Here is a 55,993-nt window from a genome sequence, read left to right on the forward strand (position 1 = left end):
CCACGCCCGTGGCCTGCAGCGCCTGTTCAATCCACTGCGCAGGCAGACTGCCTCGCACGACTCCCCACTGCTCGGGCGTGGCGTATTGATGGGTCTCGCAAAGGTACTCTTGCAGCAGCATCGGCCGTCCGCCGGCCTCGTGCGGCCTCGGCTTTGTTCATACAGCCTGCACTGTACAAACAGCGAAGGCCCCGAAGGGCCTTTGCTCAACTGAGCGGCATTGGCCTTACGGGCCCCTTTTCGTTTTTCATTACGATGCCTCGATGTTCGCCGCTGCAATCTTCGACATGGACGGGCTGCTGATCGATTCGGAGCGCCCCATCATGGCCGCCTGGATCGACGTCGCCCGCACGCTCGGCATCGAGCTTTCACACAGCCAGTACCTGCAGGTGGTGGGGCTGTCCACGGTGGAGTCCGAAGTCGTCCTCGCTTCGCTGCTGGGCGGGCCGGCCGCCTACACCCACGCGGTGGGCCTCGTGCGACAGCGCCTGCAGCTGGAGCGCTCCGACGGTACGCCACTGTTCCCGATCAAGCCCGGCGCGGCTGAATTCCTGGCGGCGCTGCGCGAACGCGGCACGCGCTGCGCCGTGGCCTCTTCATCGACCGGCGTGCAGATCCAGGCCTGCCTCGGCAGCCTCGACGTGCTGCACCACTTCTCGGCCTTCGCGGGCGGCGACGAAGTGGCGCGCGCCAAGCCCGATCCGGCGCTCTACCTGCTCGCGGCCGAACGGCTGGGCGTGGACCCGGCCGAATGCATCGCCTTCGAGGACAGCGAGAACGGCGCCAGGGCGGCGCTGGCGGCGGGCCTGCGGGTGGTGGTGGTGCCCGACCTCAAGCATCCGCCCGCATCGATCGTCGAGCGGGCCTTCCACGTGCTCGATTCGCTGCACGACGCACTGGCGCACCTGCCGCGCTGGTTTCCGCAACAGGCCATGCAGAAGGTGTAACGGCATGATCAAGATCGGCACCCTCTGCCACGTGGTCGACAGCTGCCTGGCGTCGCCCTTCACGGAGCGTGCCGTGGGCCGGATCGTGGAGGTGGTGTCCGCGCCCTATGAGGCGCCCAGCGAGCGCTACCTGCCCGGCACCTACTACGACGTGCTGTTCGAGGGCTGGACCTTCTACTGCCGCAGCGACAAGCTCGTGCCCATCTCCGACCCCGATGCCCGGATCGAACACTGGGAGGATGCCTTCCTCGAAGAGCCCGGCCTCCTGCCGGCGCCGGCTCCTGTCCCTCAGAGCACTTCGTCGCGCAACTGCGGAAACACCTTCGACACCTTCGCCAGCAGATAGTCGCCGTAGCGCCCGCTGAAGGCGTGGACGTTGGCGCGGTCCCAGCGCTCGGCGCTGTCGTCGCGCGCTTCGGCGCCCGCGAGGCCCTCGATGCGCTGCACCCGCGCCTCGAAGTTCGGATCGAAGAAGAGCGGAAACGAAAGCCGGTCATGCCCCGAGGTGTTGCGCTTCACCCGGTGCGGCGTCGACTTGTAGAGCCCGCCGGTCATGCGGTCGAGCATGTCGCCGATGTTGCATACGAAGGAGCCCGCAACCGGCGGCGCGTCGATCCAGCCGCCGGGCGTGTGCACCGCCAGGCCGCCGATGTGGTCCTGGTGCAGGATCGTCAGCAGCCCGTAGTCGGTGTGCTCGCCCACGCCCCATTGCACGTCGAGGCCCTCGGGCACTGGCTGCGAGGGGTAGTTGAAGAGCCGGAACAGGATCAGCGGGTCGGCCGTGTAGCGCTTCGCGAAGTAGCCCGCCTCGAGGCCCAGGCTCAGCGCGATGCCTTCCATCAGCCGGTGGCCCAGCTGCGTGACGGCGGCCATGTATTCGAGGATGGTCTCGCGAAAGCCCGGCACTTCGGGGAACAGGTTCGGCCCGTGCACCGGCGTCTTCGCCTGCACCAGCGGATGCGTGGCGGGCAGTTCCGTGCCCAGGTACAGGCCTTCCTTCCAGTCGGGCCGGCCCGAGGTCAGCTCGCCGCCCAGCGGAAAGTAGCCGCGCCAGGCGCGCCCGCCCAGGGCCATGCGCCAGCGCATCTTGGTTTCCTCGGGCAGCTCGAAGAAGCGGTGGCTGAGTTCTTCGAGCCGCTTCACCAGCGCCGGATCGACGCCATGGCCGGTCACGTAGAAGAAACCGTGGGCACGGCAGGCTGCGCCGATCTGCGCGGCGACGGCATCGCGCCCGGCGGTGCCGGCAACGAGCGCGGAAACATCGATGAGGGGAAGGGCTGCGTCGGTCATGCGTCTCTCGCGAAGGGGGAGCGGATGTCGGCCAGGAACTGCTGCGCGCGCGGATGCTGCGGCCGGTTGAAGAAGTCGTCGGGTGTGGCGCGCTCCAGCACCTTGCCTTCGTCCATGAAGAGCACGCGGTCGGCCACCTCGCGCGCGAAGCCCATCTCGTGCGTCACGCAGACCATGGTCATGCCGTCGCGCGTGAGGTCGCGCATCACCAGCAGCACCTCGCCGACCATCTCGGGGTCGAGCGCGCTGGTGGGCTCGTCGAACAGCATCAGCGGCGGCTGCATCGCGAGCGCGCGGGCGATCGCCACGCGCTGCTGCTGGCCACCCGAGAGCTCGCCGGGCCAGGCGTTGGCCTTGTTCGACAGGCCGACGCGGCTCAGCAGCGCCATCGCGCGCTCGTCGGCCTGCTTGCGCGTGAGGCCGCGCAGCTGCATCGGCGCCATCGTGCAGTTTTGCAGCACCGTGAGGTGCGGAAACAGGTTGAACTGCTGGAACACGAAGCCGATGCGCGAGCGGAATTCGTTCACGTCCAGGCCCGGCGCGTGGATGTCCTGGCCGTCCACCACGATGCGGCCCGACTGGATCGGCTCCAGCCGGTTGAAGGTGCGGATCAGCGTCGACTTGCCCGAGCCCGAGGGCCCGCACACCACGACCACCTCGCCCTTGTGGATGGTTTCGGTCACGTCGACCAGCGCGTGGTAGCTGCCGTACCACTTGTTGACTTTTTCGAGTTCGATCATGCGGACACCTTGGTGGCGGCGGTGGAGATGCCGCGGCGCGCGAGCCGGCGTTCGAGCCAGTAGGCGAAGCGCGAGAGGCCGAAGCAGAGAATGAAGTACGTCCCGCCCAGGATCAGGTAGATCTGCGCGGGCTTGGTGAACACCTGCGTGTTGATCTGCGTCGCGATGAACGACACCTCGGCCAGCCCGATGATGTAGCCCAGCGAGGTTTCCTTGATGGTCGAGACGAACTGGTTCACCAGCGAGGGCAGCATGCTGCGCAGCGCCTGCGGCAGCACCACGAGGCGCATCGCGCTGCCATAACTCAGGCCCAGCGCACGGGCGGTTTCCATCTGCCCGCGCGGCAGGCCCTGGATGCCGGCGCGCACGATCTCGGCGAGGTAGGCGGCGTCGAACACCACCAGCGCGATCAGCATGGTGGTGAACTGGTCGGTCTTCACGCCGGTGACGCTGGGCAGGAAGAAGTAGGCCCAGAAGATCACCATCAGCAGGGGCAGCCCGCGCACCACGAACACGAAGCCCGTGACCGGCCAGCGCAGCCAGCGCCACGGGCTCACCCGTGCCAGCCCCAGCACGATGCCCAGCGGCAGCGCCAGCACCAGGCCGCAGGAGGCCAGCAGCAGCGTGAGCACCAGCCCGCCGAGCGGGCCGTTCGGGTACTGCCCGATGAGAAAGTAGACCCAGTAGTCGTTGATGATCTGAAGCATCGCGCCGTCGCCTTCCTCAGATCGTCCGCACCGGGTAACGGTGGTGGTACCAGGTGGCAAGCCCCGTGATCGCCAGCGACACCGTCAGGTACGCCGCGCTCGCGAACGCGAAGGACTCGAAGCTGCGGAAGGTCGCGCTCTCGACCTGGCCGGCCTGGTACATCAGCTCGGCCACGCCGATCACGGTGGCGATGGAGGTGTTCTTCCACAGGCTCAGCGTCTGCGAGATGAGCGGCGGAATGGTTACGCGCAGCGCCTGCGGCAGCACCACGCGGCGCATGGTGGCGAGGTAGCTGAATCCCATCGCGCGGCCGGCCTCGAACTGCACTGTGGGAATGGCGCGGATGCCGCTTCGGATGTCCTCCGCCATGAAGGCCGCCGTGTACAGCGCGAGCGCGATGATCGCGCTGTAGGCCTCGATGTGCCCCGTGTAGAGCCATTGCTTGATGTCTTCCGGCAGCAGTTCGGGCGCGCCGAAATACCAGAAGAGCATGTGCGCCAGCAGCGGAATGTTGCGGATCGACTCCACGTACGCGAAGCCGAGCCAGCGCAGCGGCGCGAAGGGCGACAGCCGCAGCAGCGCCACCACCAGCGCGATGGGCAGCGCCAGCGCCAGCGAGGCCGCGAGCAGCTGCAGCGACAGCAGCAGGCCCGCGACAAGCATGTCGTGGTACTTGCCGGTCAGCAGCAAGGAATAGTCGAACAGGGGCATGGGGGGCGACAGTATCACCGCCGCGGGGAAAGAAGAGCCGGGAGCCCGTCGTCCGGCCTCATCCTGTCGTCTCTCCGGCCTTCCCCGAGGGCGAAGGCCGGGGATTCAGGCTCAGTCGATCTTGTCGCTCTCGAGCTTGAAGTCGCGCGACTGGAAGCCCGAAGCCGTGTTCGGGCCGTACCACTTGATGAAGATCTTCTCGGCGTCGCCCGACTTCTCGAGCTCGCGCAGCGTGTCGTCCACCACTGCCTTCAGGCCGCTCTCGCCCTTCTTGATGCCGATGGCCAGCGCCTCGGTGCTCAGGTTCTGCTTGAGCACCACGTACTGCGCCTTCTGCGGGCCCAGCTTGGCGTAGCTGCGCAGCAGCGCGGCCTCGTCGTCGACGTAGCCCACGCCCTTGCCCTGCTGCAGGGCCTGGAAGGCCTGCTGGCTCGTGTCGAAGGTCACGACCTCGACGTTGGGCACGGCCTTGCGGATGTTCGGCTCCTGCGTGCCGCCGCGGATGGTCAGCACCTTCTTGCCGGAGAGCTGCGGCACCTCGGTGATGCCGCTGTCCTTCTTCACGATGGCCTTCTGGCCGGTGACGAAGGTGGTGAGCGAGAAGTCGATCTGCGCCTCGCGCTCCTTGTTGTGCGTGAGGCCAGCGGCCACCAGGTCAACGTGGCCCTGCTGCAGCTCCGGAATGCGCGCGGCTACCGCGATCTGCTTGAGCACCGGCTTCACGCCGATCTTCTTCGCGATGGCGTTCACCAGGTCCACCTCGTAGCCGACGATCTGGCGGGTCTTGGGGTCGACGAAGGTCGCGGGCTCATCCGTGCCGAGCACGCCGACGACCAGCTCGCCCTTTTTCTTGATGTCGGCCAGCTGGTCGGCATGGGCGACGGTGCCGAACAGGAAAGTGGAGGCGGCGAGGGCCGCGGCTGCAATCAGTTTCATGCGCATGTTCTTCTCCTTGATGGAAAGCGTAAGGGGCGGGACCATATCAATAAAACCGCTGATTATTAAATCGTCAATCGACATATGCATATGGTCAGGCTGAAGGCCGCTTTTGCGGGCTGGGTTAAATTCGCGGCGCAAAAACGCGCTTCCGGCGTCTTTCCTCCGCCTCCCTCCGCATCTCTTCGAGCGAGATCCTCATGATCATCAAACCCCGCGTGCGCGGCTTCATCTGCGTCACCACCCATCCCGCCGGCTGCGAAGCCAACGTCCGCCAGCAGATCGAATACGTCAAGGCCAGGCCCGCCATCGAGGGCGGCCCGAAGAAGGTGCTGGTGATCGGCGCATCAACCGGCTACGGCCTCGCCGCGCGCATCACCGCCGCCTTCGGCTGCGGCGCCGGCACGCTGGGCGTCTTCTTCGAACGCCCGGGCAGCGAGACCAAGCCCGGTTCGCCCGGCTGGTACAACACCGCCGCCTTCGAGCGCGCCGCGCACGCCGAGGGCCTCTATGCGAAGAGCATCAACGGCGACGGTTTTTCCGACGCGATGAAGCAGCAGGTCATCGATACCATTCGCGCCGACCTGGGGCAGGTCGACCTCGTCGTCTACAGCCTGGCCGCACCGCGGCGCACGCATCCGAAGACCGGCCAGGTCTTCAACTCGGTGCTCAAGCCCGTGGGCAAGGCGGTGAACCTGCGCGGCCTCGACACCGACAACGAGACCGTGAAGGAATCGGTGCTCGAGCCCGCCACGCAGGAGGAAATCGACAACACCGTGGCCGTGATGGGCGGCGAGGACTGGCAGATGTGGATCGACGCGCTGCAGCAGGCCGGCGTGCTGGCCGACGGCGCCAAGACCACGGCCTTCACCTACCTGGGCGAGCAGATCACGCACGACATCTACTGGAACGGCTCCATCGGCGAAGCCAAGAAGGACCTCGACCAGAAGGTGCTGGGCATCCGCGCGCAGCTTGCGGCCAAGGGCGGCGACGCGCGCGTGTCGGTGCTGAAGGCGGTGGTCACGCAGGCCAGCTCGGCCATTCCGATGATGCCGCTGTATCTGTCGCTGCTGTTCAAGGTGATGAAGGAGCAGGGCGTGCACGAGGGCTGCATCGAGCAGGTGCAAGGGCTCTACGCCGAGAGCCTCTACGGCAGCGCGCCGCACATCGACGCCGAAGGCCGCCTGCGCGCCGACTACAAGGAACTGGCGCCGCAGGTGCAGTCGCGCGTGCTCGAGCTGTGGCCGCAGGTGACCAAGGAGAACCTGTACGAGCTCACCGACTTCGCGGGCTACAAGACCGAGTTTCTGAGGCTCTTCGGCTTCGCGGTGGAAGGCGTGGACTACGAGGCCGACGTGAACCCCGATGTGGGCATTCCGGGCATCGTGCAGCTCTAGCAGGCCCCTCAAGGGATACTCCCGCCCATGCAGATACAAGAAAAGCCGCCCGCCGGCACGCCCTTCGACTGGATCGGCGGCGAACCGAAAGTGGAGGCGCTGGTCGAGCGCTTCTACGACCTGATGGACCTCGAACCCGCCTACGCGCAGCTGCGCGCGGTGCATGGCACCAGTCTCGACAACGCGCGCCAGCGCCTGTTCTGGTTCCTCTGCGGCTGGCTGGGCGGGCCTCAGTACTACACCGACCGCTTCGGCCACCCGATGCTGCGCGCGCGCCACCTGCCGCAGAGCATCGGCGGGCACACCATCGGCATCAAGGAGCGCGACCAGTGGCTGGCCTGCATGGACCAGGCGATGGGCGAGACGGGCGTGCCCGAGGACTTGCGCGCGCGCCTTCGCGACTCCTTCTTCAAGACCGCTGACTGGATGCGCAATAGAGGCGAATGATCGCCGGCCAGACACACGAGCAACGATTTCCGAAAGACGCTTCTTCCATCATGAATTCCATCGTCATCATCGGCGGCGGCCACGCCGCGGCCCAGCTCTGTGCGGGGCTTGCGGAAGCCGGGCAGGGCGCGCGCGTGCACCTGGTCTGCGAGGAGGCCTGCGAGCCGTATCACCGCCCGCCGCTGTCCAAGGCTTTCCTGAAGAGCGCGGAAGAGACCACGCAGCCGCACAAGGCCGCCGACTGGTATCGCGAGGCCGGCATCACGCTGCACCTGGGCGATGCGGCCGTGGCCATTGACCGCGAGGCCCACACCGTCACGCTGAGCTCGGGCGCGGTGCTGCCGTGGCAACAGCTGGTGCTGGCCACCGGCACGCGCGCTCGCCAGATGCCCGGCCTGAAGCCGGGCCTGGAGAACGTCGCCAGCCTGCGCGCGGCCGACGAGGCGCATCGCCTGCGCACGCGCCTCGCGGCGGCAGAGAAGGTGACGGTTCTCGGCGGCGGCTTCATCGGGCTCGAAGTGGCGGCCACTGCCAAGGCGCTGGGCAAGACGGTGCAGGTCATCGAGAGCGCGCCGCGCCTGCTGGGCCGCGCCGTGTCGCCCGAACTCTCGGCGCACGTGCTGGCCACGCATCGCGCGGCGGGCATCGACATCGTGCTCGGCGCGCAGACCGGCGCCTTCGAGATCGAGGGCGACCGGCTGGTTTCGCTGCAGGTCAATGGCGTGAAGCAGCCTGTCGACCTGCTGCTGCTGGGCATCGGCGCGGTGCCGGAGACCGCGCTCGCGCAGGCAGCCGGCATCGAGTGCGCGGACGGCATCGTGGTCGACGGCCACATGCGCACCAGCGCGGCCGACGTGCTCGCGGTGGGCGACTGCACGCGCTTCCCCGATCGCCGCGCGGGCCGCGCGCTGCGGCTCGAATCGGTGCAGAACGCCAACGACCAGGCGCGCACGGCCGTTGCCACGCTCACCGGCGAGGCACGCGCGCACGACGCGGTCGCGTGGTTCTGGTCCGACCAGGGCGGCATGCGCCTGCAGATGGTGGGCCTGATGCCCGCTGAAGGAACGCCCGGCCTGAGCAGCGTGCGCCGCGCGGGCCCGAAGCCCGATGCGTTCTCGCTGTTCCACTACGTCGATGGAAAGCTCGTGTGCGTGGAGTCGGTGAACGCGCCGGTCGATCACATGATGAGCCGCAAGCTGCTCGAAGCGGGCCGCAATCCCGATGCGGCGGCGGTGGCGGATGCCTCGGTGCCGCTGAAGAACCTGCTGGCCTGAGCCGAAGAAGGTGCTCAGCGTCGAGCAGGCGCCAGCAGCACCACCAGCGCCCCGGCTCCGCCTTCGGCCGGTTTCGCCTGCACGAAGGCGATCACCTCGTTCTTCTGGATCAGCCAGCGCTGCGTCTTGGTCTTGAGCACCGGCTGCTTGCCCGGCGAGCCCAGGCCCTTGCCGTGCACCACGCGCACGCAGCGCAGACCCTGTTTGTAGGCGTTGCGGATGAAGCCGCCCAGGGTCTCGCGCGCCTCGTCGCTGCGCAGGCCGTGCAGGTCGACCTGCGCCTGGATGGCCCAGTCGCCCTTGCGCAGCCGCGCGGTGACGTCGGTGCCGATGCCGGGGCGGCGGAAGCTCATGGCGTCGTCCACGTCGAGCAGCGTGGTCACGTCGAACTCGTCCGAGAGCGATTCGCGCAGCACGCGCTGCTCGTCGAGCTGGTGCTGCACCGGGATGGGCGCGGGCGGCTCCGGCGCGAGCGGCACCACGGCCTTGCGGCGCAGCGGCTCGGTGGCGCCGATGGCGCGGGTGAACAGGTCTTTCTCGGCCGCGCGCTTGCGCTCGGCCTGCGCCTTGGCCGCGGCCTCGGCGGCTTCGCGCTCGCGGGTTTCGGCGAGTACGCGCTGCACCTGCTTGAGGTCGGCGAGGTTCTTGATCGAGGGCGCGCGCGCGGGCATCAGAGCAGTCCTTTCTCGGCCATGGAGAAACTCTGCCCGGGGCTCACGATGATGTGGTCGAGCACCCGCACGTCCACCAGCGCCAGCGCGGCGCGCAGCGTCTGCGTGAGCGATTCGTCGGCGCGCGAGGGCTCGATGCTGCCGCTCGGGTGGTTGTGCGCCAGCACCACGGCAGCGGCGTGATGGTGGATGGCGCGCGTGACCACTTCGCGCGGGTAGACGCTGGTCTGCGTGAGCGTGCCGCGGAACATTTCCTCCAGCGCGAGCATGCGGTGCTGCACGTCGAGGAACACCACCGCGAACACTTCGTAGGGGCGCGGGCCGATGTGCAGCTGCAGATACTGCTTGACCGCGTCGGGCGAGTCGAACACCGCGCGCTCGCGCAGCTTCTCGCCCATGGCGCGGCGCGCCAGCTCGAGCACCGCGATCAGCTCGGAGCGCTTGGCGCTGCCGCCCAGTCCCTTGACCGATTTGAGGTCGTCGGCGCCGGTGTGCAGCAGTCCCGAGAGCCCGCCGAAGCGCTCGAGCAGCTGCTGCGCGAGCTGCAGCACGTTCTTGCCCGCCACGCCGGTGCGCAGCAGCAGGGCCAGCAGTTCGGCGTCGGCCAGCGCGGCCGCGCCGCGCGCGATGAGCTTTTCGCGCGGACGGGCATCGAGAGGGAGATCCTTGAAAGACATGAAACCCCGGGTGAAACCTTGGCGGAGCCGGGTGGAAGCCCCGGTCCTTAAAATGAGGCCAGTTTATCGGGACACCTCCCTGTCTCCGCACACCTTCGCTGCACCATGTCCCAAGTCGTGAATTCCGGCTCCTTTATCACCCTGCACTACCGGCTGGCCGGTCCTGCGGGCGACATCATCAACACCTTCGCCGACAAGCCCGCCACGCTTTCGCTGGGCACCGGCGAGCTTTCTCCCGCCATGGAGCAGCGCCTGATGGGCCTGGAAGAGGGCACGCACGCCACCTTCGAGCTGCCCGCGGGCGAGGCCTTCGGCGAGCGCAATCCCGACATGCAGCAGTGGGTGGCCAGGAAGCTGCTCGCACAGATGGGCGACCCCGACGAGCAGTACGCCGTCGGCGACGTGGTGCAGTTCCCAACGCCCGACGGCACGGGCAGCTACGCGGGCGCGGTCATCGAATCGAACGGCACCGCGGTGCGCTTCGACTTCAACCATCCGCTCGCGGGCCAGCCCGTGACCTTCGAAGTGAAGCTCATCGGCGTGCTATGAACCCCGGAATCTCCGAAGTCATCCTGGCCGAGCCGCGCGGCTTCTGCGCGGGCGTGGACCGTGCCATCGAGATCGTCGAGCGCGCCATCGCGAAGTTCGGCGCGCCCATCTACGTGCGCCACGAGATCGTGCACAACACCTACGTGGTGAACGAGCTCAAGGCCAAGGGCGCGATCTTCATCGAGGAGCTATCCGACGTGCCGCCCGGCGCCACGCTGGTATTCAGCGCGCACGGCGTGAGCAAGGCGGTGGAGCAGGAGGCGCGCGACCGCGGCTTCTCGATCTTCGACGCCACCTGCCCGCTGGTCACCAAGGTGCACGTCGAGGTCGCCAAGCTCGCGAAGGAAGGCTACGAGTTCATCATGATCGGCCACAAGGGGCACCCCGAGGTCGAGGGCACGATGGGCCAGCTCTCCAGCGGCATCCACCTGGTTGAAGACGTGGAAGACGTCGCCAGGGTCTCGCCGTCGCAGACCGACAGGCTCGCCGTGGTCACGCAGACCACGCTGAGCGTGGACGACGCCGCCGACATCGCCGCCGCCGTGCGCGAGCGCTTTCCCAAGGTGCGCGAACCCAAGCAGCAGGACATCTGCTACGCCACGCAGAACCGCCAGGACGCGGTGAAGATCATGAGCCCGCAGGTCGACCTCGTGATCGTGGTCGGCAGCCCCACCAGTTCCAACAGCAACCGGCTGCGCGAACTGGCTCAGCGCCTGGGCACCCAGAGCTACATGGTCGATTCGGCCGCCGAGCTCAAGCCCGAGTGGTTCGAGGGCAAGGCGCGCATCGGCATCACGGCCGGCGCCTCGGCGCCCGAAGTGCTGGTGCGCGAGGTGATCGACCGCGTGCGCGCCCTCGGCGCGGTGTCGGTGCGCAAGATGGACGGCATCGAGGAAACCATCAAGTTTCCGCTGCCCAAGGGCCTCAAGCTCGACGACATTCCTCCCCCTGGACACATCTCTTGAACACCACGCAGACCGCCGGCTGGCGCTCCGAAATAGATAGCGCATCGCAACGCCTGGCCGAACGCGCCGGCCACTTCCTGCGCCAGACCCCGCTGTGGAAGCTGCCAGCCGAGGTCTTCGGCATCGGTGCGCCGGGCGCGGAGATCTGGCTCAAGCTGGAGCACATGCAGGTCAGCGGCAGCTTCAAGGCGCGCGGCATGATGAACCGGCTGCTGGCCAACGAGATTCCGCCAGGCGGCGTGATCGTGGCCTCGGGCGGCAATGCAGGCATCGCCACGGCTGCGGCGGCGCGCGCGCTGGGCGTGCCCTGCCAGGTGTTCCTGCCGGGCGTGTCGCCCGAAGCCAAGCGCGCGCGGCTGCGTGCGCTGGGCGCCGAGGTCGTGGTGGTCGGCGAGCTGTACCCCGACGCGCTGGCCGCCTGCCTGACGCGCCAGAAGGAGTCGGGCGCCTTGCTCACCCACGCCTACGACCAGCCCGAAGTGGTGGCCGGCGCCGGCACGCTGGGCCGCGAGATCGAGCAGCAGGGCGGCCTGCCCGATGCGGTGCTCGTGAGCGTGGGCGGCGGCGGCCTGATCGGCGGCCTGGCCGGCTGGTTCGAAAAGCGCTCCCGCGTGGTCGCGCTGGAGCCCGAGAAGGCGCCTACGCTGTTCCGTGCCCGCGAGGCCGGCGAGCCGGTCGACGTGGAGGTGGGCGGCATCGCGGCCGATTCGCTGGGCGCGCGCCGCATCGGCGCCATTGCCTGGGAAATCACGCAGCAGCAGGTGCAGGACGCGCTGCTGCTGTCCGACGAGTCCATCCGCTCGGCCCAGCAGTGGCTGTGGAAGGAGCTGAAGCTGGCCGTGGAACCCGCCGCTGCGCTGCCGCTGGCGGCGCTGCAGACCGGTGCCTACAAGCCGCGCGCGGGCGAGAAGGTCTGCCTGATCGTCTGCGGGGCGAATGTCGATCCCGCTACGGTCGCCTGACGGCTTCCGGCTTCTCGCAGTTCACCCTCCGGGCCACGCCGACCCTGTCGGCGGGCATCGTCAGCCTGCCGCCTTCGGCCAGCGTACGCCCACCTAAAATCCCCCCATGCTCGACATCACCCTGCTCCGCAAAGACCTGGCCTCCGCAGTGGCCGGCCTCGAAAAACGCAAGAAGAACCAGCCGTACCTCGACGTTTCGGCATTCACCGTGCTCGAAGCCGAACGCAAGACGCTGCAGACCCGCACCGAGGAAATCCAGGCCCGCCGCAACGCGCTGAACAAGCAGATCGGCCCGCTCAAGGCCAAGGGCGAATCGACCGACGCGCTGATGGCCGAAGTGAATGCGCTGAAGGCCGAGCAGGAATCGCAATCCAGGCGCCTCGATGAGATCCAGCCCGAACTGCACGCGCTGCTGCTGGCCGTGCCCAACCTGCCGCACGCCAGCGTGCCGGTGGGCGAGGACGAGACCGGCAACGTCGAGATGCGCCGCTGGGCTCCGAAGGGCGGTGCGGGCGCCAACGCCACGCCGCTGGGCTTCGAGCCCAAGGACCACGTCGACCTCGGCGCGCCGCTGGGCCTGGATTTCGAAACGGGCGCCAAGCTCGCTGGCTCGCGCTTCACCGTCATGAAGGGCCCGATCGCCCGCCTGCATCGCGCGCTCGCGCAGTTCATGCTCGACATCCAGACCGAGAAGCACGGCTACAGCGAGTGCTACGTGCCCTACATCGTCAACGCCGCCACCTTGAGCGGCACCGGCCAGCTGCCCAAGTTCGAGGGCGACCTGTTCGCCGCGAAGAAGGGCGGCCAGGACGGCGAGCCCGCGCCCGACCACTCGGCGCTGTACCTCATCCCTACCAGCGAGGTGCCGCTGACCAATTTCGTGCGCGACGAGGTGGTGCCCGAGTCGCAGTTGCCGATCAAGCTCACCGCCCATACTCCGTGCTTCCGCTCCGAAGCGGGCAGCGCTGGCCGCGACACGCGCGGCATGATCCGCCAGCACCAGTTCGACAAGGTCGAGATGGTGCAGATCGTGCACCCCGAGAAGAGCTACGACGCGCTCGAGCAGATGACCGGCCACGCCGAAGCCGTGCTGCAGGCCCTGGAGCTGCCGTATCGCGTCGTGCTGCTGTGCACCGGCGACATGGGCTTCGGCTCCACCAAGACCTACGACCTCGAAGTCTGGCTGCCCGCGCAGGACACCTACCGCGAGATCAGCTCCGTCTCCAACTGCGAAGCCTTCCAGGCGCGCCGCCTGCAGGCCCGCTTCAAGAACGCGCAGGGCAAGAACGAACTCGTGCACACCCTCAACGGCTCGGGCCTGGCAGTGGGCCGCACGCTCGTGGCCGTGCTCGAGAACCATCAGAACGAAGACGGCTCGATCAACGTGCCCACGGCGCTGCGTCCGTACCTCGGCGGGCTCGAAGTTTTGAAGGCTTGATGGCGAGGGCTTCAAAAGCCCCGTTTTTGTCTGCTAGAATCGCAGGCTCGACAGCACCGGAGAGGTGGCAGAGTGGTCGAATGTACCTGACTCGAAATCAGGCGTACTAGCGATAGTACCGAGGGTTCGAATCCCTCCCTCTCCTCCAAAAAATGACGGCCTGATCCATGTAGAACGTGGATCAGGCCGTTTTCTTTTGGATCGACGGTCTGCCTGCAAGACTCTGCGTACTCCCAGGAAAGGATCCGCCATGAAGCTCCATCCCAGGTTGATTTCCAGCGCCGCTGCGGCGTTGGCGATCCTGTCGATCGCCGCCTGCTCGGTGCCGCAGGCGAAGGATGCCGCCGCGGCGCCCGCCGCGCCCGCAGCGTGTCGCCAGGACGCCGCAGCCGCCCTGACGGGCAAGAGCCGCATCAGCGACGCCGATGCCCGGCAGGCGACAGGCGCGTCCATCGTGCGCCAGATCCAGCCGGGACAGCCCGTGACTATGGACTATCGCCGCGAGCGCGTGACCATCGAGACGGACGCGGCCAGCGGCAAGATCGTCCGCGCCTACTGCGGCTAGTCCGGCTCCTGCCGGTCTCAGCCGTTCGCCGCAGCGCCCGTGCCGGCCTGCGCCGAAGGGCGGGCGGTGGCGGCAGTGGCGACCGCGCCTTCCTTGTCGAGCGAGCACCACGCGGCCTGAGGCTGAGCCTTGCCCGCTTCGAGCGAGCACCATGCAGCCGAGGTCTTGGCGGCCTCCGCCGAGCACCATGCGGCCGAGGTCCTGGTGGCCTCCGCCGAGCACCATGCGGCCGAGGTCCTGGTGGCCTCCGCCGAGCACCATGCGGCCGAGGTCTTGGTGGCCTCCGCCGAGCACCATGCGGCCGAGGTCTTGGTGGCCTCCGCCGAGCACCATGCAGCCGAGGTTCTAGTGGCCTCCGCCGAGCACCATGCAGCCGAGGTCTTGGCGGCCTCCGCCGAGCACCATGCGGCTGAGGCCCTAATGGCCTCCGCCGAGCACCATGCAGCCGAATCCTTCGCAGCCGCCGGCGTCGGCTCGCCGAACTCCTCGGCAAGCAGTCGCTGCATCTGCTGGAAGGCCGCCTCCAGCGCCTTCGCGTCGTCCTCGCCGCGCAGGCCGAGGTATGGGAAGTGATGCAGGAAATATCCGAAGGTGGCTTCGCAATCGGCGGCGTATTTCCTCGTGTCGAGGATGTGCATGTGCCAGAAGCGGTCGACGTCCTGTTCGGGCGCGAGGGTCAGCTCGGGGTGCTTCGCGTGCAGGATCAGGTAGCGCTTGTATGCCACTTCCATCTGGTCCGCGTAGCTTGCCGACCAGCCGTAGCCGTCCTCCTTGCGGGTGGCCTTGAACTTGATCGGCGTCAGGTCGAGCGCGTGGATCGCCGCGATCGTCTGTTCCAGTGGCTTGTTCTGGGTTGAATCGGTCATGAATGCTCCTGTGAAGTTTCGGGGAAGCCCGAGCGAACGTGCCCGGTAACGATTGCCGCGAAGGCGCGGCCTTCAGGCCAGCGCCGACGGGGCAAATTGGGTGCGCAGGTGACGCGCCATGAAATCGCGTGCCTCGTCGGCCGGCACAGGCTTGCACAGCCAGTAGCCCTGGGCTTCGTCGCATCCGTGGCTGTGCAGGTAGTTGAACTGGACGGGCGTCTCCACCCCTTCGGCCACCACCTTCATCCGCAGCCCGTGGGCCAGCGTGATGATTCCGTCGATGAGAGCGCGCGCGTCCGCGTCCTGCGAAAGGTCGTTGATGAAGGAGCGGTCGATCTTGACCGTGGAGAGCGGAAAGTGCTTCAGGTACGACAGCGACGAGTACCCCGTGCCGAAGTCGTCGATGGCCAGGCCTACGCCCATGTCGCGGATGGTCCGCAGCAGTTTTGCCGCGTGCTCGGGGTTCGCCATCATCGCGCTCTCGGTGATCTCCAGCTCGAGCAGCGAAGGATCGAGGCCCGACGACTCCAGGATGGCCTTGACGTCGGCCACCAGCGTGCGGCTCTCGAACTGGCGCGGCGACAGGTTGACGCTGGTCAGCACCTCCGGCAGGCCGTGCTTCTGCCATGCGAGCGCGTCGGCACAGGCTCTTTCCAGCGCCCACTTGCCCATCGACACGATCAGGCCGAGCTCCTCGGCGATCGGAATGAACTGCACCGGCGGGATCATGCCCAGCACCGGATGGCGCCAGCGCATCAGCGCCTCCACGCCGACGATGCGCTGCGTCTGCAGGTTCATCTTCGGCTGGTAGTGCATTTCCAGCTCGCCGCGCTCCAGGGCGTGGCGCAGGGCGCTTTCCAGCATGAGCTGCTCGGTGCTCTGCGCGTTCATCTTCGCCGCGTAGAAGCGGTAGGTGTTGCGGCCCTTTTCCTTGGCGCGGTACATGGCGGTGTCGGCGTTCTTCAGCAGCGTCTCGGCATCGCCGCCGTTCTCCGGGTAGATGCTCACCCCCACGCTGGCGCTCACATGCAGCTCGCGGCCTTCGATGATGAAGGGCTCGGCGCAGCGGTCCAGCACCTTCTCGGCCAGCACCGCGGCGTCGTTCGCGCTGTCGAGGTTTTCCATCAGCAGCACGAATTCGTCGCCGCCGAAGCGCGCCACCACGTCGCTGTCGTGCAGCAGCTTCCTCAGGCGCTTGCCGCAGGTCTTGATCATCTCGTCGCCCACGCCGTGGCCGAGCGTGTCGTTGATGTGCTTGAAGCGGTCCAGGTCGACGAACATCACGGCGAACTGCTTCTGCTGGCGGTTGCTGCGCCTGATGGCCCGGGCCAGCTCGTGCTGCAGCGCCGAGCGGTTGAGCAGCCCCGTCAGCTCGTCGTGGCTGGCCATGAAGCGCAGGGTCTTCTCGGCCTGCTTGCGCTGCCGGTACTGGACGATCTGCAGTGCGATGACGCGCAGCGACTCCAGCGTCTCGGCGTCCGCGACGTACGGACTGGCGCCGAAGAGTTCCAGCGCCGTGGTCGCTTCGGGCGCGACCATGGGTACCACCAGGCCGGTGGTCAGCCCCGCCTCGCGCGCCATCGCGTCGCGGGTGAAGTGGCTCGGCGATGCCTGCGTGTCGATGCGCACGACGCTGCCGATTCCCCACGCGCGGCCCAGCGAGCCTTCGCCGGAGCGGTAGGTGAGCAGGCGGCTGGCCTCGACGAAGCCCCGCACCGCCGGGTCGTTGTCCACATGCCAGGCCACGGCGCAATGGGCCAGGCCGTCCTCGCCGACGCTCCACAGCGCGCCGCAGTCCCAGCGCAGGTCGGTGCATATCGCTTCAAGGGCCAGCGCGATCACCGTCTCGGTCCTGCCGTCACCGGCCAGCAGGCGCGCGATCTTGTATTCGAGCTTCTGGCGCAGCGCATCCTTGCGCGGCCGCGTGGCGTCGCGCACCGTGCCGCGCACCAGCCTCCTGCCCGCGTCTTCGCCCGACTGCGCGATGACATGCAGCCAGCGTTCGGTGCCGTCGGGCAGGCAGAGCCTGTGCTCGAACTCGCTGCGCTCGGTGGACTGGGACGCCAGCGCGATCTGCCGCTCGACCGTGCCGCGCTCCATGTTCGGCACGCGCGAGAGCAGGGCGTGCAGGTCCAGCGGCAAGGGGTCGTCGGCAAAGCCCAGGATGCGCCGCGCCTCCTCGGAGCATTGCAGCGCGCCGGTTTCGGGGTCGAGCGTCCAGCTGCCCAGGCTGGCCAGGTGCTGCGCGTCCTCGAGCTGCCGCTCGCTCGCGCGCAGGTGGCTGGTCATCTCGTCCGCCAGGACCTGGGCCCGGCTGCCCGTGGTGGCCAGCGACAGCATGATGCCGGCCAGCAGCGTGCTGGTGGCGAGGCCGCCCAGGAACACGAGCCACGGTATGGTCTTGTCCAGCGGGCCGAGGATCTGGCTCTCGTCCTGCTTCACCTCGACCACCCAGGAGCGGCCGCCCAGCTCGAAGCCGAGCGTGCGCTCCAGGCTGTTCGCGGGTTCGGCAACGGGCTTGGCGATGGTGGCGCTGTCGAACAGCAACTGCCGGTCGCTGAACGCGATCGGCGTCACGAACCTGGTTTCGATGCGCGTTCCGATCGGTCCCCGGCCCGGACCGGCGTCGGCCAGGCGCAGGCGCAGCGTCTTCGCGGCCTCGATGCTGATCACGTCGCGCAGCATGCCCGTGATGCTGAAGCCCGCGCCCACCGAGCCCATGTAGGCCTGGCGCCGCTGCTCCAGCGTATCGACCGGCATCTTCGGGCGGTACACCGGCAGCCGCATCGCCAGCCCGACGTCCGAGCCGCGGCCCGCGATGCGGATCTTGCGGCCGGAGGTGACGAGCCCGCCGGTGTCGCGCCCCTGTTCGAGCGCGTCGCCGCGGTCGGGCATGGCGCCCAGGTCGTTGCCCAGCAGTTTCTCGTTGCCCGCCAGCGGCTCGATGAAGGCCAGCGGGTAATAGATATCCCGCGTGCCGCCCGGCTTGATGGCGAAGCCGGAGCTGACGGCCGCGTCGAGGCTGTCGTCGCCGCGAACCTGCTCCTCGAAGATCTGCTTGTCCTCCGGCATGACGCGGGGCGCGTAGTTGACTGCCTGGAAGCCGGGGTAGGCGCTCGGCAGGTTCAGGCCCGAGACGTAGTCCCGGAAGTCGCTGCGGGTCACTCCCTCCGAGGTATTGAAGCGCGCGCGCAGGCCGATCAGGACGGCGATGTAGTCGTCGAACCGGCCTTCGACCTTCCGCGCCAGATCGAGGGCGGTAGCGTCGAAGCGCGTCCGCGCGCTGCGCCCGATTTCCTGATGGGCATAAATTCCGAGGGCGATCGACAGCGCCGTGCCGAGTATGAAGATCACAACCGGCAGGCGAATCCTGGCCCAGATGGACAAAGACATGGTTCGATCCTGTCGCTAGTGCAAGCCGGATGGCTCCGAGTGCCCCACAGTGTGGCACGGGAGCGGACGCAACGGTTTCAATTGGGAACAATTCACTCGTAATTCTGTAATGTTGGGTAAGGAGTTCTTAATTGTTAATTCTTAAGATTTAAATTTGTCTGGCGCCAAAGCTTTTGACCCGGGTCAAAAGACCGCTCCTGGGTACCTCGGAAAGCGGCCTCCTGCCTGGAATGCCTGCGACGGCACCGCAACGGCGCGACGAAGCATCCGCCCGGCCTTCAATGGTCGGAGGTGCTGTATTTCGGTCTGTGGAACCGCGCCGAATTCGAGGCGAACAAGGATCGGCAGTAGCAGCCGGCGGGCAGGCTTCAGGCGGCCGCCGATCGGCGCGTCACCGTGCCCGGGAATTCCTCCACCGACGCGAGCAGCGGCGTCGCCTTCAGGCACAGGATCCGCGCCTCGCGGCCATCGCGTGCCCGCTCGAGGCAGAGCGCGACAGCATGGGCGTCGTCGGGCTGCAGCCGCCAGAACTGCCAGCCGGTGGCGTCGTCGTCCTCCAGGGCGTGTCCGAATCCGATGGCCTGGCTGCCGCTTCCGTCCAGGTCGAAGGAAAAGCGGTCCAGCGGAATCGAAAGGCCCATGCCGCGCGCCTTGATGTAGCTTTCCTTGAGCGTCCACAGATCCCAGAAGCGCGACGGCTGCTGCGCGGCTGGAAGCTGCTGCAGCGCCTGCGCCTCCTTCGCCGAGAAGAAATGCCCGGCGACCTCCAGCGGCGCGTTCCTTGCCGTGTGCTCGACGTCCACGCCCACTTCGCGCTCCACCGCCAGCGCTGCCACCACGAGCGACGCGCTGTGCGAAATGTTGAAGCGGATGCGCTGCGCCTGCGGCAGCGCATTGGCGATCCGCGGGCGACCGTATTCGTTGTTCTCGAAGCGCCAGTCCGCTGGAGCGACCTGGGGAACGTAGCGCGAGAGCAGCGAGCGGATCAGCCCTCGTGTCATCAGATGGCGGCGCCTGTCCCGGGCGAAATGAAAACGCCCGTGCTTCTCCCGCTCCTCGGTCGTCAGGAGGGCCATGATGGCCGCGTCGCCGGCGGGGTCGTCCTGTTCAGGCACGTACAGGTGCCAGAGGTGGACCTGGTGCGCATCGATCTGCAATTGCATGCGCAGGATTCTGGCCTGCCCCGGCGGCGTCCGGCCCTCGCCCGATTCAGCCCGGCTTAAGTTTGCCGGTCCATACTGGAGCCGACGGTCCGCTGGCGTTGGTAGAGGTTGCCACTGGCACCCGCGCCGCTTGATGCGGGCGGTTCCTCGAGGCCGGCGATCGTCACGTCTTCCTTGCCGCCTGCGCTAAGCGCGGGCGGCTTCCCCCAGCCAGTTCGGCTCGTTGGACGTATCCGGAAAGCCCGAGTCGTCCACGGTCCCGGTGCCAGCCATCGGCTGCACGGCCGCGTGCCGCAGCTCGTAGCCCCGGCCGTACACCGAGTGCAGCACGAACTCGTTCGCCTTGTGCAGCGAGAGCTTGCGGCGGATGTTCGCCACGCAGCAGTCGAGCACCCGGCTCTTGCGCTCGACGCGCGAATCCGGCCACAGCGAACCCAGCAGCCAATCGCGCTCCAGCAGCTGTCCGGCGTTGCGGAACAGCAGCAGCGCCAGTTCGAACTCGCGCGGCTTCAGGCGGATTTCCTCGCCCTTGCGCACCACCACCTTGCGGTTGCCGATGAAGCGGTAGTCGCCGAACAGCGCGCTCGTCGCCTGCGGATGCAGCAGCGTGTCGTTGCGCCGCAGCGCCTCGCGAACGCGCAATTCCACCTCGAAATCGTCGACCGGCAGCACCGCGAAATCGATGCCCGGACCCTTCGACTCGGGCTCGGCGGCCGACAGCACCTCGGCCAGCAGCTCGCGCTGCAGCGCATTGGCGACCAGGAAGATCGGCACCCGCAGCGCCTGGCACATCGAGGTCAGCACCGGCCACGCGCCTTCGTCCTTCAGCACCACCAGCAACAGGTCGAAGTGGTTGGTGCCGTGCGTCGCCGCATGCAGGAAGTCGGCGCTGTTGTCGAACGAAACCGGCGTGCAGCCCATCAGGCGCAGCTTCTGGCCCCACGCGCGCGTCTGGGCTTCGTCGCAACCCACCATGGCCACCTGCCGCGCGTCGCCGCGAGCATCGTTGTTCATGTCGAAAGCTTCCATGTGTTGGTGGCGGCGGTGGGTGATGAGGGTTGCCCGCGTTCAGCGCTCGCCGGCGCGTGGCAGCTTCCAGCCGATGCCGGCGTTGAATCCCCAGTCCCGCCCCGCGCTGGCGAGGGTCATGCCCCAGGCAGTCCGCCCGTCATCCGAAAGAGTCCTGAAGCCCAGGCTCACCGCCGTGTAGCCCCTGTAGCTGCCGAAGGCGAGGCCCTCGGTCTTCTCGCCGGGCTGGAGGGCGGGCACGTAGGCGGCCGTCATCGCCACGGCCATGGCGGTGCCCGAATAAGCGACGCGCTCAACGTCGCGCAGCACCGCGCCCGTCTGGCTCAGCTGGCCGACGTTGACCGCGTCTGCCGGCTGCACGCCCGGCGCCAGGTTGGAGATCGCCACGCCCCCGGCAGCGCCCGCCGTGCCGTGCCCGACGGCGGCGCACAGCCACAGCGCGACCAGCAGCGCCGCCCGCACGCGCTCAGCCCGCCGCGAGGCGGTTGCCCGAGCCCGCCTGCGTCTTGCGCACGCCGTCCGGTCCGTAGAACAGCTGCGCACTGGCCTGCAGGAAGTGCAGTGCCTGTTGGGTGAAATCGAGATGCGCGTAGACCATCGAGCCGTTGCGCAGGTTGTGGCCGCGCGCCTGCCCGGCCAGTTCCAGCAGTTCCTCCCAGGCCTGCCGCGCCTGCGGGCCGGCAGCGGCGGCGGCCGCATCGGCGCCCTCGCGGCCGGGCCCGAAGCCCAGTGCTGCCTGCAGCGCCTCGCGCTGCGCGTCGAGTTCGGCCATGCGGTCCAGCAGCACGGTCTTTTCCGCGGCGATGGCCGCCAGGTCGGTGAAGCTGCCGCCCGACATGGCCTCGGCCTCGCGGTCGAGCACCGATACGAATTCCTCGATGCAGGCGGCCTCGGCGCGCAGGTGGGCCAGCAGGTCGGACTGCTGCTTTCTCATTCGCCTTCGCCCTTCTTCACGTCCTGACCGTTGCCCGCGGGCGCATCGGGCGCGCCGGGCGTGAGCAGGTCGCGCACGCTGGCCAGCAGGCCGTCGGCGATGCGTTCGGGGCGGATCTGGTAGCGCCCCGCGCGGATGTCCTCGCGGATCGCCGCCACGCGGGCCGCGTCGAAATCGCTGGCGGCGCCCGCGGCGCTGGGCAGCGAGTGGACGTGCGCCGACGGGGCCGGTGCCGCCGCCTTCGCGGTGCGCTGGGCGGCGTCGGCGCCGGCCGAAGCGGTCGTGCCTGCCGTACCGGCGGTGGCTGGCGTCGTTCGGTGAAGGGACGTGGCCGAGGGGGCGGGTTGATCGATTTTCAAGATGATTCCTCAGGGGCTGACCCGTATATCGGCAGCCCGCGCAAGAACTTTAGGAATGGCGTGCATGGCGGCTCTTGTGCGGCGCGTCATTGCGCCAGCCGGATCTGCCCCTCTTCGTCCGCCACGCCGCTGACCAGCCGGCCGTCCAGCGTCCTGGCCTGTACCACGGCGCCTGCAGCCGCTCCGGTCATGGCCTTGGCCTCGGTGCTGATGACGAAGCCCTGGCCCTGCGCCACCACCTTCACCGCCTGCCCCTGCTGGATGACGGTGACGCCGCGCAGCAGCTCCTTGCGCAGCGGCGCGCCGGGCGCCACGCGGTTGGCCGTGACCACGCCGGCGAGCTCGGCCGCGCTGGTGACGATGGAGCGCGGCAGTCGCGTGAGGTCGCCGGTGCGCTCCGCGACGTCGCCCGCGCCCAGCGGCCGGCCCGCATCGATCGCGCGCGCGGCCACGAAATAGCTGCCTTCCACCGCGACGTGCGCCTGCACGAAGCGCGTCCAGGGCCGCTCCGTCTGGCAGCGAACGCCCACCGAGACGCGGCCCCACGGCTTCGCGCCCGGCGGCAGGAAGGCCTCGGGCGCGTCGCATGCGGGCAGGGCCGAGGTGCCGCGGCCTTCCAGGCTGATCGTCACCTTGCCCGGCAGCCCGGCCGATTGCGCCTGCAGGTATTTCTCGATGACCGCGTCGGCGGAAGCAGCGCCTTCGGCTGCGCCTGCTGCGCTGGCCGCGCAGCAGCACGACAGCGCCAATGCCGCTGCGGGCAGCACGGTGCGCAGTGCGTGGTCGCGAAGCTCGGCAAGCGTTGGAAGGGTCATCGGATATGTGTGGGTGGTGGCTTCGGCGGCGGTGCGTCACACAGGAGCAACGCATTCCGCCGCACGGAAATTCTAGAAATCCGTGCGGCTATCGAAGTTGCGAGCAGCAGGCGAAAACCCCCTTTGTTCGGGCGATTGCAAAAGCGGCTCGTGCATAGACTCGCTTTCCATCTGTCGCTGCGCCCCGCGCACTGGCGACGCCTCAACGGATGGAACAAACATGCTCGACAAGCTGGATGCGGCGCTTCGCTTCAACCGCGAAGCCCTCAACCTCCGCGCGGAACGCCAGGAGGTCCTCGCGGCCAACATCGCCCATGCGGACACGCCCAACTACAAGGCGCGCGACTTCGACTTCAGCGCACGCCTGAGCGACGCCGTGGAGCGCGGCCGCGCGTCGCAGTCGATGTCGCTGGCCACCACCTCGTCGCGCCATCTCGCGGGACAGGCGCAGGCCATGCCCGACAAGGACCTGCTCTACCGCGTGCCCAACCAGTCCAGCCTCGACGGCAACACCGTCGAGATGGACGTCGAGCGCATCGCCTTCGCCGACAACGCGCTGCGCTACGAATCGAACCTCACCGTCATCAACGCGAAGATCAAGTCGCTGCTCTCTGCGGTGCAGCAGTAAGCAGCCAGAGCCCGTTCCATGCCCTTCAACAGCACCTCCATGAACATCTTCAACGTGGCCGGCTCGGCCCTGACCGCGCAGTCGCAGCGCATGAACGTGACCGCGAGCAACATGGCCAACGCCGAGAGCGTGGCCGGCCCCGACGGCATGCCCTACCGCGCGAAGCAGGTCGTGTTCCAGGTCGCTCCCTCGTCGTACGGCGCCGGGGACATCGGCGGCGTCAAGGTGGCCGGCGTGGTGGAAGACCCGTCCCCGCCGAAGCTCGTGTTCGACCCCAAGAGCCCGCACGCCAACGCCGAAGGCTACGTGGCGATGCCCAACGTCAACGTGGTCGAGGAGATGACCAACATGATCTCCGCCTCGCGCAGCTACCAGGCCAACGTCGAAGTGCTCAACACCGCCAAGACGCTGATGGTCAAGACGCTGACCCTCGGCCAGTAACTCCCCAAGTCCCGCAAGACGCACAAGAAAGAACAGGCACGAACGCGCCATGGCCATTTCCGATACCTCGTCCATCACCGGACAGAACGCCGCCTCCGCGGTTGGCGGCAACAGCAGCACCTCGAACGTCGACAGCGAGCAGCGCTTCCTGAAGCTGCTGGTCACGCAGCTGAACAACCAGGACCCGCTCAACCCGATGCAGAACGCCGAGCTCACCTCGCAGCTGGCGCAGATGAGTACCGTCAGCGGCATCGAGAAGCTCAACAGCACGCTCTCGGGCCTGGTGAACCAGACCAGCTCCAACCAGCTGCTGCAGGCCACTTCGCTGATCGGCTACAACGTGCTGTCGCCGGGCGATTCGCTCACCACCAAGGAGCCCGAGGCAGGCAAGGAGCCCGCGTCGCAGGCCTTCGCCGTCGAACTGCCGGGCACGGCCTCCGACGTCGACATCAAGATCGTCGATTCCACCGGCAAGGTCGTGCGCACCATCAACGCCGGCTCCATGACCGAAGGCGTCAACGCCGTCACCTGGGATGGCAAGGACGACACGGGCGCCGTGGTGCCCGCGGGCGCCTACCGCTTCACCGTGGACGCAAGCAACAGCGGAACCACCGTGAAGGCCACGGCGCTCACTTTCTCGCAGGTGGCGGCGGTCAAGCAGGGCGCTGCCGGCGTCACGCTCGAACTGATGACGGGCAGCAACATCAGCCTGTCCGACGTGCGCCTGTTCCTCTGAGCGTCTTCTTTCCCTTCCTCTTCGCATCCAACGCAAACGCGCCGCATCCAACGGCAGACAAGGAACCATCATGGCTTTTTCCCAGGGCATCAGCGGACTCGGCGTGGCCGCGGCCAACCTCGACGTCATCGGCAACAACATCGCCAACTCGGGCACCGTCGGCTTCAAGTCGGCCGCCGCAACCTTCCAGGACGTGTACGCCGGCTCGCGCGTCGGCCTGGGCGCTTCGGTCTCCGGCGTGACGCAGAACTTCTCGCAGGGCGTGACCCAGTCGAGCAGCCGCCCGCTGGACGTGGCCATCCTCAACGGCGACGGCTTCTTCCGCCTGACCAGCGCCACTGGCGAAGTCATGTACTCGCGCAACGGCCAGTTCACGCGCGACAAGGACGGCTACATCGTCAACGCCTCGGGCCTGCGCCTCACCGGCTTCGGCGCGAACGCCAACGGCGGCATCAGCGGCGGCACGCCGGCGGCCATCCAGATTCCGACCACGCCCATGACGCCCAAGGCCACGACCGGCATCGACGCCGAGTTCAACCTCGACGCGCGCAAGACCGCGCCCACCAAGACGCCCTTCAACGCGGCCGATTCCGATACCTTCAACTACTCGAACGCCGTCGGCCCCATCTACGACTCGCTGGGCAACCCGCATGACGTGTCCGTCTACTTCGTGAAGAACGCGACGCCCGCCAACACCTGGAGCGTGTACGGCACGGCCGACGGTGCGGCGCTGAACGCCGGCGCCGCGCTCGGCACCCTGACCTTCGACTCGGCCGGCAAGATGACCGCGCCGGCCAGCGGCCAGCTGAGCCTGGGCACGCTCAACCTCACCAACGGCGCCGCGGCACTCACTCCCACGCTCGACATCTCGGGCACCACGCAGTTCGGCGCCGCCAACGCCATGAGCAAGCTCGCGCAGGACGGCTACCGCTCGGGCGAGCTCACCTCTTTCTCGATCAACGCCGACGGCACCATCACCGGCAAGTTCTCCAACGAGCAGACCAAGCTGCTGGGCCAGGTCGTGCTGTCCTCCTTCGCCAACCCGAACGGCCTGGAGCCCAAGGGCAACAACGTGTGGGCCGAGACGCAGGCCTCGGGCAACCCGCTCACCGGCACGCCGGGCGAGGGCACCAAGCTCGGCTCGCTGCAGTCGGGCGCGCTGGAGGCATCCAACGTCGACCTCACCTCCGAGCTGGTCAACCTCATCGTCGCGCAGCGCAACTACCAGGCCAATGCGCAGACGGTGAAGACGCAGGACCAGGTCATGCAGACGCTCATGAACATCCGCTGAGGCGGCGCCCCAGAAAGACTGACACCAGGAGCACCCAGTGGATCGCATGTTGTACGTCGCCATGAGCGGCGCCAAGCAGGTCATGGAACAGCAGGCCGCCGTCGCCAACAACATGGCGAACGTCTCGACGCCGGGCTTCCGCGCGCAGATCGCCAACTTCCGCGCGGTGCCGGTGGTCGGCGAGGAGGCGCCCACTCGCGCCTTCGTGGCGGCCACCACGCCCGGCGCCGACTTCACCCACGGCCCACTCACCGAGACCGGCCGCGCGCTCGACGTGGCCGTGAGCGGCCAGGGCTGGCTGGTGGTGCAGACGCCCGACGGCGGCGAGGCCTACACCCGCGTGGGCAACCTGCAGATCGGCGCCGACGGCCAGCTCACCACCATGGGCGGGCGCCCGGTGGTGGGCGACAACGGCGCGCTGACAGTGCCGCCGGGCTCCACGGTGAGCATCGCCGCCAACGGCCTGGTGGGCGCGCGCGACGCGGCCTCCACCACGCTCACGGGCATTGCCGAAGTCGGCCGCCTGAAGCTGGTCAATCCGCCGGTCGCCGAACTGGAGCGCGGCGAGGACGGCCTGTTCCGCATGCGCGCCGGCCAGCCGCCGGCCGAGGCCGACGAGGCCGTCACGCTGGTCAGCGGCGTGGTGGAAGGCAGCAACGTCAACCCGGTCGAGACGATGGTGGCCATGATCGCCAACGCACGCAGCTTCGAGATGCAGATGAAGTCGCTGCAGACGGCCGACACCAACGCGCAGTCCGCCAACAAGCTGCTGGCCTACGGCTGATGCGCGCTCTCCTTCTCGCAACCTCTTCCGCAGGACTTCCAGAAAAATGATCCGCTCCCTCTACATCGCCAAGACCGGCCTCGACGCGCAGCAGACGCAGCTCGACGTGGTCTCCAACAACCTCGCCAACGTCGGCACCACCGGCTTCAAGCGCAGCCGCGCCGTGTTCGAGGACCTCGTCTACCAGAACCTGCGCCAGGTCGGCGGCCAGTCGTCGGACCAGACGCGCCTGCCCTCGGGCCTGCAGGTCGGCACCGGCGTGCACGTGGTCGCCACCGAGCGCATCCACTCGCAGGGCAACCTCACCAAGACCGACAAGCCCACCGACGTGGCCATCAGCGGCGGCGGCTTCTTCCAGGTGCTGATGCCCGACGGCACCACCTCGTACACCCGCGACGGTTCGTTCCAGACCGACCGCGACGGCCAGCTGGTCACCGCCAGCGGCTTTCCCGTGCAGCCGGCCATCACCGTGCCGGCCAATGCCACCAGCATCACCGTGGGCCGCGACGGCATCGTCTCGGTGGTGCAGGCGGGCAGCACCAACACCGTTCAGATCGGCCAGTTGCAGCTCGCCACCTTCGTCAACCCCACCGGCCTGCAGAGCCTGGGCGAGAACCTGTATGCCGAGACCGACGCATCGGGCGCTCCCAACCAGGTGAACCCCGGCGTCGACGGCGCCGGCACGCTGAGCCAGGGCTATGTCGAGGCCTCCAACGTGAACGTGGTGGAAGAGCTGGTCAACATGATCGCCACCCAGCGCTCGTACGAGATCAACAGCAAGGCGGTCCAGACCTCGGACCAGATGCTGCAGCGCCTGGCCCAGCTGTGAGCGTGATGGTGGTGACGATGTTGCAGGCGTTGCGTCTTCTTTGCCGCAGTGCGGCCGACGCGAGGACGCGGCTGCTGCCGCTGCTCGCCGCCGCCGTGCTGGCCACCGGCTGCGCGCAGGTTCCGCGCGAGCCGCTGGTGCACCAGCCGATGACGGCGCGCTCCGACAACTACGCGGCGGTGCAGACGCGGCGATCGCCCGGTGCGATCTTCCAGGACGGCCCCGGCGCGAATGCGCTCTTCGAAGACCGCCGCCCGCGCAACGTCGGCGACATCCTCACCATCGTCATCAGCGAGAAGGTCAACGCCACCAAGAACTCGGGCGCCAACGCGAGCCGCACCGGCAGCACCGCCAGCGTGTTCGCAGTCATTCCCAAGCTCATCGGCGGCCTGCTCGACGGGCAGGACGCCAAGCTCTCGGGCACCAACTCGCTCAACGCCAAGGGCGGCGCCAACGCCAACAACACCTTCAACGGCGTGATCACGGTCACGGTGACGGACGTGATGAGCAACGGCAACCTGCTGGTCAGCGGCGAGAAGCAGATGGGCATCAACCAGGGCACGGAGTTCATCCGCTTCTCGGGCGTGGTGAACCCGCGCACCGTCTCGGGCAACAACACCGTGCCCTCCACATTGGTGGCCGATGCACGCATCGAGTACTCGGCCAAAGGCTATATCGACGAGGCGCAGCACATGGGCTGGATGCAGCGCTTCTTCCTCAACGTCATGCCGTTCTGAACATGGAAAACCCCCAGGCTTCGCGCACTTCGTGTCGCTTCTCCAACCCCCTTGCAGGGGGCGATGCCTGCGGCCCGGCAAAGCCGGTTCCGCGGTGGTCCTGGATTCACCCCCAGGCTTCGCGCACTCCGTGTCGCTGCGCCCACCCCCTTGCAGGGGGCGATGCCTACGGCCCGGCAAAGCCGGTTCCGTGGCATCCCGCGAATTTTCGGGCTCGCTTGCGCATCGCGGCGCTGGCGGTGCTCGGTTGCTTGTTGTTTGTTCCTGCTCATGCGGAGCGGCTCAAGGAGCTGGCGAGCATTCAGGGCGTGCGCGACAACCCGCTGATCGGCTATGGGCTGATGGTGGGTCTCGACGGCACGGGCGACCAGACGATGCAGACGCCGTTCACCACGCAGAGCCTGAACAACATGCTGCAGCAGCTGGGCATCACGATTCCGCAGGGCGTGAACATGCAGCTGAAGAACGTGGCGGCGGTGATGGTCACGGCCACGCTGCCTTCGTTCGCGCGGCCGGGGCAGAACATCGACGTGACGGTGTCTTCCATGGGCAATGCGAAGAGCCTGCGCGGGGGAACGCTGCTGATGACGCCGCTGAAGGGCGTGGACGGCATGACGTATGCCGTGGCGCAGGGGAACATGGTGGTGGGCGGCGCGGGTGCGTCGGCCAACGGAAGCAAGGTGCAGGTCAACCAGCTCAGCTCGGGGCGCATTCCCGGCGGGGCGCTGGTGGAGCGCACGGTGGAGTCGCCCGTGGGCGCGGAGGGCACGTTCTCGATCGAGCTGAACCGCTCCGACTTCGGCACCACGCAGCGCGCGGTGGATGCGATCAACCGGCAGTTCGGCTCGGGCACGGCCGAGGCCATCGATGCGCGCTCCATCCGCGTGCGCGCGCCGGAGCCGCAGCAGCGTGTGGGTTTCCTCGCGCGGCTCGAAGATCTCGAGGTGACGCCGACGCAGGCCGGTGCCCGCGTGGTGGTGAACGCCCGCACGGGCTCCGTGGTGATGAACCAGGCCGTCCGCGTGAAGGACTGCGCCATCGCGCACGGCAACCTGTCGGTGGTCATCAACACCGAGCCGGTCATCAGCCAGCCGGGCGCGTTCTCCGGTGGCAGCACCGTGGCGGCTCAGACCTCCCAGATCTCGGTCAACCAGGGCGGCGGCGCGATCCAGATGGTGCGCGGCGGCGCCTCGCTGTCGGACGTGGTCAAGGGGCTCAACAGCCTGGGCGCGAATCCGCAGGACCTGGTGTCCATTCTCCAGGCCATGAAGTCGGCCGGCGCCCTGAGCGCCGAGCTCGAAATCATCTGACGGGGCCGGGGCGATGACGGTATCGGCCAACGACCGGAGTGGCGCGCTCGACCAGCGTTTCGCGCTCGACGTGCAGGGCGTCGACGCCCTGCGCCGCACGGTGCGCAGCTCGCCTGAAGAAGGGCTGCAGCAGGTCTCGCGGCAGTTCGAGGCACTGTTCATGAACATGGTGCTCAAGAGCATGCGCGAGGCGACGCCGTCGAGCGGCCTCTTCGACAGCCAGGACCAGAAGGTGTACCTGTCGATGTTCGACCAGCAGCTCACGCAGAACCTCTCGGGGCGCGGCGTGGGGTTGGCCGAGGCGATGCTTGCGCAGCTGCGCCGCAGCATGCCGTCGGGCCCGCCCGACGCGCAGGCCGATGCGGAGATCGGCGTGAGGCCGATGCAGCTGGAGCCGCTCGCGCCAGGTTTTCCCCTGGGTGCGCGCGCGGGCATTCCGATCGGTTCGGCGCCCGTCGCCTCGACCGCGCGCACCGCGGACCTCGGCATCTACCAGTTCAACAGCGACCGGCGCACGCAGGGCGCGAACACCGGATCGCTGCAGGGGCAGGTCGACGAATTCGTGGGCCGCATGGGCGCATCCGCGCAGGCCGCGAGCACGGCCAGCGGCGTGCCCGCGCCGCTGATCCTCGCGCAGGCCGCGCTCGAGTCGGGCTGGGGCAAGCGCGAGATCCGCGCCGACGACGGCACGCAGAGCTTCAACCTGTTCGGCATCAAGGCAGACCGCGGCTGGAAAGGCGCGACGGTCGAGACCACGACCACCGAGTATGTCGACGGCGAGCCGCAGAAGGTGCGCGCGAAGTTCCGCGCCTACGGCTCGTACGAGGAAGCCTTCACTGACTACGCACGCTTCATCACCCGCAACCCGCGCTACGCGAACGTGCTGGCGACCGACGACCCGAACGAGGCGGCCCACGGCCTGCAGCGCGCGGGCTACGCGACCGACCCGCGCTACGGCGAGAAGCTGGTTCGCATCATGCAGAAATTCGGCTGAGCCGCCACAGCGCTCGCCGCACCAAGGAAAAGCCATGGCAGAGACCGCAGCAGCAACCGCAATCCGGCACGCACAGGCGCCGCAACCTCAGGGCGCGGGCACGCGCCTGGAGGTGGTGACCTTCAAGCTTGGCGAAGAGGAATACGGCATAGACATCCAGAAGGTGCAGGAGCTGCGCGGGTACGACGCGGTGACGCGGATCGCGAACGCGCCGGAGTACATCAAGGGGGTGGTGAACCTGCGGGGGATCATCGTTCCGATCATCGACATGCGCATCAAGTTCAAGCTGGGCGAGCCGACGTACGACCAGTTCACGGTGGTGATCGTGCTGAACATCGGAGGTCGTGTGGTGGGGATGGTGGTGGACAGCGTGTCGGACGTGATCACGCTGACGGGGGAGCAGATCAAGCCGGCGCCGGAGATGGGATCGGTGCTGGACGCGGACTACCTGATCGGGCTGGGCACGCTGGAGGAGCGGATGCTGATCCTGGTGGACATCGACCGGCTCATGTCCAGCGAGGAGATGGGACTGGTCGAGAAGATGGCCGCCTGAGCGTCCGATCCGGGCCCGAACCCACACAACCACGAGACAGAGGTTCCGACAGGAGACACGGACATGATGAAGAACTGGACGGTCGGACGGCGCATGGGCGTCGTCTTCGCATGCGTGCTGGCGCTGGTGGTGCTCATCGCGGGCATCGGCGTGCTCCGGCTGCAGGCCGTGGGTGATGCGACCCAGGCGATGGCCGGCGCCTCGCTGGCCAAGGAGCGGCTTGCGGCCGCATGGCAGCTGGCCACCAACACCAACAGCGTGCGCACCTTCTCGCTGCTCAAGAGCGAAGACCCGGCGGTACAGGCCTATCTGCAGAAGAACATCTCGGCCACCAGCGCCATCATCACCGAAACGCAGAAGAAGCTCGAAGCCGTGCTGGCCTCGCCCGAAGAACTGGCGCTGAGCGCCGACATCAAGAAGAAGCGCGGCGAATACATCGAGCTACGCAACCAGATCCTCAAGCTCAAGGCCGACGGCCGCAAGGACGAGGCGGCGAAGCTGACCGACGCGCAGCTCATGCCCGCGCTGGACGCCTACGACGCGAGCATTCGCGCCATGGTGAATTACCAGCAACGGGAGATCGACAGGACCGCCGCCGCCATCGACACGCAATACCGCTCGGGCCGCATCTGGATCGTGGCGCTTGCCGCCTTCGCGCTGGTCGCCGGCACGGCGACCGCATGGCTGCTCACGCGCAGCATCGTGGAGCCGATCGGCGAGGCACTGCTGATCGCCGAGACGGTGGCCGCGGGCGACCTGAGCAAGGAATTCGAGACCGAGCGCGGCGGCGACTTCGGCCGGCTGCTGCGCGGCATGGGCGACATGGAAGACACGCTCACCGACCTGGTGACGCGTATCAAGGCATCCACCGATTCGATCGCGGTGGCTTCGCGGCAGATCGCTGCGGGGAATCAGGATCTTTCGTCGCGCACGGAGCAGCAGGCCAGCTCGCTGGAGCAGACGGCTGCTTCGATGGAAGAGCTGACCTCGACGGTCAAGCAGAACGCGGACAACGCGCGGCAGGCCAATCAGCTGGCCATGTCCGCGTCCGAAGTCGCCGTCAGAGGCGGCAGCGTCGTGTCCCAGGTCGTCGACACCATGGGCTCGATCAATGCCTCGTCCAAGAAGATCGTGGACATCATCGGCGTGATCGACGGCATCGCGTTCCAGACCAACATCCTGGCACTCAACGCTGCTGTTGAAGCTGCTCGAGCAGGTGAACAAGGCCGTGGCTTTGCCGTCGTCGCTTCGGAAGTCCGCAGCCTGGCCCAAAGATCCGCAACAGCAGCCAAGGAGATCAAGACCCTGATCGGCGACTCGGTCGAGAAGGTCGAGGAAGGCAGCAAGCAAGTGGAAGAAGCCGGCCGCACGATGGACGAGATCGTCGGCAGCGTCAAGCGCGTGACCGACATCATGGGCGAGATCACCGCGGCGAGCCAGGAGCAGACCTCGGGCATCGAGCAGATCAACCAGGCCATCACGCAGATGGACCAGGTGACGCAGCAGAACGCCGCACTGGTCGAGGAAGCCTCCGCCGCCGCCCAGTCGCTGCAGGAGCAGGCCGACAGCCTCGTGCGCGCGGTCAGCACTTTCAAGCTCGACGCGCAAGAGGAAGCCCTGCCGGCCTGAAGACCCATGCGCACGCGTATCAGTCCCAGGCGAGCCCTGCGCATCGGCGCGCGCTTCGCCATCCTGCTGCTCCTGCTCGCGATCGCCCTGAGTCTCGGCTTCCAGGCCGGCGCGGGCTACGAGTGGGCGCAGCAGACAGTGTTCGTGCTCGGCGTGGCGGCCTTGTTGACCGCCGTCGCCGTCGTCTGGCTCGTCATGCGATCGGTCACGCGTTCCACCCATGACGCAGCCAAGGTGTCCGACCGGCTGGACCGGCTGCTCGAGCACGTCAACACGAAGATTTCCGAAAAAAACCTTTCCCCATGAATTCGCTTCTCAATCTCAAGATCGGCACCCGCCTCGGCGCGGGCTTTGCCGCCGTCCTTCTGCTGCTGGCAGGCATTGCCGGCCTCGGCCTCAGCGCGATGACCGACATCCAGTCGCGGCTCAACGGCATCGTCACCGGCAACAACGTCAAGGTGGTCCTGGTGAACAGGATGCTGGACTCGATCCGCGACATTGCGATCCTCGACGGCAACATGATTCTCCTGACCGACGACGCGGCCATGCGGGCGGAGTCGAAGAAGGTCGCCGCTGCGCGCGAGCGCTTCACCGAAAGCCGGGGTGCGCTGGCCAAGCTGCTCGCCACGCCGGAGGGCAAGGCGCTGCTCGCGCGCATCGACGAGAAGGTGGCAGTGCTCGTGCCCCTGAATGCGCAGATCAGCGAGTTGGCGCTGCAGAACAGGAACGAAGAGGCGACAGCGCTCTTCATCTCCAGGTTCCAGCCCGCCGTGAGGGCCGCGCTCGCGGAACTCGAGGCGATGGCCGAGCACCAGGAGCGACGCTCCATGGAGGCCAACCAGGAGGCAGGCGAAGGCTATGCGTGGTCGCGCAACCTGATGCTGGCGCTGGCCAGCTTCGCCGTGCTCATCGGCGCAGGCATCGCATGGCTCATCACGCGCTCCATCACCCGGCCCATCGGCCAGGCCGTGCAGGTGGCCGAGAAGGTCGCCGCAGGCGACATCAGCTCGCGCATCGAGGTGGCGTCGAAGGACGAAACCGGCCGGCTGATGCATGCCCTCAGGGAAATGAACGAAAGCCTCGCCAGGATCGTCAGCGAGGTCCGCACAGGCACCGACACGATCGCGACGGCTTCGGCGCAGATCGCTTCGGGCAACCAGGATCTTTCGTCGCGTACGGAAGAGCAGGCGAGTTCGCTCGAACAGACGGCAGCTTCGATGGAAGAGCTGACCTCGACGGTCAAGCAGAACGCGGACAACGCACGGCAGGCCAATCAGCTGGCTGTGTCGGCCTCGGAAGTGGCGGTGAAGGGCGGCAGTGTCGTCTCCCAGGTCGTCGACACCATGGGCTCGATCAATGCCTCGTCCAAGAAGATCGTCGACATCATCGGCGTGATCGACGGCATCGCGTTCCAGACCAACATCCTGGCGCTGAATGCCGCTGTCGAGGCTGCTCGTGCCGGGGAGCAAGGGCGGGGCTTCGCCGTCGTCGCCTCCGAAGTTCGCAGCCTCGCTCAACGCTCGGCCGCAGCAGCCAAGGAAATCAAGACCCTCATCGGCGACTCGGTGGAGAAGGTCGAAGAGGGCAGCAAGCAAGTGGAAGAAGCGGGCCGCACGATGGAAGAGATCGTGGGCAGCGTGAAGCGCGTGACGGACATCATGGGAGAGATCACTGCGGCAAGCCAGGAGCAGACCTCGGGCATCGAGCAGATCAACCAGGCGATCACGCAGATGGACCAGGTGACGCAGCAGAACGCGGCACTGGTGGAAGAAGCCTCCGCAGCGGCTCAATCGCTGCAGGAGCAGGCGGGCAATCTCGTCAAGTCCGTGAGCGTCTTCAAGCTCGACGCGAACGCGGTGGCCACCGTGCGTCCCGGGTTCACGCACATCGTCCCAATCCCCAAGCCCGCCCGGCCGGCGCCGAAGCGTCCCGCCAAGGCCTTGCCCGCGCGCAAGGAGCCCTCGGCCGCCCCGCAACTCGCCATGACCGGCGACGCCAAGGGTGACTGGACCGAGTTCTGAGTTAACAAATTGAAGGTCCGAGACTCCGATGCCGATAGCGGGGTGACGGTGTTGCGCATGTCGCGCAAGCATGGGTGCCGTCCCCTGTCATCGGAGGAGGAAGTATGAGATTCAAGGACCTGAGAATCAGCACACGCCTGGGGCTGGGCTTTGCGGTGATGCTGTTGCTTGTGGCCTGCATGGCCGGCATCGGGCTATGGAGGCTGGCCAACGTGAGCCAGGCCACGGAGAGGATGATGACCCAGGCGCTGGCAAAGGAACGCCTGGCCGGCGAATGGCAGAGCAATCTCAGGTCGACCTCGGTCGCCACCATTGCCATGATCAAGGCGCCGGATGCCACGCTCGAAGCCTATTTCGCCAAGCTCCAGTCGACCGGCATGGAGCGTATCTCCTCGGTCCAGAAAGAGTTCCAGTCGAGGCTGAGCACGCCGGAGGAGAAAGAGCTCTACGAAAAGATCATGGTCGCGCGAACCAGGGTGCGCGAGATTGTGACGAACCTGACAACGCTCAAGGACCGGGGGCGGATCGAAGAAGCGCAGAAGATGGTCGACACCACCTTCTCCGAGGCGCTGGCAGCTTATGGCATCGCAGTCGACAGGCTTGACCAGCACCAGCACGACGAGATCGACGCGGCCGCCCGCGACATCGCGGAAGACTATGCCGCAGGCCGGATCATGCTGCTGTCGCTGGCTGCCGTTGCCGTCGTGCTGGGGGCGCTGTTCGCGTGGCGCCTGAGCTCGGGCATCGTGCGGCCGCTGGGCCATGCAGTCGAAGTGGCGGAGACCGTGGCTGCCGGCGACCTGCGCGTGGACATCCGCGTTGAAAGCCGCGACGAGGCCGGCCAGCTGATGCAGGCGCTGAAGCACATGAACATGAGCCTTGCCAAGGTGGTCGGCGAAGTCCGCCTCGGCACGGACATGATCGCCACGGCATCGAGCCAGATCGCATCCGGCAACCAGGATCTTTCTTCCCGCACCGAAGAGCAGGCGAGCTCGCTGGAGCAGACGGCCGCGTCGATGGAACAGTTGACCTCCACCGTCAAGCAGAACGCGGACAACGCGCGGCAGGCAAACCAGCTGGCGGTCTCGGCATCCGAAGTCGCGACCAGGGGCGGCATGGTGGTGTCGCAGGTGGTGGACACCATGGAGTCCATCAATGCGTCGTCCAGGAAGGTCGTCGACATCATCGGCGTGATCGACGGCATCGCGTTCCAGACGAACATCCTGGCGCTCAATGCGGCCGTCGAGGCAGCCCGGGCAGGTGAGCAGGGCCGCGGCTTCGCCGTCGTGGCGTCGGAGGTCCGCAGCCTGGCTCAACGTTCTGCAGCAGCGGCCAAGGAAATCAAGACCCTGATCGGCGACTCGGTGGAGAAAGTCGAAGAGGGCAGCAGGCAGGTGGAAGAAGCCGGCCGCACGATGGACGAGATCGTCGGCAGCGTGAAGCGTGTGACGGACATCATGGGCGAGATCACCGCGGCGAGCCAGGAGCAGACCTCGGGCATCGAGCAGATCAACCAGGCGATCACGCAGATGGACCAGGTGACGCAGCAGAACGCCGCGCTGGTCGAGGAAGCCTCCGCCGCCGCGCAGTCGCTGCAGGAGCAGGCCGGAAGCCTCGTGCAGACCGTGGGCATCTTCAAGCTGGATCAGGGCGCGGGCATCAGTGCCGCGCAGCGTCCGGGTCCCAGCCGCATCACCCCCATAGCGAAGCCGGTGAATGCTCTTTACGCGCGCGGACCGGAAGGCAGCGAGAAAGGCGGCGAGCCCGTGCGCCAGCTGGCCATGGCCGGCGCCGACGCTAACGAATGGACCACTTTCTGATAACAAAGGGCTCAACTCTGGCGCGCACGTGCCGATAACAGGACGACGGTGCTGGTGCATCCATCGAATGCGGCGGCCCGGTCTCACGCTAGAGAAGGAAGAAAGAGGTATGAGCTTGAAGGATCTGACAAACGGCACTCGGCCCGGCCCGGGTTTCGCGGCGGCACCGACGCCGATGGCCCTGACCATGGACTCCGGGTGGATCAATCAGGCGATCGTGCGGATGAGCCTGGTCGCGCGGCTGCGCCTGATCCCGGCCTGAGGGGAGGACGAACGGACCATGCGCGTCAATCTTCCCGTCACCGGCATCGAGTACGAACTGTCGCCGGACGCCGCCCTGGTGTCCCGCACCGACATGAAGGGTCGCATCACCTACGTCAACCCCGCTTTCGTCGAGGCCAGCGGCTTCACCGCGGCCGAACTCATGGGCAAGGCGCACAACATCGTGCGCCACCCCGACGTGCCGCCCGAAGCATTTGCCGACCTGTGGCAGACGCTGGGGCAGGGACTTCCCTGGACCGGCCTCATCAAGAACCGCCGCAAGAACGGCGACTTCTATTGGGTGCTCGCCAATGTCACGCCCATCCGCCGCGACGGCCGCACGCAGGGCTACATGTCCGTGCGCAGCAAGCCGGGTCGTGCCGAGGTGGCCGAGGCCGAAGCGCTGTATGCGCGCATCCGCGAAGGCCGGGCGAAGGACATCGAACTGCTGCAGGGCGAAGTGGTCTCGCGCGGCTGGAAGGACCCGCTGGCCCGGCTGCGCCGCATTCCCGTGCGCCAGCGCGTCTTCGGCGCGACCGGCATGGGGGCGCTGCTGTCGCTGGGGCTGGGCGTCTTCGGCTGGATGGAAGCGTCGCGGCTGGTTGCCTTCGCCGGTGCGCAGAGCTGGTTGCCCGGCGCCATGGCCGCCGCGGGCGCGGGCTTCGCGCTGGCATGGCTGGGCCTGGGCCAGTTCCTGGTGCGCACCGTGTTCCGGCCGCTCGACGAGGCGGTGCACGTGGCGCGTGCCATCGCGGGCGGCGATCTCGTGCGCTTCGACGTGCGGCGCGGCGACGAAATCACCGGGCTGCTGCGCGCGCTCAACCAGATGAGCGCGAACCTGTTCGCCATCGTCGCGGACGTGGGCGCCAACGTGACGGGCGTGATGTCGGCTTCGAGCCAGATCGCTTCGGGTAACCAGGACCTGTCTTCGCGCACGGAGCAGCAGGCGAGCTCGCTGGAGCAGACGGCAGCGTCGATGGAAGAACTGACCTCGACGGTCAAGCAGAACGCGGACAACGCGCGGCAGGCCAACCAACTCGCGGTGTCGGCCTCCGAAGTCGCGGTCAAGGGCGGCAGTGTGGTCTCCCAAGTCGTCGACACCATGGGTTCGATCAATGCGTCGTCCAGGAAGATCGTCGACATCATCGGCGTGATCGACGGCATCGCGTTCCAGACCAACATCCTCGCGCTGAACGCGGCCGTTGAAGCCGCCCGAGCCGGTGAGCAGGGCCGCGGCTTTGCCGTCGTCGCTTCGGAAGTCCGCAGCCTGGCCCAAAGATCCGCAACAGCAGCCAAGGAGATCAAGACCCTGATCGGCGACTCCGTCGAGAAGGTCGAGGAAGGCAGCAAGCAGGTGGAAGAGGCCGGCCGCACGATGGAAGAGATCGTGGGCAGCGTCAAGCGCGTGACCGACATCATGGGAGAGATCACCGCGGCGAGCCAGGAGCAGACCTCGGGCATCGAGCAGATCAACCAGGCCATCACGCAGATGGACCAGGTCACGCAGCAGAACGCCGCATTGGTCGAGGAGGCCTCGGCCGCAGCCCAGTCATTGCAGGAACAGGCCGATGGCCTCGTGAAAGCCGTGCGCGTCTTCAGGGCCGAGGCCGCAGAGGCCGTCGCGGAACCCGCCTGAAGAACCACGCAAACCCAATCAAACCGGAGAAGAAAAGATGCTGAACAAGGCAAGAGATCCCATGCAACAAGCCGCCTCGGGCTCTTCCGCCACCGGCGTGAGCCGCCTGGAGGTGGTGACCTTCAAGCTTGGCGAAGAGGAATACGGCATAGACATCCAGAAGGTGCAGGAGCTGCGCGGGTACGACGCGGTGACGCGGATCGCGAACGCGCCGGAGTACATCAAGGGCGTGGTGAATCTTCGCGGAATCATCGTTCCGATCATCGACATGCGCATCAAGTTCAAGCTGGGCGAGCCGACGTACGACCAGTTCACGGTGGTGATCGTGCTGAACATCGGAGGTCGTGTGGTGGGGATGGTGGTGGACAGCGTGTCGGACGTGATCACGCTGACGGGAGAGCAGATCAAGCCGGCGCCGGAGATGGGATCGGTGCTGGACGCGGACTACCTGATCGGGCTGGGCACGCTGGAAGAGCGGATGCTGATCCTGGTGGACATCGACCGGCTCATGTCCAGCGAGGAGATGGGCCTGGTCGAAGCAGCCGCCACCGCCTGAGCCAGGACCACGGCCGGAGCACTGCAGGGTCGGCCCGGTTTCCAACCTTCCACTCTTGAATGTCCGCATCATGAACTTCCTCTCCAACCTTCGCATCGGCAACCGGCTGGCGCTGGCTTTCGCCATCGTCCTGGGCCTGACCGTGGTCTCGACCGCCATCGCGCTGGTCTCGTCGCGCAACAACGCGGAAGCCACGCGGATCATGATGCGCAGTCCGCTCGCGAAGGAGCGGCTCATCTCCGACTGGTACGTACTGACCTACTCGGCCATCGCGCGCACCTCGATGATCGCCCGCACCACCGACGAGAGCCTGCCGGTGGTCTTCGCCGACGTCATCTCCGACAGCGTGAAGAAGGGCAGCGAGACCATCGCCAAGGTCGAGAAGCTGCTGGTGACGGAGGAGGAAAAGGCGATCCTCAAGTCCATCCTCGAACTGCGGGCGAAGTACCAGACGGCGAAGGACGACGTGGGCAAGGCCAAGGCCGGCGGCGACACGGTGGCGACAGCGCGCGTCTTCAAGGAAATCTTCCAGCCGGCCGCCAAGGCCTATGAGACCCGCGTGCTGGACCTGCTGTCGCTGGAGCGCAAGGCCATCGACGACATGAGCGAGGCCATCGACGCGGCCAACACCCGCAGCTTCAACCTGCAGCTGCTGCTGACCGTGCTGGTCGTGATCAGCGGCGGCGTCTTCGCGTTCTTCATCTCGCGCAGCATCGTGCGCCCGCTGGCGCAGGCCGTGCAGGTGGCCGAGACGGTGGCCGCGGGCGACCTGAGCGCGAACATCGAAGTGCGAAGCCGCGACGAGGCGGGGCAGCTGATGGAAGCGCTTCGGAAGATGAACACGAACCTGGCGAAGGTGGTGGGCGAGGTGCGCTCGGGCACGGAAACCATCGCGACGGCTTCGGGCCAGATCGCTTCAGGCAACCAGGACCTGTCTTCGCGCACCGAGCAGCAGGCGAGTTCGCTGGAGCAGACGGCGGCGTCGATGGAAGAACTGACCTCGACGGTCAAGCAGAACGCGGACAACGCGCGGCAGGCGAACCAGCTGGCCGTGTCCGCATCCGAAGTCGCGGTCAAGGGTGGCGGCGTCGTCTCGCAGGTGGTCGACACGATGGGGTCGATCAATGCATCGTCCAAGAAGATCGTGGACATCATCGGTGTGATCGACGGCATCGCGTTCCAGACCAACATCCTGGCGCTGAACGCTGCCGTTGAAGCCGCACGTGCGGGCGAGCAAGGCCGTGGCTTCGCTGTCGTGGCTTCGGAAGTGCGCAGCCTGGCCCAGCGCTCCGCCGCCGCAGCCAAGGAGATCAAGACCCTGATCGGCGATTCCGTCGAGAAGGTCGAGGAGGGCAGCAAGCAGGTGGAAGAGGCCGGCCGCACCATGGAAGAGATCGTGAGCAGCGTCAAGCGCGTGACCGACATCATGGGCGAGATCACCGCGGCGAGCCAGGAGCAGACCTCGGGCATCGAGCAGATCAACCAGGCGATCACGCAGATGGACCAGGTGACGCAGCAGAACGCCGCGCTGGTCGAGGAAGCCTCCGCCGCCGCCCAGTCGCTGCGTGAGCAGGCCGGAAGCCTGTCGCAGGTGGTGGGCGTGTTCCGCCTCGGTGGCAGCCACGCTGCCGGTCCGGCCCATCGGCTGGCGTTCTCGGCACCGGCGGCATGAGGCAGAAGAAGATGGCAAACAAGACAATGCAGTGGTTCCAGAACCTTCGCGTCACGGTCCGGCTGATCCTGAGCTTCCTCGTGGTCGCGGCAATCGGTGCCGCCGTGAGTGCGCTCGGCATCTTCCACATGGGGCGCATCAGCGCATCGACCGAAGCGCTCTACGCCAACGAGCTTCGCGCCCTGCAGGGCGTACAGGACGCCAACATCCGCCTGCTGTATGCCAGCCGCGCGCAGATGACGCTGCTGTCGGCCGGCACGCTCGGCGAGCGCAATGCGGGCGCGAACGAGATCAAGGCGTCCATCGAAAATCTCGCGGCGCGCGCGGCCGAGGTGAAATCCTTCTTCAGCGAGACCGAAGAAGGCGCGAAGCTGTTCGCCCAGTTCGAAGGACTGATCGGGCCGCTGACGACGCGCATGAATGACTTCGTGACGCTGCTGAAGAAGCAGCCGCTGGACAGCACCCAGTTCGACAGCCAGGTGAGCGAGGACAGCACGCGCCTGCTGAAGGAATCACGCGGCCTGGAAGAGGTGCTCCAGCGCATGGTCGCCTACAGCAAGGACCATGCACGCGAGCGCGCCGAGCAGGCCGATGGCACCTACAAGGCCTCCAGGCTGACGATGCTCGGTCTGGCGCTGGCCGGCATCGTGGCCAGCGTCGGGCTGGGTGTGCTGGTGGCGCGCCTGATGGGGCGGCAGCTCGGTGGCGAGCCGCAATACGCCGCCGACGTGGTCGGCCGCATCGCCGACGGCGACCTGTCGCTGGCTGTCAGCGCCGACGCCGCGCACGACGGCAGCCTGCTGCACTCCATCCGCAAGATGCAGTCGCAGCTGACGTCGATCGTCGTGGAGATCAAGGATTCGAGCGACACCATCGCCAGGGCTTCGGAGCAGATTGCGGCAGGAAACCAGGACCTGTCTTCCCGCACGGAGCAGCAGGCGAGTTCGCTGGAGCAGACGGCGGCGTCGATGGAAGAGCTGACCTCGACGGTCAAGCAGAACGCAGACAACGCGCGACAGGCGAACCAGCTCGCTGTGTCGGCCTCCGAAGTGGCGGTGAAGGGCGGCAGTGTCGTGTCCCAGGTGGTCGACACGATGGGGTCGATCAATGCCTCGTCCAAGAAGATCGTCGACATCATCGGTGTGATCGACGGCATCGCCTTCCAGACCAACATCCTGGCGCTGAACGCTGCCGTTGAAGCCGCACGTGCAGGTGAGCAAGGCCGGGGCTTCGCTGTCGTGGCTTCCGAGGTTCGCAGCCTTGCACAACGTTCTGCCGCTGCAGCCAAGGAAATCAAGACCCTCATCGGCGATTCCGTGGAGAAGGTCGAGGAGGGCAGCAAGCAGGTGGAAGAGGCCGGCCGCACGATGGAAGAGATCGTGGGCAGCGTCAAGCGCGTGACCGACATCATGGGAGAGATCACTGCAGCGAGCCAGGAGCAGACCTCGGGCATCGAGCAGATCAACCAGGCCATCACGCAGATGGACCAGGTCACTCAGCAGAACGCCGCGCTGGTGGAAGAGGCCTCCGCAGCGGCTCAATCGCTGCAGGAGCAGGCGGGCAATCTCGTCAAGTCCGTGAGCATCTTCAAGCTCGACGCAAGCGGCAGCCATGCCGCGCCCCGGGCGCAAGCCGGAAAGCCACCCTTGGCCCATGTCGAACCGTCGCTGCCGACCCCGCAGCAGCTGGCCGTGGCTGGCGACGGCGACTGGCGAGAGTTCTGAACGCGGGCCTGGACCGCAAAGAAAACCGGAACACCGAATCGGCCCTTCAGGCCTCCAAGGAAACGATCATCAAAGCTTTCTACAACCTCAAGATCGCGACCAAGCTGCTCGTGTCGTTCGTCGCGGTCCTCGTGCTCACGGCCTGCCTGGGCGTGATCTCGATGCTGCAGCTTTCCAAGGTGCACGAGACCTCCACGGAGCTCTCGACCAAGTGGCTGCCCGCCACGCGCGCCCTGCTCGAGCTCAAGGGCATGGTGGCGAACTACCGTTCGCAGGAAATGGCGCATGCCCTGTCGGGTTCGTTCAACGAGATGGCCGCGTACGAGAAGGCGATGGACGAATCGTGGGCCGCGCTGCAGAAGATGCGTGCCGAGTACGCGGGCTTCATATCGGAACCCGAGGAGCGCGAGATCTTCCCGGCATTCGAGAAGCTTCTTGCACAATACGAGCTGGAGCACCGGAAGATCGTCGCCATCTCGCACACGCAGGACACCGACCAGGCCAGCGCGATGATCCGCGGCAAGTCGCAGCAACTCAGCCGCGAGATGAATGCCGCGCTCGACAGGCTGACGCAGGTGAATCTCGCGGGCGCGGTCCGCGCCGGCGAGACCGCCAACGCCGTGCACCAGCAGGCCAGGCTTTGGGTGCTGGGCCTGCTGCTGGGCGCCGTGGTGCTGGGCCTCGGGCTTGCGCTGTGGATCGCGCGCATCGTCGCCCGTCCGCTGGAGGAGGCGGTGAAGGTCGCGCAGTCGGTGGCCGGCGGGGACCTCACCAGCCGCATCGAGGCGCGGACGACCGACGAGACCGGGCAGCTGCTCGAAGCGCTGAAGGGCATGAACGACAGCCTGGTGAAGATCGTGAGCGAGGTGCGCACAGGCACCGACACGATCGCGACGGCATCCAGCCAGATCGCCTCGGGCAACCAGGATCTTTCGTCGCGTACGGAAGAGCAGGCGAGTTCGCTGGAGCAGACGGCGGCGTCGATGGAAGAGCTGACCTCGACGGTCAAGCAGAACGCGGACAACGCCCGTCAGGCCAATCAACTGGCTGTGTCGGCCTCCGAAGTGGCGGTGAAGGGCGGCAGTGTCGTGTCCCAGGTGGTCGACACCATGGGCTCGATCAATGCCTCGTCCAGGAAGATCGTGGACATCATCGGTGTGATCGACGGCATCGCGTTCCAGACCAACATCCTGGCGCTGAATGCCGCTGTCGAGGCTGCTCGTGCCGGGGAGCAAGGGCGGGGCTTCGCCGTCGTCGCTTCCGAAGTCCGCAGCCTTGCGCAACGTTCTGCCGCAGCAGCCAAGGAGATCAAGACCCTGATCGGCGACTCGGTGGAGAAAGTCGAAGAGGGCAGCAGGCAGGTGGAAGAAGCCGGCCGCACGATGGAAGAGATCGTGGGCAGCGTCAAGCGCGTGACCGACATCATGGGCGAGATCACTGCAGCGAGCCAGGAACAGACCTCGGGCATCGAGCAGGTCAACCAGGCCATCACGCAGATGGACCAGGTCACGCAGCAGAACGCGGCACTGGTGGAAGAGGCCTCCGCCGCCGCGCAGTCGCTGCAGGAGCAGGCCGGCAGCCTCGTCCAGTCCGTGAGCATCTTCAAGCTCGACGCGAACGCGGTGGCCACCGCGCGCCCCGGCTTCACGCGCATCACACCGATCCCCAAACCCGCCAAGCCTGCATCGAAGCGCCCCGCCAAGGGCCTGCCCACCCGTCAACAACCCGCAGCAGCCCCGCAGCTCGCCATGGCCGGCGATGCCAAGGGCGACTGGACCGAATTCTGAATAGAGCAAGAGGAAGTCAAATGAACCTGAAGGATCTGAGAATCGGAACCCGCCTGGGCCTCGGCTTTGCAGCCGTTCTGCTCCTGATGGCGGTCATCGCGGCCACTGGCATGCTGCGGCTGGCGAGCGTGGGCAAGGCCACGGAAGACATGATGCAGCGCGCGCTGGTCAAGGAGCGGCTGGCCAACCAGTGGGCCGTGCTGCTCGGGCCCGCGGTCGCGAACTCCTTCGCGATGGTCAAGGCGACCGACCCCAAGTCGATCGCCTATTTCGAGAAGGCGCGGGCCGACAAGTCGGCGCAGATCAACCCGGTGCAGAAGAAGCTCGAGGAGCTGCTGACCTCACCCGAGGAGAAGAAGCTGTACTCCGCCATCGCCGATCCGCGCAGCGTGGTGCTGACGGTGATCGGGAACATCAACAAGCTCAAGGCCGAAGGCAAGGACGGGGAGGCCATGGTGATGGCCGACACCCAGTTCGCGTCCGCGCTCGCCGTCTACGAGGAGGCCGTGGGCAAGCTCGCCGCCTACCAGCGCGATCGCATCGACGAGTTGGCAAAGGGCATCGAAGCCGATCACACGACCGGCGAGCAGACGCTGCTGGTGCTGTCGGTGATCGCGCTGGCGCTGGGCGCGCTGTTCGCATGGCGCCTGACGGTGGGCATCGTGCGCCCGCTGGGACACGCCGTGGAGGTCGCGCAGACGGTCGCCGCGGGCGACCTGAGCTCGAACATCACTGTGGAAAGCCGCGATGAGACGGGCAAGCTGATGCATGCGCTGCGCGAGATGAATGCGAGCCTTGCGAAGGTGGTGGGCGAGGTGCGCACAGGCACCGAGACCATCGCGACGGCTTCGAGCGAGATCGCTTCGGGCAACCAGGACCTGTCTTCGCGTACCGAGCAGCAGGCGAGTTCGCTGGAGCAGACGGCGGCGTCGATGGAAGAGCTGACCTCGACGGTCAAGCAGAACGCGGACAACGCACGGCAGGCCAATCAGCTGGCTGTGTCGGCCTCCGAAGTCGCGGTGAAGGGCGGCAGCGTGGTCTCCCAAGTCGTCGACACCATGGGCTCGATCAATGCCTCGTCCAAGAAGATCGTCGACATCATCGGCGTGATCGACGGCATCGCGTTCCAGACCAACATCCTGGCGCTGAATGCCGCTGTCGAGGCTGCTCGTGCCGGGGAGCAAGGCCGGGGCTTCGCTGTCGTGGCTTCGGAGGTCCGGAGTTTGGCTCAGCGCTCGGCCGCGGCAGCCAAGGAAATCAAGACCCTGATCGGCGATTCCGTGGAGAAGGTCGAGGAAGGCAGCAAGCAGGTGGAAGAGGCCGGCCGCACGATGGAAGAGATCGTGGGCAGCGTCAAGCGCGTGACCGACATCATGGGAGAGATCACCGCAGCGAGCCAGGAGCAGACGTCGGGCATCGAGCAGATCAATCAAGCCATCACGCAGATGGACCAGGTCACTCAGCAGAATGCCGCGCTGGTGGAAGAAGCCTCCGCCGCCGCGCAGTCGCTGCAGGAGCAGGCCAGCAGCCTCGTGCAAGCCGTCAGCATCTTCAAGCTCGACGCCAACGCCGTGGCCACCGTGCGTCCCGGGTTCACGCGCATCACGCCGATTCCCAAGCCGGCCAGGCCGGCACCGAAGCGTCCCGCCAAGGCCCTGCCGACGCGCAAGGAGCCCGCGGGTGCACCGCAGCTGGCCATGGCTGGCGACGGCAAGGGCGACTGGACCGAGTTCTGAGCGGCAGGGCCCTCAACTTTCGGTGGCGGTTGCCGATATAGACGCTGAGGCACCGACGCGATCGGTGCCAATCCAACTCACACACACCTCATCGACAGGTAAAGCCATATGTCCGGAAGTTTGTTCTACACGGGTCTGAGCGGTCTGGGCGTCGCCCGTACCGCGCTGATGACCACGGCCCACAACACAGCCAACGTGTACACCGCGGGCTACAGCCGCCAGGTGGCGGAGATCGCCACCGGCAGCGCCATCTCCAGCGGCTCTGGCTTCATCGGCTCGGGCGCCAACGTCTCGACCATCTCGCGCAGCTACGACCGCTACCTCACGGCGCAGCTCTCCTCGGCGCAGTCGGCCTCGGCCGCGCTCGCCGCCAACAGCACGCAGATCAACCGCATCGACACGCTGCTGGCCGACAAGACCTCGGGCATCGCACCGCTGATGCAGAGCTTCTTCACCAGCGTCCAGGGCGTGGCCAACACGCCGGCCGACCCGGCCGCGCGCCAGCAGATGATCAGCTCGGCGCAGGCGCTGGCCAGCAAGTTCCGCGCGACCGACCAGTACCTGTCGGACCTGAACTCCTCGGTCAACGACCAGATCGTGGGCAGCGTCGACCAGATCAACACCTACGCCAGCAAGATCGCCGGCCTCAACCAGCAGATCAGCCAGATCAGCGCAATGGCCGGCGGCCAGCCGCCCAACGACCTGCTCGACCAGCGCGACCAGCTGGTGAGCCAGCTGAGCCAGATCGTGGACGTGAAGGTGCTGCAGCAGGACAACGGCAAGTACAACGTGTTCATCGCCACCGGCCAGTCGCTGGTGGTCGGCGACTATGCCGCCAGCATGGCGGCGGTGAACTCCGCCGCCGACCCGACGCGCAAGGCCATCGCCCTGCAGGGCTTCGCCGGCAACACCGCCGAGCTGCCCGACGGCGCCATCACCGGCGGTTCGCTCGGCGGCCTGCTGTCCTTCCGCAGCGATACCCTCATTCCCACGCAGAACGCGATCGGCCGGCTGGCCATGTCGGTGTCCGACGCGGTGAACGCGCAGCACAAGCTGGGCGTGGACCTCAACGGCGCGCTGGGCAAGGACTTCTTCACGCAGTCCGTGCCGGGCGCGATCTCCAACGCGAACAACGCGGGCAATCTCGAACTCGACGCCACGCTGACGAATGCCTCGCAGCTCACGGCCAGCGACTACAGCGTGAGCGTCACCGACGTGGCGGGCACGCTCACCTACACGGTCACCCGCCTTTCGGACAAGACCTCGATGGGCAGCTTCACCACCTTCCCCATCAGCTTCGACGGCGTGAGCCTCTCGGCCGGCACCGGTACGGCGCAGGCGGGCGATTCGTTCCTGATCCAGCCCACGCGCACCGGCGCGCGCGATCTCGACGTGCTGACACGCGACCCCGCCAAGGTGGCCGCCGCCTCGCCCATCGTCACCGGCAACACCGCCGGCAACAAGGGCAGCGGCGCGCTCGGCGCGGCCACGGTGAACGCGAGCTATCCCGCCACCCCGCTGGCCGGCACGGTCACGCTGAGCTTCGACGCCGCCACCGGCAACCTCACCGGCTTTCCCGCGACCTCCGCCGTGACGGTCACGCTGGCCAATGGCTCCACCACCACCTATGCGGCCGGCGCGCCCGTGCCCTACACCGCCGGCGCGAAGATGAGCTTCGACGGCGTCACCGTCAGCATGACCGGCGCGCCCTCGCAGGGCGACACCTTCACCATCGGCAAGAACACGGGCGGCGTGTCCGACGGCAGCAACGCGCTGCTGCTGGGCGCGCTGCAGCGCAAGACCACCATGGCCAATGGCACCGCGACCTTCAACGGCGCGTACTCGCAGATCGTGAGCGAGGTGGGCAACCGCGCGATGGCCATCAAGGTGGCGGCCACCACGCAGGACAGCGTCACGAGCCAGATCAAGGCCAGCCAGCAGGCGATCTCCGGCGTGAACCAGGACGAGGAAACCGCCAACCTGCTGATGTTCCAGCAGATGTACCAGGCCAACGCGAAGGTGATCCAGACCGCGTCGACCATCTTCGACGCCATCCTCGGCATCCGGGGCTGAGCCCGATAGCGGATTCTCCCGGCTTCCCCAAAGGTAAAGATTCAAGGCAAGGCAGGCAAAGCGATGCGCATCAGCACCCAATCCTTCTACGAGCAGAACGTCCTGGCCATGGGCCAGCAGCAGCAGAAGCTGTTCAGGGTCCAGCAGCAGCTGGCGACCAACTCCAGGTTTCTCTCGGCCGGCGACGACCCGGTGGGCGCGGCGCGCGCGCTGGGCACCAGCCAGTCGCTGTCGGAGATCTCGCAGTACGCCACCAGCCGCCAGCGCGCGTCGCTGGCGCTGTCGACCGAGGAGAACGCGCTCGACTCGGTCACCTCGATCCTGCAGAACATCAAGACGCTCACCGTGGCGGCCGGCAACGGCACGATCTCGGATGCCGACCGCGCATCGCTCGCCACCGCCATCCAGAGCGCCTACGACCAGCTCGTGGGCGTGGCCAACACCGACGACGGCAACGGCCAGTACCTGTTCGCGGGCTTCAAGAGTGGCTCGCCGCCCTTCGTGACCGCGGCCGGCGGCGGCGTGCAATACGTGGGCGACCAGGGCCAGCGGCTGATGCAGGTCGACGTGGCGCGCCAGATGCCGACCTCGGACGACGGCCGCACCATCTTCCAGTCGGTGCAGGGCAGCGCGGGCTACGTGGCCTCGGCCGCCGCGAGCAACACCGGCACCGGCGTGTTCGGGCCGGTGAGCGTGACCAACGCCACCGCGCCCAACTACGGCAAGGACTTCACCATCACCTTCAGCGCCACCGACTACACGGTGACGACCAAGGACACGCCGCCCGTGGTCGCGGCCACCGGCCCGATCACGCCGGACACGCCCATCTCCTTCGGCGGCGTGCAGATCAAGTTCACCGGCACGCCGGCGGCGGGCGACAGCTTCGACGTATCCACCGCGCAGAACGCCGGCACCGACGTGTTCGCCGCCATCGGCGAACTGGTGACCGCGCTGCGCACCCCGCTGGCCGGCGGCGGCGCGGCCGCGCAGGCCAAACTGCAGAACGCGCTTGCCACTGCCAACGTGAAGGTGACGAACGCGCACGACAACGTGCTCACGGTGCTGTCGTCGGTGGGTTCGCGCCAGAGCGAGATCGACGCGCTGGATTCGGGCGGCGCGGCGCGCAAGCTGCAGGAGGAGGCGTACCTGTCCTCCATCGAGGACCTCGACCCGTACAGCGCGATCGCGGAGTTCTATCAGCGCCAGTCCTCGCTGCAGGCGACACAGATGACCTTCGCCAAGCTGAACAGCATCTCGCTGTTCAATTACCTGTAACCGGAATCCGCAGCCCGAACCTGTGGCCGGTGCCGCCGGCATTAGCCCGGGAGCCGACGAGACAAGAACTCCCGGAGCGTCAGGGTCGACAGCGAGAAAGGACAGTCGCCTCGCAGGCCTGCCTGCGCAGGCGCAAGGAGTCCGTGGATGCCCCGCGTGGGCGCACGGGCGGCGTGATACGAGAACCTGGGGAGCACGAGCGTGTGGGAATTCGTTCTTTCCGCGTGGAAGGCTGAGCTGGTCAACTACCCCATCCTTCTGATGCAGTCGGCGGCACTGCTGGGCATCTTCAGCCTGGTGCTGATGCTATCGAAGCCGTCCGACGCGGTGCTGCATTCGCGCGCAAGCTTCCACGGCTGGACGATGGGCCTGACCGGGTTCGTCCTGATCGCGATGGCGTTCCAGCTGCTGGACCTGCCGTCCAAGCCTTACATCGGCTCCGACCTGCTCTTCATGGCGGGCCTGCTGGGCGGGTGGCGCGGAGGCGCGATCGGCTGGACATTGATCGTGGGCGCCAGGCTCCTCTTCGGAGGGACGCACCAGGCGCCGGCCTTCCTGCTCGACATGTCCTTGCTGGTGCTCGGCGGGATCGTGATGCACCACCGGCTGGGCCGCAAGCCGATCGCGTCCTTCGGCTGGCGCGACATCCGCAACGCGTGGCTGGTGCGGGTGCTGTTCTCGGTGCTCTCCTCGGGACTGATCCAGCTCCTGGAGCTGGTGCCGACCATGATCAACGCGCGGGTCTTCGCGCTTCGAATCCTCGGGTGCGCGCTGTCGCTGGTGATCATCGGCTGCATGCTGGTCCTGCTGCGCAGGGACGCGAGGGAGCGGGAGTCGCGCGCCCGCGAGCTCGCCATGTCGCGCACCAACCTTCTGACCGGGCTTCCCAACCGGCGTGCCCTCGGCGAGTTCCTCGACAGGCTGCTCGCGGTGGACTCCCGGCAGCATGTGCTGATGACTTTCCAGGTCGCGAATCTCAAGGACATGGTCCGCGCCCTCGGCCACGACTGGACGGATCATTTCTGGGGGCAGCTCTCCAGCAACCTGACCCGGGGGCAGGCCGGCCAGAATCTAGAAGCCTTCAATCCGCGGAGCTTCCAGTTGAGCGACCTCTCGCTGACCGTGGTGCTGCAGGGCGCCTCGCTCGAATGGATGGAGCAGGAGCAGATGGCGCCACGGGTGCAGGCCGAGGTGGTGGCGACGCTTCGCACCACCCACATCGCCTACATGCAGCTGCAGTTGCGCATCGGCATCTCGAACGTCCGGATGGGCTCGCATGTGGATGTCTCGGCGATCCTGCGCGACCTGAGCCTCGCGCTGCAGAGCAACGAGCAGATGGTCCGCTACTTCCATTCCTCGTTCGCGGAGCAGTCCGACCGGGACGAGGATGTGCGGCGCCTGCTGATCGACTGGATACGCACGGCCAACCCGCCGATGCAGTACCAGCCGAAGTTCCATTTGATGACCCGCCACGTCTGCGGCGCGGAGGCCCTGCTGCGGGCGCATTCGATGAAGAACCAGCCGCTGCCGCCGCCCTACGTGATAGAGATCGCGACCCGCCACCAGCTGCTGTCGCAGTTCGAGTGGTGCACCCTGGAAGTGGTGGCGCGCGATATCAAGCGATGCCTTGCCGCCGGCTATCCCATACCCCTGGCGGTCAACATCTCCGCGACCACGCTGACGCTTCCGCGCTTCGGCGACCGCGTGCTGGCGTTTCTCGACCTGCTGAGCGTTCCGCCCCGGCTGCTTTCCATCGAGATCACGGAAAGCGGCCATGTGCCCGACGTGGAGACGGTGCGCACCAACATCATCGTGCTGCAGCGCGCGGGCGTGGGCCTTTCCCTGGACGACTTCGGAACCGGCTATTCCGCCCTGACGACGCTGGCGACCATTCCGTTCTCGGAGGTGAAGATCGACCACAGCATGATCTCGCGCATCGACCAGCCGCGCATGCGCGAGGCCGTGTCGCTCGCGCTCGAAAGCGCGACGCGCTACAACGCCACGCTGGTCGCCGAGGGCGTGGAGACGGAGGCCCAGTCGGCGCTGCTGCTAGAGATGGGGGTGCTCTTCGGGCAGGGCTACCTTTTCTCGAGGGCGGTTCCGATGGACGAACTGATCCAGATGGCCCGCCGCAAGGGCGCGTTCTGCGCGGACGGAACGCTCAGGAGCCCGAGGCCCATGCAGGTCTGAGAAGAAAGAGGGAAGTCGCCCTCCCACAGCCCACCGACCGCTCGAGCGGCGTGAACCCACAGGTTGCAGGTCTCCGATCATGATCGTTCGCTATCCATCCATCGACGAGCGGGCCCGGCTGGAAGACTTTCTCCGGCTCATCAAGCCGATCTCCGTGGGCACCCAGGTGACCGGATTTGTGTTCTGGGGTGCGGCCTGGTGGCTCGCGGACCCGGGCTACGAGTACGTGAGCTGGCACCTGGCGCTGCTCGCGTGCTGCGTGGCCCTGTCCATCGCCGGCAGCTGCGCGACCCGGTTCCTTTCGTTCTTCTCGATCATCTCCGTCTGGCTGCTGTGCCTGGGTTTCTCCATGCTCATGGCCCGCAGCCCCGATCGCGAGGTGTGGGCGGTTTCCATGAGCGTGATCGTCTCGGTGGTGGGGGCGCCGCTCTTCTCACGGATGAGCCTGTCGGCGCTCGCGAGCTCGGGGGCATGGCTGATCATGGGAGGGGGCGAATGGGTGGGCACGCCCCATGGCCTGGATTCCGGCTGGACCTTGCTGATGCCTTGCGGGACCATCACGATGGGGCTGCTGATGAATGTCATCTTCGCGACGCTGCACCGAGAGAGCCTGAGGCTGCGGCAGGAGCTCGAAGCGCTCGCCTACAAGGACGTGCTCACGGGCATGCCCAACCGCCGCAAGCTCCTGGCCGACGTCCAGCATCTTCACGAGCAGGGGCGGCTCGGCGACGGATGCTTCCTGATGATCGACGTGGACGACTTCAAGAAAATCAACGACGACTTCGGCCATGCGGCCGGCGACCTGGCGCTGCAGCGCGTCGCGGCCGTGCTCAAGGAGGCCGCGCTCGGCCATGCCTTGGGCAGGCTCGGCGGCGAGGAGTTCGGCGTCGTGCTGACGGGCGGCGGCACGGCGCATGCGCAGTCGATGGCCGCGCGCATCATCGAGCAGGTGCGCGGCATCCGCATCGAAGGCCGTCTCGTCACTGTGAGCGTGGGCATCTCCGGCGTGGCCGGCCATCGCATTCCGGCGGAGCTGTTGCGGGAGGCCGATGTTGCGCTGTACGAGGCGAAGCGAATGGGCAAGGACAGGTTCGCCTTGCACGGCGCGGATTGAACTCCCCGACGGTGGTGCGGGGCAGGCACGCCGCGGCCTCCATAATGCGTCGCCTTCAATCCAATTCGAAGCCGAAACTCCATCCAGCATGACCACTTCGCAAGACCTGACCCCTCTGCTGCTCGACGCCCTCGGCAAACGCATCGACGACCCCGCCGCCATCCGGCTTGCGGAAGCCCTCGGCAAGAAGCCCTTCAAGAACGCGACGCCGGGCAACCGCTGCGACATCGGCAATCGCAGGCTCGGCATCGAAGTCATTGCAGAGATGAACCTGGCCACGCGCTCGCATTTCCCGCCGCGCAAGGACGGCCGCAAGTGGGTCACCTGGGTGTCGGCCGCCTTCATCTATCCGAATTACCGCGGTTCGCTGCCCGCGGGCTTCGACTGGAAGATGGACGACGCGGCGCTGGGCGAGCGCTTCAGGCGGCGGGTCGAAGGCGCGGTGGAGGAAGTGCGCTTCACGCTGCCGGCTCCCGGGGAGGGCCTGCGGGCGAAGGTCTCCATGAACTCCGATGGCCTGCCCAAGCACATGCTGCTGGGCGTGGACGAGGAGGAGACCTACGCCACCATCTATCCCGGCAGCAAGCCGGAGCATTCCGTGGAAGAAGGCTTCTTCGCGAGCTGGTGCGCGCTCAACGGCATCCTGCGGGAAGACCGGCTGGCCGCCGGCCAGCTCGATGCGCTGCGCCAGCGGGAGCTGTCTCCGCTGGCCTTCCTGTCTTCCAGCCTGGGCGGATTGCTGTGGCGAAACGACGTGCGCCCTGAGCATGAGGCCTTCTGCCACGCCTACATGAACCGCCTGATGGAGCCCGAGAAGGCGTCGGCGCTGTTCGACACGGAGGAAGTGTTCGGCGACAGCAACAGCTGGCGCAAGCCGGGCGAAGCGATGACGCAGGACGGCTGGGAGAACTTCGACCGGATTGCGCCGCGCTATACCCAGCGCCTGGAGCAGTGGCGCAGGCGCGAGATCCGTTCCATGGTCGACAGACCGGACGAAGCCTAGGCGACGCTGCAAGCCGGGGTTTCGCGGGAGCCTTGGATCAGGGCCGCAGCCCCTGCGTGAACCGCAGCATGCCCGCGATGCCCTGCGCGAAGCGCGGCTCCAGGAAGGCGCCCAGGTTCGGCATCAGCAGCTGCAGCATGAAGATGCCCGCCAGCAGCGTCAGCGGAAAGCCCACCGCGAAGATGCTGAACTGCGGCGAGGCGCGGTTCAGGATGCCCATGGCCAGGTTCAGCGTGAGCAGCGCGGTGATGAGCGGCAGCGACAGCATCAGCCCGCTGGAAAAGATCTCGCCCCCGCCCAGCACCAGGAACATCCAGCCACCGGAAGCCAGCGGCGCATCGGCCACGGGCAGGGTGTGGAAGCTCTCGGCCAGGGCGTTGAGCATCAGCAGGTGCCCGTCGAGCGCCAGGAAGATCAGCATCGCGAGCATGTTCAGCAGCCGTGCCACCACCATGGTGCTGCCATGGCTCATCGGATCGAAGAAGGACGCGAAGGACAGACCCATCTGCAGGCCGATGTATTCGCCCGCCGCCAGCACTGCCGCGAACACCAGCCGCATGCTGAAGCCCATGGCCGCGCCGATCAGCACCTGCTGCAGGATGATCCAGATGCCTCCCGCCGACACCACCGGCACGGCGGGCATCGGTCCGATGGTGGGCGAGACCACGAAGGCCAGCATGGCGGCCATGGCCACCTTCACCTGGCGCGGCACCCAAGGCTCGCCGAAGACGGGCGCGGTGCTCACGAGCGCCAGCATGCGCACGAAGGGCCAGAGGAAGGCGACGATCCAGCCCTCGAGCTGGGCCGAGGTGACGGATACGATCGACGGCGTCACGTCGAAGGCGGGCCCGTCAGGCCAGCAGCTGCGGTATGCCCGAGAACAGCGCGCGCATATAGTCGAGCATGCGGTCGAGCATCCACGGGCCCGCGACCACCAGCGTCGCGAACACCGCGAGCAGCTTCGGGATGAAGGAAAGCGTGGCCTCGTTGATCTGCGTGGCGGCCTGGAAGATGCTCACCACCAGGCCGATGACCAGCGCCACCAGCAGCAGCGGCGCGCCGATCAGCAGCGAGATCTCCATGGCCCGGTGGCCCATGGTCATGACGGATTCGGGTGTCATCTCCGGTCGTGCCCTAGAGGTAGAAGCTCTGCGCCAGCGCGCCGATGAGCAGCTGCCAGCCGTCGGCCAGCACGAAGAGCATCAGCTTGAAGGGCAGCGCGATGGAAGCCGGCGGCACCATCATCATGCCCATGGACATCAGCACGCTCGCCACCACGAGGTCGATGATGAGGAAGGGAATGAAGATGGTGAAGCCGATCTGGAAGGCCGTCTTCAGCTCGCTGATGACGAAGGAAGGCAGCAGGATGCGCAGCGGAACGTCTTCGGGGCCCTGCATCTCGGGTACCTTGGCCAGCCGTGCGAAGAGAGCGAGGTCGCTCTCGCGGGTCTGCTTGAGCATGAAGGTCTTGAAGGGCGCGATGCCGCGCTCCATGGCCTTCTCGGCGCTGATCTTGTTCTCGGAGAAGGGCTTGTAGGCCTCGTCGTAGGCCTTGTCGAGTACCGGCGCCATCACGAAGAAGGTGAGGAACAGCGACAGCCCCACCAGGATCTGGTTGGGCGGCGAAGTCTGCGTGCCGATGGCGGTGCGCAGCAGGCCCAGCACGATGAGGATGCGCGTGAAGCTGGTCATCGACAGCAGCAGCGCGGGCAGGAAGGTGAGCGAAGTCAGCAGCACCATGGTCTGCACGCTCAGCGACCAGGTCTGGCTGCCGCCGGGGCCGGGCGTGCTGGTGATGCCGGGCAGGCCCTGGGTCCATGCGGCTGCGGGCACCAGGGCGGCGGCGAGCAGCAGCAGCGCGGCGCGCAGGCCGCGGCGCAATGCGGGACGGGTCATGGGGCGGGGTGGTGTTGCCGAGGCTTCTGCGTCTTGCCGGTGAGCGATTCGCGCAGCTTGCGGGCGAAGAGTTCGACGGGAGTCGCGGGCGTAGATGCCGATGCCGTGCTGGCCTGCTGGGTCTGCGTCTGGGCCTGCGCCGGCAGCGTGTGCAGCGTATTGACCTGGCTGGGCGTGACGCCCAGCACCAGCCAAGTGTCGGCCACTTCGACCACCACCACGCGCTCGCGCTGACCGACTGCGGCGCTCGAAACCACCTTCACCAGGTGGCCGCCGCCCAGCCGCTGCAGGCCGAAGCGGCGCGCCAGCCAGGCGCAAAGGAAGATCAGGCCCACCACCATCGCCATGCCGAAGCCCGCCTGCAGCAGGCCCGAGGCTCCGACGGCGGCCGGCGCCACTTCGTGGACGGGCGTGGGCACGGTGGGGAGGCTCATGCCCGCGCGAGCTTCTGCATGCGCTCG

General features: G+C 67.2%; 56 protein-coding genes and 1 tRNA gene (1 of these 57 cut by a window edge). 37 read left to right on the forward strand and 20 right to left on the reverse strand.

From position 1 onward, the window contains the following. Nucleotides 1-263 precede the first annotated feature (263 nt). The gene (locus tag EJP67_RS18915; RefSeq protein WP_126023258.1) at nt 264-947 is read left to right on the forward strand and encodes an HAD family hydrolase; all 684 of its coding nucleotides are present in this window, start codon (nt 264-266) and stop codon (nt 945-947) included. 4 nt (nt 948-951) lie between these two features. Beyond that, entirely contained in the window at nt 952-1,293 is a 342-nt protein-coding gene (locus tag EJP67_RS18920) for a hypothetical protein (protein ID WP_126023259.1), read from the forward strand. On the opposite strand, the gene EJP67_RS18925 is transcribed toward EJP67_RS18920, so the two are convergent. From EJP67_RS18925 to EJP67_RS18945, 5 genes are all read right to left on the reverse strand, one after another. Then, a complete protein-coding gene (locus EJP67_RS18925) occupies nt 1,236-2,237 on the reverse strand; it encodes an isopenicillin N synthase family dioxygenase (RefSeq protein WP_126023260.1) in 1,002 nt (333 codons plus the stop codon). The two genes, EJP67_RS18920 and EJP67_RS18925, sit on opposite strands and share 58 nt — an antisense overlap. Further along, nucleotides 2,234-2,977, reverse strand: coding sequence for an amino acid ABC transporter ATP-binding protein (locus EJP67_RS18930; protein ID WP_126023261.1), 744 nt, complete (start codon nt 2,975-2,977; stop codon nt 2,234-2,236). The genes EJP67_RS18925 and EJP67_RS18930 overlap by 4 nt, the downstream gene beginning before the upstream one ends. Then, complete coding sequence (locus tag EJP67_RS18935; RefSeq protein ID WP_126023262.1) at nt 2,974-3,684, reverse strand: amino acid ABC transporter permease; 711 nt, start codon at nt 3,682-3,684, stop codon at nt 2,974-2,976. The genes EJP67_RS18930 and EJP67_RS18935 overlap by 4 nt, the downstream gene beginning before the upstream one ends. Nucleotides 3,685-3,700: 16 nt before the next feature. After that, nucleotides 3,701-4,396, reverse strand: coding sequence for an amino acid ABC transporter permease (locus EJP67_RS18940; protein ID WP_126023263.1), 696 nt, complete (start codon nt 4,394-4,396; stop codon nt 3,701-3,703). A gap of 111 nt (nt 4,397-4,507) precedes the next feature. Next, nucleotides 4,508-5,338, reverse strand: a complete 831-nt coding sequence (locus EJP67_RS18945; protein WP_126023264.1) for an ABC transporter substrate-binding protein — start codon at nt 5,336-5,338, stop codon at nt 4,508-4,510. Nucleotides 5,339-5,532: 194 nt separating this feature from the next. Between EJP67_RS18945 and fabV the strand changes: the two genes are divergently transcribed. The 3 genes from fabV to EJP67_RS18960 are packed head-to-tail and all read left to right on the forward strand — an operon-like array spanning nt 5,533 to nt 8,450. Beyond that, nucleotides 5,533-6,729, forward strand: a complete 1,197-nt coding sequence (fabV, locus tag EJP67_RS18950; protein ID WP_126023265.1) for an enoyl-ACP reductase FabV — start codon at nt 5,533-5,535, stop codon at nt 6,727-6,729. A 27-nt stretch (nt 6,730-6,756) separates the two neighbouring features. Continuing rightward, entirely contained in the window at nt 6,757-7,176 is a 420-nt protein-coding gene (locus EJP67_RS18955) for a group II truncated hemoglobin (RefSeq protein ID WP_126023266.1), read from the forward strand. Between the two features lie 50 nt (nt 7,177-7,226). Continuing rightward, a complete protein-coding gene (locus tag EJP67_RS18960; protein WP_126023267.1) occupies nt 7,227-8,450 on the forward strand; it encodes an NAD(P)/FAD-dependent oxidoreductase in 1,224 nt (407 codons plus the stop codon). A gap of 14 nt (nt 8,451-8,464) precedes the next feature. On the opposite strand, the gene EJP67_RS18965 is transcribed toward EJP67_RS18960, so the two are convergent. Continuing rightward, nucleotides 8,465-9,121 carry a Smr/MutS family protein gene (locus EJP67_RS18965; RefSeq protein WP_126023268.1) on the reverse strand — a complete coding sequence of 219 codons (657 nt, stop codon included), beginning with the start codon at nt 9,119-9,121 and terminating at the stop codon, nt 8,465-8,467. Continuing rightward, nucleotides 9,121-9,798: a RadC family protein gene (gene radC, locus EJP67_RS18970; protein WP_126023269.1), complete on the reverse strand. Its 678-nt coding sequence runs from the start codon at nt 9,796-9,798 to the stop codon at nt 9,121-9,123. The genes EJP67_RS18965 and radC overlap by 1 nt, the downstream gene beginning before the upstream one ends. A 105-nt stretch (nt 9,799-9,903) precedes the next feature. Here radC and EJP67_RS18975 point away from each other — a divergent pair, with 105 nt between their 5' ends. The 6 genes from EJP67_RS18975 (at nt 9,904) to EJP67_RS19000 (ending at nt 14,277) form a co-directional block, all read left to right on the forward strand. After that, complete coding sequence (locus EJP67_RS18975) at nt 9,904-10,347, forward strand: FKBP-type peptidyl-prolyl cis-trans isomerase (protein ID WP_126023270.1); 444 nt, start codon at nt 9,904-9,906, stop codon at nt 10,345-10,347. Next, complete coding sequence (gene ispH / locus EJP67_RS18980) at nt 10,344-11,312, forward strand: 4-hydroxy-3-methylbut-2-enyl diphosphate reductase (protein WP_126023271.1); 969 nt, start codon at nt 10,344-10,346, stop codon at nt 11,310-11,312. Before EJP67_RS18975 ends, ispH begins: the two co-directional genes overlap by 4 nt. Then, nucleotides 11,309-12,274: a threonine/serine dehydratase gene (locus EJP67_RS18985; protein ID WP_126023272.1), complete on the forward strand. Its 966-nt coding sequence runs from the start codon at nt 11,309-11,311 to the stop codon at nt 12,272-12,274. The genes ispH and EJP67_RS18985 overlap by 4 nt, the downstream gene beginning before the upstream one ends. A 106-nt stretch (nt 12,275-12,380) precedes the next feature. Next, the gene (gene serS, locus EJP67_RS18990) at nt 12,381-13,712 is read left to right on the forward strand and encodes a serine--tRNA ligase (RefSeq protein ID WP_126023273.1); all 1,332 of its coding nucleotides are present in this window, start codon (nt 12,381-12,383) and stop codon (nt 13,710-13,712) included. A gap of 58 nt (nt 13,713-13,770) precedes the next feature. After that, nucleotides 13,771-13,860, forward strand: a tRNA-Ser gene (locus tag EJP67_RS18995). 102 nt (nt 13,861-13,962) lie between these two features. Continuing rightward, nucleotides 13,963-14,277: an I78 family peptidase inhibitor gene (locus EJP67_RS19000; protein ID WP_126023274.1), complete on the forward strand. Its 315-nt coding sequence runs from the start codon at nt 13,963-13,965 to the stop codon at nt 14,275-14,277. Between the two features lie 17 nt (nt 14,278-14,294). Here the strand turns inward: EJP67_RS19000 and EJP67_RS19005 are convergent, their stop codons facing one another. From EJP67_RS19005 to flgA, 8 genes are all read right to left on the reverse strand, one after another. Beyond that, nucleotides 14,295-15,143, reverse strand: coding sequence for a glycine-rich domain-containing protein (locus tag EJP67_RS19005; protein ID WP_240650702.1), 849 nt, complete (start codon nt 15,141-15,143; stop codon nt 14,295-14,297). Between the two features lie 72 nt (nt 15,144-15,215). Beyond that, nucleotides 15,216-18,536: a bifunctional diguanylate cyclase/phosphodiesterase gene (locus tag EJP67_RS19010; protein ID WP_126023275.1), complete on the reverse strand. Its 3,321-nt coding sequence runs from the start codon at nt 18,534-18,536 to the stop codon at nt 15,216-15,218. Nucleotides 18,537-18,904: 368 nt separating this feature from the next. Next, nucleotides 18,905-19,699 (reverse strand): 4'-phosphopantetheinyl transferase family protein, encoded by a 795-nt coding sequence (locus EJP67_RS19015; protein ID WP_126023276.1) that lies wholly within the window; start codon nt 19,697-19,699, stop codon nt 18,905-18,907. A 186-nt stretch (nt 19,700-19,885) separates the two neighbouring features. After that, nucleotides 19,886-20,713 carry a winged helix-turn-helix transcriptional regulator gene (locus EJP67_RS19020; RefSeq protein WP_126023277.1) on the reverse strand — a complete coding sequence of 276 codons (828 nt, stop codon included), beginning with the start codon at nt 20,711-20,713 and terminating at the stop codon, nt 19,886-19,888. A gap of 54 nt (nt 20,714-20,767) precedes the next feature. Next, entirely contained in the window at nt 20,768-21,190 is a 423-nt protein-coding gene (locus EJP67_RS19025; RefSeq protein ID WP_126023278.1) for a YadA-like family protein, read from the reverse strand. Nucleotides 21,191-21,194: 4 nt separating this feature from the next. After that, nucleotides 21,195-21,662: a flagella synthesis protein FlgN gene (locus EJP67_RS19030; RefSeq protein ID WP_126023279.1), complete on the reverse strand. Its 468-nt coding sequence runs from the start codon at nt 21,660-21,662 to the stop codon at nt 21,195-21,197. Then, nucleotides 21,659-22,021 carry a flagellar biosynthesis anti-sigma factor FlgM gene (gene flgM, locus EJP67_RS19035; RefSeq protein ID WP_126023280.1) on the reverse strand — a complete coding sequence of 121 codons (363 nt, stop codon included), beginning with the start codon at nt 22,019-22,021 and terminating at the stop codon, nt 21,659-21,661. The genes EJP67_RS19030 and flgM overlap by 4 nt, the downstream gene beginning before the upstream one ends. Before the next feature lie 86 nt (nt 22,022-22,107). After that, nucleotides 22,108-22,836 (reverse strand): flagellar basal body P-ring formation chaperone FlgA, encoded by a 729-nt coding sequence (flgA, locus tag EJP67_RS19040; protein ID WP_126023281.1) that lies wholly within the window; start codon nt 22,834-22,836, stop codon nt 22,108-22,110. A 220-nt stretch (nt 22,837-23,056) separates the two neighbouring features. Here flgA and flgB point away from each other — a divergent pair, with 220 nt between their 5' ends. The 26 genes from flgB (at nt 23,057) to EJP67_RS19175 (ending at nt 53,636) form a co-directional block, all read left to right on the forward strand. Beyond that, the gene (gene flgB, locus EJP67_RS19045) at nt 23,057-23,464 is read left to right on the forward strand and encodes a flagellar basal body rod protein FlgB (protein WP_126023282.1); all 408 of its coding nucleotides are present in this window, start codon (nt 23,057-23,059) and stop codon (nt 23,462-23,464) included. Between the two features lie 18 nt (nt 23,465-23,482). After that, entirely contained in the window at nt 23,483-23,905 is a 423-nt protein-coding gene (gene flgC, locus EJP67_RS19050) for a flagellar basal body rod protein FlgC (protein ID WP_126023283.1), read from the forward strand. Nucleotides 23,906-23,954: 49 nt separating this feature from the next. After that, complete coding sequence (locus tag EJP67_RS19055) at nt 23,955-24,641, forward strand: flagellar hook assembly protein FlgD (protein WP_126023284.1); 687 nt, start codon at nt 23,955-23,957, stop codon at nt 24,639-24,641. Nucleotides 24,642-24,711: 70 nt separating this feature from the next. Further along, nucleotides 24,712-25,932, forward strand: a complete 1,221-nt coding sequence (gene flgE, locus EJP67_RS19060) for a flagellar hook protein FlgE (protein ID WP_126023285.1) — start codon at nt 24,712-24,714, stop codon at nt 25,930-25,932. A gap of 37 nt (nt 25,933-25,969) precedes the next feature. Continuing rightward, a complete protein-coding gene (gene flgF, locus EJP67_RS19065) occupies nt 25,970-26,716 on the forward strand; it encodes a flagellar basal-body rod protein FlgF (protein WP_126023286.1) in 747 nt (248 codons plus the stop codon). Nucleotides 26,717-26,762: 46 nt separating this feature from the next. Further along, entirely contained in the window at nt 26,763-27,545 is a 783-nt protein-coding gene (gene flgG / locus EJP67_RS19070) for a flagellar basal-body rod protein FlgG (RefSeq protein WP_093197930.1), read from the forward strand. Nucleotides 27,546-27,562: 17 nt separating this feature from the next. Beyond that, entirely contained in the window at nt 27,563-28,282 is a 720-nt protein-coding gene (locus EJP67_RS19075; RefSeq protein WP_126023519.1) for a flagellar basal body L-ring protein FlgH, read from the forward strand. A 218-nt stretch (nt 28,283-28,500) separates the two neighbouring features. Then, nucleotides 28,501-29,592, forward strand: a complete 1,092-nt coding sequence (locus EJP67_RS19090) for a flagellar basal body P-ring protein FlgI (RefSeq protein WP_126023287.1) — start codon at nt 28,501-28,503, stop codon at nt 29,590-29,592. Between the two features lie 13 nt (nt 29,593-29,605). Next, nucleotides 29,606-30,586, forward strand: coding sequence for a flagellar assembly peptidoglycan hydrolase FlgJ (flgJ, locus tag EJP67_RS19095; RefSeq protein WP_126023288.1), 981 nt, complete (start codon nt 29,606-29,608; stop codon nt 30,584-30,586). A gap of 34 nt (nt 30,587-30,620) precedes the next feature. Next, complete coding sequence (locus EJP67_RS19100) at nt 30,621-31,139, forward strand: chemotaxis protein CheW (protein ID WP_126023289.1); 519 nt, start codon at nt 30,621-30,623, stop codon at nt 31,137-31,139. A gap of 66 nt (nt 31,140-31,205) precedes the next feature. Beyond that, nucleotides 31,206-32,768 carry a methyl-accepting chemotaxis protein gene (locus EJP67_RS19105; protein WP_240650724.1) on the forward strand — a complete coding sequence of 521 codons (1,563 nt, stop codon included), beginning with the start codon at nt 31,206-31,208 and terminating at the stop codon, nt 32,766-32,768. 6 nt (nt 32,769-32,774) lie between these two features. Then, on the forward strand, nt 32,775-33,074 hold the full coding sequence (locus EJP67_RS19110) for a hypothetical protein (protein WP_126023291.1): 300 nt from the start codon (nt 32,775-32,777) through the stop codon (nt 33,072-33,074). Beyond that, a complete protein-coding gene (locus tag EJP67_RS19115) occupies nt 33,071-34,789 on the forward strand; it encodes a methyl-accepting chemotaxis protein (RefSeq protein WP_126023292.1) in 1,719 nt (572 codons plus the stop codon). Before EJP67_RS19110 ends, EJP67_RS19115 begins: the two co-directional genes overlap by 4 nt. Before the next feature lie 104 nt (nt 34,790-34,893). After that, on the forward strand, nt 34,894-36,609 hold the full coding sequence (locus tag EJP67_RS19120) for a methyl-accepting chemotaxis protein (protein ID WP_126023520.1): 1,716 nt from the start codon (nt 34,894-34,896) through the stop codon (nt 36,607-36,609). Nucleotides 36,610-36,718: 109 nt separating this feature from the next. Beyond that, a complete protein-coding gene (locus EJP67_RS33655) occupies nt 36,719-36,871 on the forward strand; it encodes a hypothetical protein (protein ID WP_165909652.1) in 153 nt (50 codons plus the stop codon). 18 nt (nt 36,872-36,889) lie between these two features. Next, nucleotides 36,890-38,506 carry a methyl-accepting chemotaxis protein gene (locus EJP67_RS19125; protein WP_126023293.1) on the forward strand — a complete coding sequence of 539 codons (1,617 nt, stop codon included), beginning with the start codon at nt 36,890-36,892 and terminating at the stop codon, nt 38,504-38,506. A 61-nt stretch (nt 38,507-38,567) separates the two neighbouring features. Further along, a complete protein-coding gene (locus tag EJP67_RS19130; protein WP_126023294.1) occupies nt 38,568-39,062 on the forward strand; it encodes a chemotaxis protein CheW in 495 nt (164 codons plus the stop codon). A gap of 70 nt (nt 39,063-39,132) precedes the next feature. Next, nucleotides 39,133-40,734: a methyl-accepting chemotaxis protein gene (locus EJP67_RS19135; protein WP_126023295.1), complete on the forward strand. Its 1,602-nt coding sequence runs from the start codon at nt 39,133-39,135 to the stop codon at nt 40,732-40,734. Nucleotides 40,735-40,760: 26 nt separating this feature from the next. Then, nucleotides 40,761-42,458: a methyl-accepting chemotaxis protein gene (locus tag EJP67_RS19140; RefSeq protein ID WP_126023521.1), complete on the forward strand. Its 1,698-nt coding sequence runs from the start codon at nt 40,761-40,763 to the stop codon at nt 42,456-42,458. Nucleotides 42,459-42,526: 68 nt separating this feature from the next. Beyond that, a complete protein-coding gene (locus tag EJP67_RS19145; protein WP_126023296.1) occupies nt 42,527-44,245 on the forward strand; it encodes a methyl-accepting chemotaxis protein in 1,719 nt (572 codons plus the stop codon). Between the two features lie 20 nt (nt 44,246-44,265). After that, complete coding sequence (locus tag EJP67_RS19150) at nt 44,266-45,981, forward strand: methyl-accepting chemotaxis protein (protein ID WP_126023297.1); 1,716 nt, start codon at nt 44,266-44,268, stop codon at nt 45,979-45,981. A 108-nt stretch (nt 45,982-46,089) separates the two neighbouring features. Then, the gene (flgK, locus tag EJP67_RS19155) at nt 46,090-48,054 is read left to right on the forward strand and encodes a flagellar hook-associated protein FlgK (protein ID WP_126023298.1); all 1,965 of its coding nucleotides are present in this window, start codon (nt 46,090-46,092) and stop codon (nt 48,052-48,054) included. A gap of 63 nt (nt 48,055-48,117) precedes the next feature. Further along, the gene (gene flgL, locus EJP67_RS19160) at nt 48,118-49,329 is read left to right on the forward strand and encodes a flagellar hook-associated protein FlgL (RefSeq protein ID WP_126023299.1); all 1,212 of its coding nucleotides are present in this window, start codon (nt 48,118-48,120) and stop codon (nt 49,327-49,329) included. Nucleotides 49,330-49,530: 201 nt separating this feature from the next. Beyond that, on the forward strand, nt 49,531-51,519 hold the full coding sequence (locus EJP67_RS19165; RefSeq protein ID WP_126023300.1) for an EAL domain-containing protein: 1,989 nt from the start codon (nt 49,531-49,533) through the stop codon (nt 51,517-51,519). A gap of 79 nt (nt 51,520-51,598) precedes the next feature. Further along, nucleotides 51,599-52,633 carry a GGDEF domain-containing protein gene (locus EJP67_RS19170; RefSeq protein ID WP_126023301.1) on the forward strand — a complete coding sequence of 345 codons (1,035 nt, stop codon included), beginning with the start codon at nt 51,599-51,601 and terminating at the stop codon, nt 52,631-52,633. Nucleotides 52,634-52,721: 88 nt separating this feature from the next. Beyond that, nucleotides 52,722-53,636, forward strand: coding sequence for a DUF7832 domain-containing protein (locus EJP67_RS19175; protein WP_126023302.1), 915 nt, complete (start codon nt 52,722-52,724; stop codon nt 53,634-53,636). 37 nt (nt 53,637-53,673) lie between these two features. Here the strand turns inward: EJP67_RS19175 and fliR are convergent, their stop codons facing one another. The 5 genes in view from fliR to fliN are tightly spaced (at most 28 nt apart) and all read right to left on the reverse strand, a layout consistent with a single transcriptional unit that may run on beyond the window. Continuing rightward, entirely contained in the window at nt 53,674-54,459 is a 786-nt protein-coding gene (gene fliR / locus EJP67_RS19180; RefSeq protein ID WP_165909663.1) for a flagellar biosynthetic protein FliR, read from the reverse strand. 28 nt (nt 54,460-54,487) lie between these two features. After that, nucleotides 54,488-54,757, reverse strand: a complete 270-nt coding sequence (gene fliQ / locus EJP67_RS19185; RefSeq protein ID WP_126023304.1) for a flagellar biosynthesis protein FliQ — start codon at nt 54,755-54,757, stop codon at nt 54,488-54,490. Nucleotides 54,758-54,770: 13 nt separating this feature from the next. Beyond that, nucleotides 54,771-55,532 carry a flagellar type III secretion system pore protein FliP gene (gene fliP, locus EJP67_RS19190; RefSeq protein WP_240650703.1) on the reverse strand — a complete coding sequence of 254 codons (762 nt, stop codon included), beginning with the start codon at nt 55,530-55,532 and terminating at the stop codon, nt 54,771-54,773. Then, the gene (fliO, locus tag EJP67_RS19195) at nt 55,529-55,966 is read right to left on the reverse strand and encodes a flagellar biosynthetic protein FliO (protein WP_126023305.1); all 438 of its coding nucleotides are present in this window, start codon (nt 55,964-55,966) and stop codon (nt 55,529-55,531) included. Before fliO ends, fliP begins: the two co-directional genes overlap by 4 nt. Continuing rightward, a protein-coding gene (gene fliN / locus EJP67_RS19200; protein ID WP_126023306.1) for a flagellar motor switch protein FliN crosses the window boundary here: on the reverse strand, nt 55,963-55,993 show its end. 425 nt of this gene lie beyond the right edge of the window; the window shows 31 of its 456 coding nt (coding positions 426-456); its start codon lies beyond the right edge, outside the window; it ends in the stop codon at nt 55,963-55,965. The genes fliO and fliN overlap by 4 nt, the downstream gene beginning before the upstream one ends.

The sequence above is a fragment of the Variovorax guangxiensis genome, from assembly GCF_003952165.1.
GTDB lineage: Bacteria > Pseudomonadota > Gammaproteobacteria > Burkholderiales > Burkholderiaceae_C > Variovorax > Variovorax guangxiensis.

Excerpts from the sequence above, each read along its gene's own strand:
- EJP67_RS19030 (WP_126023279.1), bottom strand. The coding sequence starts at position 21,662 with ATGAGAAAGCAGCAGTCCGACCTGCTGGCCCACCTGCGCGCCGAGGCC.
- EJP67_RS19000 (WP_126023274.1), top strand. The coding sequence starts at position 13,963 with ATGAAGCTCCATCCCAGGTTGATTTCCAGCGCCGCTGCGGCGTTGGCG.
- EJP67_RS19120 (WP_126023520.1), top strand. The coding sequence starts at position 34,894 with ATGAGATTCAAGGACCTGAGAATCAGCACACGCCTGGGGCTGGGCTTT.
- fliO (WP_126023305.1), bottom strand. The coding sequence starts at position 55,966 with ATGAGCCTCCCCACCGTGCCCACGCCCGTCCACGAAGTGGCGCCGGCC.
- EJP67_RS19125 (WP_126023293.1), top strand. The coding sequence starts at position 36,890 with ATGCGCGTCAATCTTCCCGTCACCGGCATCGAGTACGAACTGTCGCCG.
- EJP67_RS18935 (WP_126023262.1), bottom strand. The coding sequence starts at position 3,684 with ATGCTTCAGATCATCAACGACTACTGGGTCTACTTTCTCATCGGGCAG.
- EJP67_RS18960 (WP_126023267.1), top strand. The coding sequence starts at position 7,227 with ATGAATTCCATCGTCATCATCGGCGGCGGCCACGCCGCGGCCCAGCTC.
- flgE (WP_126023285.1), top strand. The coding sequence starts at position 24,712 with ATGGCTTTTTCCCAGGGCATCAGCGGACTCGGCGTGGCCGCGGCCAAC.
- EJP67_RS19175 (WP_126023302.1), top strand. The coding sequence starts at position 52,722 with ATGACCACTTCGCAAGACCTGACCCCTCTGCTGCTCGACGCCCTCGGC.
- EJP67_RS19055 (WP_126023284.1), top strand. The coding sequence starts at position 23,955 with ATGGCCATTTCCGATACCTCGTCCATCACCGGACAGAACGCCGCCTCC.
- EJP67_RS18920 (WP_126023259.1), top strand. The coding sequence starts at position 952 with ATGATCAAGATCGGCACCCTCTGCCACGTGGTCGACAGCTGCCTGGCG.
- EJP67_RS18965 (WP_126023268.1), bottom strand. The coding sequence starts at position 9,121 with ATGCCCGCGCGCGCGCCCTCGATCAAGAACCTCGCCGACCTCAAGCAG.
- EJP67_RS19170 (WP_126023301.1), top strand. The coding sequence starts at position 51,599 with ATGATCGTTCGCTATCCATCCATCGACGAGCGGGCCCGGCTGGAAGAC.
- EJP67_RS19150 (WP_126023297.1), top strand. The coding sequence starts at position 44,266 with ATGAACCTGAAGGATCTGAGAATCGGAACCCGCCTGGGCCTCGGCTTT.
- flgJ (WP_126023288.1), top strand. The coding sequence starts at position 29,606 with ATGACGGTATCGGCCAACGACCGGAGTGGCGCGCTCGACCAGCGTTTC.
- EJP67_RS19100 (WP_126023289.1), top strand. The coding sequence starts at position 30,621 with ATGGCAGAGACCGCAGCAGCAACCGCAATCCGGCACGCACAGGCGCCG.
- serS (WP_126023273.1), top strand. The coding sequence starts at position 12,381 with ATGCTCGACATCACCCTGCTCCGCAAAGACCTGGCCTCCGCAGTGGCC.
- flgG (WP_093197930.1), top strand. The coding sequence starts at position 26,763 with ATGATCCGCTCCCTCTACATCGCCAAGACCGGCCTCGACGCGCAGCAG.
- EJP67_RS18955 (WP_126023266.1), top strand. The coding sequence starts at position 6,757 with ATGCAGATACAAGAAAAGCCGCCCGCCGGCACGCCCTTCGACTGGATC.
- fliP (WP_240650703.1), bottom strand. The coding sequence starts at position 55,532 with ATGACCCGTCCCGCATTGCGCCGCGGCCTGCGCGCCGCGCTGCTGCTG.
- EJP67_RS19135 (WP_126023295.1), top strand. The coding sequence starts at position 39,133 with ATGAACTTCCTCTCCAACCTTCGCATCGGCAACCGGCTGGCGCTGGCT.
- EJP67_RS18925 (WP_126023260.1), bottom strand. The coding sequence starts at position 2,237 with ATGACCGACGCAGCCCTTCCCCTCATCGATGTTTCCGCGCTCGTTGCC.
- flgL (WP_126023299.1), top strand. The coding sequence starts at position 48,118 with ATGCGCATCAGCACCCAATCCTTCTACGAGCAGAACGTCCTGGCCATG.
- radC (WP_126023269.1), bottom strand. The coding sequence starts at position 9,798 with ATGTCTTTCAAGGATCTCCCTCTCGATGCCCGTCCGCGCGAAAAGCTC.
- EJP67_RS18975 (WP_126023270.1), top strand. The coding sequence starts at position 9,904 with ATGTCCCAAGTCGTGAATTCCGGCTCCTTTATCACCCTGCACTACCGG.
- EJP67_RS33655 (WP_165909652.1), top strand. The coding sequence starts at position 36,719 with ATGAGCTTGAAGGATCTGACAAACGGCACTCGGCCCGGCCCGGGTTTC.
- flgC (WP_126023283.1), top strand. The coding sequence starts at position 23,483 with ATGCCCTTCAACAGCACCTCCATGAACATCTTCAACGTGGCCGGCTCG.
- EJP67_RS19020 (WP_126023277.1), bottom strand. The coding sequence starts at position 20,713 with ATGAACAACGATGCTCGCGGCGACGCGCGGCAGGTGGCCATGGTGGGT.
- EJP67_RS18915 (WP_126023258.1), top strand. The coding sequence starts at position 264 with ATGTTCGCCGCTGCAATCTTCGACATGGACGGGCTGCTGATCGATTCG.
- EJP67_RS19115 (WP_126023292.1), top strand. The coding sequence starts at position 33,071 with ATGAATTCGCTTCTCAATCTCAAGATCGGCACCCGCCTCGGCGCGGGC.
- fabV (WP_126023265.1), top strand. The coding sequence starts at position 5,533 with ATGATCATCAAACCCCGCGTGCGCGGCTTCATCTGCGTCACCACCCAT.
- EJP67_RS18930 (WP_126023261.1), bottom strand. The coding sequence starts at position 2,977 with ATGATCGAACTCGAAAAAGTCAACAAGTGGTACGGCAGCTACCACGCG.
- flgB (WP_126023282.1), top strand. The coding sequence starts at position 23,057 with ATGCTCGACAAGCTGGATGCGGCGCTTCGCTTCAACCGCGAAGCCCTC.
- EJP67_RS19010 (WP_126023275.1), bottom strand. The coding sequence starts at position 18,536 with ATGTCTTTGTCCATCTGGGCCAGGATTCGCCTGCCGGTTGTGATCTTC.
- EJP67_RS19015 (WP_126023276.1), bottom strand. The coding sequence starts at position 19,699 with ATGCAATTGCAGATCGATGCGCACCAGGTCCACCTCTGGCACCTGTAC.
- flgA (WP_126023281.1), bottom strand. The coding sequence starts at position 22,836 with ATGACCCTTCCAACGCTTGCCGAGCTTCGCGACCACGCACTGCGCACC.
- fliQ (WP_126023304.1), bottom strand. The coding sequence starts at position 54,757 with ATGACACCCGAATCCGTCATGACCATGGGCCACCGGGCCATGGAGATC.
- flgK (WP_126023298.1), top strand. The coding sequence starts at position 46,090 with ATGTCCGGAAGTTTGTTCTACACGGGTCTGAGCGGTCTGGGCGTCGCC.
- EJP67_RS19105 (WP_240650724.1), top strand. The coding sequence starts at position 31,206 with ATGAAGAACTGGACGGTCGGACGGCGCATGGGCGTCGTCTTCGCATGC.
- EJP67_RS19130 (WP_126023294.1), top strand. The coding sequence starts at position 38,568 with ATGCAACAAGCCGCCTCGGGCTCTTCCGCCACCGGCGTGAGCCGCCTG.
- EJP67_RS18945 (WP_126023264.1), bottom strand. The coding sequence starts at position 5,338 with ATGCGCATGAAACTGATTGCAGCCGCGGCCCTCGCCGCCTCCACTTTC.
- EJP67_RS19005 (WP_240650702.1), bottom strand. The coding sequence starts at position 15,143 with ATGACCGATTCAACCCAGAACAAGCCACTGGAACAGACGATCGCGGCG.
- EJP67_RS18940 (WP_126023263.1), bottom strand. The coding sequence starts at position 4,396 with ATGCCCCTGTTCGACTATTCCTTGCTGCTGACCGGCAAGTACCACGAC.
- ispH (WP_126023271.1), top strand. The coding sequence starts at position 10,344 with ATGAACCCCGGAATCTCCGAAGTCATCCTGGCCGAGCCGCGCGGCTTC.
- EJP67_RS19140 (WP_126023521.1), top strand. The coding sequence starts at position 40,761 with ATGCAGTGGTTCCAGAACCTTCGCGTCACGGTCCGGCTGATCCTGAGC.
- EJP67_RS19075 (WP_126023519.1), top strand. The coding sequence starts at position 27,563 with ATGTTGCAGGCGTTGCGTCTTCTTTGCCGCAGTGCGGCCGACGCGAGG.
- EJP67_RS19110 (WP_126023291.1), top strand. The coding sequence starts at position 32,775 with ATGCGCACGCGTATCAGTCCCAGGCGAGCCCTGCGCATCGGCGCGCGC.